Genomic DNA, 56,863 nt, shown 5'->3' with positions numbered 1-56,863 from the left:
GGCGAGGAGCGGGCCATCGTGCTCGGCTCGGTACGCGCCGGGAAGTTCCGCGGCGACGACTACGGCCGGTTCATGGAGATCCGCGCCGGACGCCTCGCCGCCCTCGACGCCTTCCCGCGGTCGGCCACCGCTGTGCAGGAACGGCGCCTGAACACCGCCCTGACCACGCCCGACGCCGAGCGCACGCTGGCGTACGAGAGCAAGGCGGTGCACGGCACCGGGAAGCTGAAGTCGAGCGTCATCCCGCCCATGGCCTGGTGGGACGCGACGACCTCCACCATCAACGGGATGCGCGGCGTGCAGATCAGCCTCGGCACCGATGTCGAGAACCGGGCCGCGCAGCTGGAGAGTTCGGCCCAGCGCGACCTGCTGCTGTTCCTGCTGCTCGCGCTCGGTACGGTCGCCGCGCTCGGCGCGCTGGCCCTCGACTGTGTGCGGTCCGTCTCCTCGCCGCTGGTCGAACTCGCCCAGCAGGCACGGGAGGTGGCCGGGACCCGGCTGCCGCAGGCCGTGGCCGCCGTACAGGACGGCTCGTCCGGGGCGGCGCCGCAGCCGCCCGCCCGGCTCGTCGTCACCGACCGGGCCGGGGCCGAAGTCCGGGAGGTGGCCGAGGCGTTCGACCGGGTGCAGCGGTCCGCGTTCGATCTCGCCACCGAGCAGGCCGTGTTGCGGCGCAACGCCACCGACTCGCTGGTGAGCCTGGGCCGTCGCAACCAGAACCTGGTGCGCCGTCAGATCAGCTTCATCAACAAGCTGGAGCACGAGGACGCCGATCCGGCGACCCTCGCCAACCTCTTCGAACTCGACCACCTGGCCACCCGTATGCGCCGCAACGCCGAGAGCCTCCTCGTGCTCGCCGGGGAGTCCAGCCCCCGCCCCTGGTCCACCCCGCTGGCCGTCAACGACGTGCTGCGCGCGGCGCTCTCGGAGGTCGAGGAGTACCGCCGGGTCACCCTGCGCCGGATCGAGCCCGCGTTCGTCACCGGCTCCGTCGTCGTCGAAATCGCCCACCTGCTGGCCGAGTTGGTGGAGAACGCGCTGAGTTTCTCGCCGCCGGACTCCGACGTGGAGATCGAGGGGCGGCGCACCAGCGCCGGTTATCTGGTCGCGATCGTCGACCATGGCTTCGGCATGGACAACCAGGCCCTCGCCGAGGCCAACGTACGGCTCTCCGGCACCGCCAGCTTCATGGCCGAACCCACCCGGTTCCTGGGCCACTTCGTGGTCGGCGCGCTGGCCCGCAAGTGCGGTATCGAGGTACGGCTCGGCGAGGCGCCGGCGGCCGGTGTGGTCGCGCGGGTGCTGATTCCCGCGGCGCTGCTGACGGAGAAGGCGGTCGAGGCGAAGCCCTCGGTCCCGGCACCGAGGAAGGCGGAGACGGACATGGAGCCCAAGCCCGAACCGGCGGTCGCCCCGATGGCCGCCAAGGGCGGTTCGTCCGCCGCGCGCACCCGCAACGGCCTGGTCAAGCGGCCCCAGCGCAGCGGTATCGCGGCAGCGGTGAGCGAGACCGACCGCACCGACCGGACCACCCCCGCAGCACCGCCCAACCCGGAGCGGACCCCCGAACAGGTCTCCGGGATGCTCTCCACCCTGCGCAGCGCCCATATGCGGGGCGGGATCAGCGTCGAGAAGGAGAAGCAGCAGAACGCCGAGACGAACGAGGGTGCCGCCAAGTGACCGCCGTCGACATCCAGCACGACTCGCAGACCTTCAACTGGCTGCTCGCCAACTTCGTCAAGAGCACCGACGGCGTACGGGACGCGGTCGCCGTCTCCTCCGACGGACTGCTGATCGCCGTGTCGGACGGGCTCGGACGGACCGAGGCCGACCATCTCGCCGCGATCGTCTCGGGGTTGAGCAGTCTGGCCCGCAGCGCGTCCAAGCGGTACAGCTTCGACGGGGTCAAGCTCATCATGATCGAGATGGGCCGGGGTTTCCTGCTCGTCTCGGCGATCCGGGACGGCAGCTGTCTCGGTGTCCTCGCCGACAGCAGCGGTGAACTGGGCCTCGTCGGCTACGAGATGGCGGTGCTCGCGGAGCGGGCGGGTGATCTGCTCACCCCGACGCTCATCGCCGATCTGCGACAGGCGTTGCCACGGTGAACGGTGAACAGTCCAGGGACGTAGAACCTGACGAGGACGCGACGTTCGTCCGGCCGTTCATCATCACCGGCGGCCGGTCCGAGCCCCTCCAGGCCGATCTGCGGCTGGAGACGCTGGTCGTCGCCGTCGGCGTGCCGGATCCGTCGCTCGCTTTCGAGCGGCGCCACATCGTCGCGGTGTGCGAGCGGCCGACGACCGTCGCCGAGGTGGCGCACCGGGTCGGGGTGCCTCTCGGAGTGGCGAAGGTGCTCATCTCCGACCTCGTCGTCGCCGGGCAACTCGCCTGCCGGCAACCCGCGGAGCTGCCGCTCCCGATGCTCGAAAGGATCAGGGACCATGTCCGGGCGCTCTGACAAGATCGTGCCGCTGGCCGTGAAGATCGTGGTCAGCGGCGGCCTCGGGGTCGGCAAGACCACCTTCATCGGGGCCATTTCGGAGATCGAACCCCTCGACACCGAGGCGGCGATGACCCAAGTCTCCGTGGGCGTCGACTCGTTGGTGGGGGTCGAGGCGAAGACCACCACGACGGTCGCCCTCGACTTCGGGCGGATCACGCTCGATCCGACGATGACGCTCTATCTGTTCGGGACGCCCGGACAGGACCGGTTCTCGTTCCTCTGGGACGACCTGGTGGAGGGCGCGCTCGGCACGGTGGTCCTCATGGACACCCGGCGGATCGAGGACTGCTTCCCGGCGGTCGACTACTTCGAGTCGCAGGGCGCGCCCTTCGTCCTCGCCGTGAACCGCTTCGACGGCGCCGACCGGTTCGACGTGGAAGAGGTCCGGGAGGCGCTCGGGCTGAGCGCGGACGTACCCGTGCTGGAGTGCGACGCGCGCAACCGGGACTCCGTACGCGATGTGCTCGGTGCGCTGATGGACCGGGTGATCGGGGTCCGGGCGACACCGCGACGGCGTACGGCCGCGCTGACCCGATAGCTGTGGTGGAGGAAGTGCGGACGAAACCCGAGGGGAGGGGTGCGTGTGAAGGCGGAACGGGTGGACCGGAAGAACACGTGAGGCGCACGGCCGGAGGGAGACTCCGGCGACCGGGACGCGCAGTGGGTCAGCTCAACAGGAAGAGGACCACACTCGACCGAGGTCGATGTGGGAGCGCTTGACCAGCCACTGCTGCCGATGCATGAACTAAGTGGAACAGGCATCCGGTGGGGCGTCAACCGAGATGAGACGTACTGCTCACAGTGTGGACTTCCTTGACAGCGAGGGGAAACGGCGCCGTACAGTCGGAGAACGGCCCTGCTGAGGGGCTCGGCCGTACGGCGCCGCGAGGCGCCCTGTGTGAAGGCATTCGCCCGTGTTGCTCACGTCACGGAGTCTTCGCATGCCTTCCGACATTCCCACCCCCATATCCGCCGCCCCGGGTACCAGGCCCTCACTCGTGATCGTCGGGGCCGGGCCGCGGGGGACCGGTCTCATCGAGCGCATCGCCGCCAACGCGCCGGAGCTGTACGCCGGTTCGGGCACAGAGGGTGCCGGGGGCTTCGACATCCACCTCGTCGACCCCCATCAGCCGGGCGCCGGACGCATCTGGCGCGCGGCCCAGTCGCCGCTGCTGTGGATGAACTCGCACGCCGAGGACGTCACCATGTTCACCGACGAGACGGTGGTCATGGAAGGGCCGGTACGCCCCGGCCCCACGCTGCACGAATGGGCGGAGATCGAGGGCTCCACCTTCGCCGACCGGCAGCTCCAGGGCGCCTATCTGCGCTGGGTGCACGAGGAGGCCGTGGCCGCACTGCCGCCGGGTGTCACCGTCCACCACCACCCGCAGCGGGCCCTGCGGGTGAGCGGCCCGCGCGAAGGACGCCAGCAGGTGTGGCTCGAAGGCCGCCCACACCCGCTCCCCGCCGACCTCGTCGTCCTCGCGATCGGCCACCTCGACGCCGAACTCGACCAGGAGCAGCACGAGTTGGCGGCCTACGCCCGCGCCCACGACCTGGTCCACCTGCCGCCCGACTTCACCGCCGACAGCGACCTCACCTCCCTCGCACCCGGTGAACCCGTCATCGTCCGCGGCTTCGGACTCGCCTTCGTCGACCTGATGGTGCTGCTCACCGAGGGACGGGGCGGACGCCACGACGGCGACACCTACGTCCCCTCGGGGCAGGAGCCGGTGCTGTACGTCGGCTCGCGGCGCGGAGTGCCGTACCACTCGAAGATCGGTTACGAGTGGACCGGTGAACGGCCGCCGCTGCCACGGTTCTTCGGGCCCTCCGAGGTCGACGCGATCCTCGCGCGGCCCGGAGGCTTCGACTTCCGGCGGGACGTATGGCCGCTGATCGAGAAGGAGTTGGGGTTCGCGCACTACCACCGGCTGTTCGGTGTGCACCCCGAGCGGACGGCGATCGCCTGGACCGACTTCGAGGAGAAGTACGCGGCCGGGGAGACGGCGGAGCGCGAGGCGCTCGTGGCGTCCGCCGTGCCCGACCCCGCCGACCGGCTCGACCTCGCGGCGCTCGACCGCCCGCTGGACGGGGTGCGGTATCCGTCGCAGGAGGCGTTCCAGGAGGGCCTGCGGGCCTATGTCGAGGCCGATCTGACACGCCGTCACGATCCCTCCCGCAGCCCGGACCTGTCCGTCTTCCTCGGACTGCTCTCCGTCTACGTGCAGTTGATCCGGCTCGGTGACATCGGACCCTGGTGGCACGGCTTCTTCAGCTATCTCGCCTCCGGGCCGCCCGGACCCCGGCTGCGCCAACTGCTCGCGCTGTCCCGGGCCGGCATCGTGCGGTTCGTCGGCGCGGACATGGCCGTGACCGCCGAGGACGGGGTGTTCCGGGCGTCCAGCCCGACCGTGCCCGGCGTCACCGTCGAGGCGCGGGCGCTCGTCGAGGCCCGGCTGCCCGAGCCCACCGTCGGACGCGCCCTCGACCCGCTGCTGCGCCAACTGCACGCCGACGGCGCCGTGGAGACCCCGGAGGGACTGCTGCGGGTGGACCGCGCCGACGGCCGCATCCTCGACGCGGCCGGACGACCGCACCCCCGGCGCTTCGCGCTCGGCCCCTACACCGACGTCCGGACCCCGGGCGCCTTCACCCGCCCGCGCACCGGCGGCCCCGCCTTCCGGCAGAACGACGCCACCGCACGGGCCGTACTCGCCTTTCTCCGGGACCTTGCGTGTCGGGCCGCCGCGTGACCCCCAGCCGGCCGGTGAAGTCCCGCACTTCACCGAGGACTTGGCCCTCTCCGAGGCGCTCCCGAACGACAGGAAGGCTTCCCTCCCATGACCTCCTCGCACGGCCGGGGCCTGCATCTGGCCGCCGCCGTCGACCAGCGGTCGGCTTATGACGCCGGCTCCTACGTCGAGTTGACGCGGCTCGCCGAGAGCGGCGGACTCGACTTCGTGACGCTCGACGACACCTTCGCGCGCCCCGGCCCCGACGCCCTCGCCGTCCTGTCCCGCGTCGCCCCCGCGACCGGCCGCATCGGCCTGGTGCCCACCGTGACCACCACCCACACCGAGCCCTTCCACGTCCAGGCGGCGGTCGCGACCCTCGACTGGGTCAGCCGGGGCCGGGCCGGCTGGCGGATCGACGTGTCGACCACCGAGGGCGAGGCCCGGCTCTTCGGCCGCCGCCACGCCGCGCCCGCCGACGCGCTGTGGCAGGAGGCCGGCGAAGTCGCCGAGGTGGCCGCCGAGTTGTGGGACAGCTGGGAGGACGACGCCGAGATCCGGGACGCCGCCACCGGCCGTTTCGTCGACCGCGACAAGCTGCACCACGTCGACTTCCAGGGCTCCGCGTTCTCCGTCAAGGGCCCCTCGATCGTGCCCAGACCCCCGCAGGGCCACCCCGTCCGCGTGGTCGACGCCACCGAGGGCCAGGCCCGGCGGACGGCCGCCCGGTACGCCGATGTGGCCCTGGTCCGCGCGGCGAGTTCCGCGCAGGCCGGCGCCGTACGGGCCGAACTGCGGGCGTCCGCCGAGAAGTTCGGCCGCGACCCCGACAGCCTGCGGGTCCTGGTGAGCCTCGTCGTCGACCTCGGCGACGGCGAGCACGCGGCCGAACCGGGCCACGGCGGGGGCGGCCCCCGCCAGACCGCGCACGGCCCGCTGTACCGGGGCGGCCCGGTCGACCTCGCCGAACTGATCGCGGCCTGGCACGGCGACCGTACCGTCGACGGCTTCCACCTCACGCCCGTCGAACCCCGCCGCGACCTGGAACGGCTGGTCAACGGCACGGTGGCGCTGCTCCAACACCGGGGCCTGTTCCGCACGTTCTACCCGGGCAGCACGCTCCGCGAGCACCTGGGCCTGGCCCGGCCCGCCAACCGGTACGCCGTGACCGGGGGAGCGTCATGACCGTACGCCCGCGCAACTCTCGTAGAGAGATCCATCTGGCGGCGCACTTCCCGGGCGTCAACAGCACCACCGTGTGGGCCGATCCGCGGTCGAGGTCGCAGATCGCCTTCTCCTCCTTCGAGCATCTCGCGCGCACCGCCGAGCGCGGACTCTTCGACTTCTTCTTCCTCGCCGAGGGGCTGCGGCTGCGCGAACACAAGGGCCGTGTCCACGACTTGGACGTGATGGGCCGGCCGGAGTCCCTCACCGTCCTGAACGCGCTCGCCGCCGTCACCGAGCGGATCGGCCTCGCCGCCACGGTCAACGCCACCTTCAACGAGCCGTACGAACTCGCCCGCAGACTCGCCACGTTGGACCATCTCAGCGGCGGCCGGGCCGCCTGGAACGTGGTGACCTCCTCGGACGCCTTCACCGGCGAGAACTTCCGGCGCGGGGGATATCTGGACCGCGCGGACCGCTATACGCGAGCGGCCGAATTCGTCGACGTGGCACGGGAGTTGTGGGACTCCTGGTCCCCGGACGGACTCTCCCGCCCCTTCGCCCACCGGGGTCAACACTTCGACATCGCGGGCGAGTTCACCGTGCCGCGCTCACCGCAGGGGCACCCGGTCGTCATCCAGGCCGGGGACTCGGGGGAGGGAAGGGAGTTCGCGGCCCGCTCGGCCGACGTCATCTTCACGCGGCACGGGACGCTGGAGGACGGCCGCGCCTTCTACGCCGACGTGAAGGGGCGCCTCGCCAAGTACGGCCGTAGCGCCGACGACCTCAAGATCATGCCCGGGGTCACCGTAGTCCTCGGCGACACGGCGGCCGAGGCGCAGGAGCGGGCCGCCGAGATCCGGCGGCAGCAGGTCTCCCCGCAGAACGCGATCCTCGCCGTGGAACAGGTCTGGGGCACGGACCTCTCCTCCTACGACCCCGACGGCCCGTTCCCCGACTTCGACCCGGTGCCGGATGCCGCGCTCACCCAGGGGCGGACCCGGCGCGGCGACAACGTCGCGACGGCCGAGAAGTGGCGGGCTCTGTCACGGCAGAAGGGGCTGTCCATCCGGCAGACCGTGATCGAGGCGAGCGGCCGGCAGTCCTTCATCGGCACCCCGGAAGCGGTCGCCGTCGAACTGGAGACCTTCGTACGGCAGGACGCCGCCGACGGTTTCATCCTGGTACCGCATCTCACGCCGGGCGGGCTCGACGAGTTCGTGGACCGGGTGGTGCCGCTGCTCCAGGAACGCGGCGCGTTCCGCACGGAATACCGGGGCGCCACCCTGCGCTCACATCTCGGGCTCGCCGAACCGGGAGACAAGGGGTGACCAGGATGCCTTCGGACGCGGTCGTGGAGTGGAAGCAGTGGCACGAGCACCGCGTCGAGTCGGTGTCCGCGCCCTACGGCCCGCTCGCCCTGACCGGCACGTACTGGCTGGAGGACCATCCGGACGGGCACCTTCCGGGGATCCCCGGGGTGTGGCTCCTCGACGGTGACGCGGTCGTCCTCAGCGCACCGGAGGACGAACGGACCGGACTGACCCTCGACGGGAAACCCTTCACCGGCGCGGTCCGCCTCGGCGCCGACACCGGCCCGGTGGGCACGGCCCGCGTCGGCCTCGACGAGCGACGGCTGGTCGTCCTGATCCGCGAGGGCGGTTGGGGAGTGCGCGACTACGACCCCGACTCGGCGGCCCGCCGCGCGTTCCGGGGCATCGAGGCCACGCCCCACGATCCGCGCTTCTCGGTGCCGGCGCGCTTCACGCCGTACGACACCCGGCGCCTCGTGCGCGTGGACGCGGCGGACGGTGTCCGGCGCGGGCTCGGGCTCTCGGGTGAACTCGCCTTCCGGCTCGACGGGTCGGAGGTGACGCTCCAGGTCGCGGTGCAGGACGACGGGGGGTTGTGGGCGGTGTTCGCCGACTCCACGAGCGGGCACGGCAGTTACCGGTTCCGGTTCCTGTATCCCGACGCGCCCGATGCGGAGGGGCGCACGACGGTCGACCTCAACCGGGCGGTGCTCCCGCCGTGCGCGTTCGCCGACCATTTCATCTGCCCTTTCCCGCCGCCGGGGAATACGCTGGGCGTCGCGATCGAGGCGGGGGAGCGCACCCTTCGGTAGACAGGGCATCGGCCCTGGTGGGCCGGGATGTGGCTGTCGGCGGCGGGGTGATCAACTCGCGTAGATCGTGGGCCAGTTGAAGGCTGTACGGCCGAAAGGCGCCCTTGCGCCCGTCGGTCACGCAGCCGAATACTCCCCCACAGCGCTTGTCAGGGACACGGCTTGTTCGAAAACCGGACGCCCGCCCCCGACTGCGCCTCACGGGCCCCGACCCCACGCGGGCCCCCGAATTCCCCTAGGAGGGAACGAAACGTGAGGATCAAGCGCACCACCCCGCGCAGCGGAATCGCGAGACGGACCGGGCTGATCGCCGTGGCCACCGGATTCGTCGCCGCTGCAGCGTTCGCCGTCCCCACCGCGAACGCGAGCGAAGCCCAGACGTTCAGCGCGACCCAGCTCTCCGCGGTCAACTCGTCCGTGCTCAAGGCCGATGTCCCGGGCACCGCCTGGGCGGTTGACGCCAAGACGAACCGCGTCGTCGTCACCGTCGACAGCACGGTCTCCCAGGCCGAGATCGCGAAGATCAAGGCGCAGGCGGGCAGCACCGCCGGCGCGCTCACCATCAAGCACACGGCCGGTCAGTTCAAGAAGCTGATCACCGGTGGTGACGCCATCTACGGCGGCGCCTACCGCTGCTCGCTCGGCTTCAACGTGCACAGCGGGAGCACGTACTACTTCCTGACCGCCGGCCACTGCGGTGAGGTCGCCTCCACCTGGTACTCCAACTCGGGGCACACCACGACGCTGGGCACGAACGTCGGCTACAGCTTCCCGACCAACGACTTCGCGCTGGTCAGGTACACCAACACCTCGATCGCCCACCCGAGCGCGGTCGGCAGCCAGACCATCTCCAGCGCGGCCACTCCGGCCGTGGGCACGACGGTCTACCGGCGCGGCTCCACCACCGGCACGCACAGCGGCCGGGTCACCGCGCTGAACGCCACCGTCAACTACGGCAGCGGCGACATCGTGTACCAGATGATCCAGACCACCGTCTGCGCCGAAGGCGGCGACAGCGGCGGTCCGCTGTACGCCGGCACCGTGGCCTACGGTCTGACCTCGGGCGGCAGCGGCGACTGCACCTCCGGCGGCACGACCTTTTTCCAGCCGGTCACCGAGGCGCTGAGCTACTACGGAGTGAGCGTCGGCTGACGTCCACCCGCAGCACCTCCGCTCCGGACTGCAGCCGGCAGCGGGTGGGCCCCCGTACGCAACTGGCGTGCGGGGGCTCGCTCTTGTGCCGAGCACGGAGTTACCGTCGTGGTATCGGAGCAGGCACCTGATGCGCCCACGTCGGACCCTGGGGGGCCGTGATGGTCGAGGAGCTGGTGACGGCGGGAGTGACACTCGCGTCCGTCGGAGTGGTGTACGCGATGGCGGCGGCGCGAGTCGTCAAACAGTACGAGCGGGGCGTGGTGTTCCGGCTCGGCAGGCTCAGGCCCGAAGTGCGCGGGGCCGGCTTCACGATGGTCGTCCCGTTCGTGGACAAGCTCCGCAAGGTCAACATGCAGATCGTGACGATGCCCGTGCCCGCCCAGGAAGGCATCACCCGGGACAACGTGACGGTCCGGGTGGACGCGGTCGTCTACTTCAAGGTCGTCGACGCGGCGGACGCGTTGGTGCAGGTCGAGGACTACCGGTTCGCCGTCTCGCAGATGGCCCAGACCTCGCTGCGCTCGATCATCGGCAAGAGCGACCTGGACGATCTGCTCTCCAACCGCGAAAAGCTCAACCAGGGACTGGAGTTGATGATCGACAGCCCCTCCATCGGCTGGGGCGTGCAGATCGACCGTGTCGAGATCAAGGACGTGTCCCTCCCGGAGACCATGAAACGCTCGATGGCCCGCCAGGCCGAGGCCGACCGCGAACGCCGGGCCCGGATCATCAACGCCGACGCCGAGTTGCAGGCCTCCAAGAAACTCGCCGAGGCCGCCGAGCAGATGTCGGAGCAGCCCGCCGCCCTCCAACTCCGGCTCCTGCAAACGGTGGTTGCGGTCGCGGCCGAGAAGAACTCGACCCTCGTCCTCCCCTTCCCGGTGGAACTGCTGCGCTTCCTGGAACGAGCCGCCCCGGCCGCACCTGCGGCGCCCGCGGCACCGGTTACCCCTGTGGCACCTGTGGCACCGCAACCGGTGCAGGAGCAACTCCCGCCCGCCGAGTCCCACTCGGATCCGGAACCCGAGGGATCGATTTCCGGACAGGACTAGTCCTCACCGGCTGATGGCCGCCGCTCGCACGCGGTGTTTGCAGTGCGAACGGCCTGGGGTGACCGTGAACAGTCAAGGCGATGAGGGCGTGCGGCCGTGCCCCGCGCGCGACCTGAAGTCGACCTTGTGCGCCCCCTGTGAGGTTGGGAAGAGTGGGTGCCCGTCAACCTACCTTTCGGTCCATCGGGCCCTCTGACCTGCCGGACCGACCCCCCACAGGAGGACACGAGTTGAAGCACCGACGCATATCCAGGCGACGGGCGGCCGTGGCGGGCGCGGGCATAGCCGCGCTGGTCGTCGCGGGAATCACCTTGCAGAGTGCGAACGCCAGCGAGGCATCGAAGCCGGCCGCACTCCGCACCCTCTCGGCCCCGGCGGCCGGAAAGCTCGCCTCGACGCTCGGCGAGAACCTCGGCACCGACGCGGCCGGCACGTTCTACGACGCGAAGACCAAGAGCCTCGTGGTCAACGTGCTCGACCGGGCCGCCGCCGACACCGTCGAAGCGGCGGGCGCCAAGGCGAGAATCGTCGAGCACTCCCTCGCCGAACTGACCGGCGCCCGTACGACCTTGAAGCAGGACGCCACCATCCCCGGCACCTCATGGGCGACCGACCCCACCACCAACAAGGTCGTCGTCACCGCGGACCGCACGGTCTCCAGCGCGGAGTGGGCCAAACTCACCAAGGTCGTCGACGGGCTCGGCAGCAAGGCCGAACTCCGGCGCACCGCAGGGGAGTTCAAGCCCTTCATCGCGGGCGGCGACGCCATCACCGGCTCGGGCGGCCGCTGTTCGCTCGGCTTCAACGTGGTCAAGGGCGGCGCGCCCTACTTCATCACCGCCGGGCACTGCACCGAGGCCATCTCCACCTGGACCGACTCCAGTGGCAACGAGATCGGCACGAACGAGCAATCCAGCTTCCCGGGCAACGACTTCGGCCTGGTCAAGTACACCTCGGACGTCGCCCACCCGAGCGCGGTCGACCTCTACAACGGCTCCTCGCAGCCCATCACCCACGCCGCCGACGCCACCGTCGGCGAGAAGGTGACCCGCAGCGGCTCGACGACCCAGGTGCACACCGGCACGGTCACCGGCCTGGACGCCACCGTGAACTACGGCAACGGCGACATCGTCAACGGCCTCATCCAGACCGACGTCTGCGCCGAGCCCGGCGACAGCGGCGGCTCGCTCTTCGACGGCGACGCGGCGATCGGCCTCACCTCGGGCGGCAGCGGCGACTGCGCCTCGGGCGGTGAGACCTTCTTCCAGCCGGTCACCGAGGCGCTGTCGACGTTCGGGGCGCAGATCGGCTGAGTTGTCGTAGGACGCTGTTCGCACGACGTCGCGAAGTCCCGCCCCGCGCGCGAGGGGACGGGACTTCACGACGTCAACAGGCTTGCGACGAAGGGTGGTTACGGGCTGACCGACCCCGGCCGGTCCAGAAGGTCTTCGTGCTTCCGCCGCAGCGTCGCCGCCAGCAGGGTGACCAGGATCCCGGCGAGCGCCCACGCCGACAGCACCAGCAGCGGCCCGGTCACGGCGTTGCCCTTGAAGTAGGCGATCGAGCGGGCCACCCAGGTACCGGCGCCCGGCGGCAGCGCGGGCCCGATCGCGTTCCAGAACGGCGGCAGCAGCGGCAGCGGAAAGGCGCCGCCCGCGCTCGGGTTGCCCGCGATCACCACCAGCAGGATCGCCAGCCCGATGCCCACGACCCCGAAGACCCCCTGCAGGGCGAGGGTCGCCGCCCCGACGGCGAAGGTGATCAGCGCGCCGAGCCCCCAGAACGCCATCACGCTCCCCGGCAGCGCGCCCAGGATCGGCCCGACGATCACCGCGCCGCCGAGCCCGCCGACGATCGCGACCAGCGCCATGGTGACCAGCCGGATCACCGCGCGGCGCGGGTTGGCGGGCCGGGCGCCGGTGCTGATCGCCAGGATCGAGGCGCACAGATAGCCGCCGACGCACCAGCCGACGACCAGATAGAAGGACGACAGCCCGTCGAAGTCCTGGGACGAGGCCGGAGCCACGTCCACCACTCTGATCGTGCGCTGCTCGGCCTTCTCCAGGGTGGCGGTGATCGTCTCCAGGGTGGTCGCGAGGACCGTGCCGCCGCCGGTCGCGACCAGGAGCGTGTCCTTGATGCCGCGTGAGTCGATGACGAGAGCGCCGTCGATGTCCCGGTCCAGGATCTGCTTCCGCGCGCTCGCCGCGTCCGGCACCGTGCGCGGATCCAGCGGCGAGCCGGGCAGCTGCTTCAGCCGGGCCACCGTCTGCTCGGCCGTGACCCCGGGCGCGACAACCCCGAAAGCCACATCCCGGGGCTTCGGGTTGTGGAGCGCGCCCACATAGGAGGCGATGAAGAGCAGCTGCAGGGCGACCACACCGATGACGAGGAGGGTGGCCCGCAGGCTGACCGCGTCCTTCACCTCACCGAGAAAGGACGTACGGGACGTACCGGCACCGGGGGTCTCTGTCATGCCCCCACGGTCTCGGCGGCAGGGTGTTCGCGCAGGCGGGAAGGGGCCGAACGGATGTCGCACTGGCATTCGAAAATGTTTTTTTCCCAACTGTCCGACCCGGGTGGGGAGCTGACGGAGTGGTGTCTGTTCCGGGCGCCGCGCATCTCCCCAAGGAATCGCTGATGTGTTCGAATGTGGGTCGCCGACCGGGATTGACGTGGGTCGCTGACCGGGGCTGATGGGGTTAGGGTAATCGAACGGACGTACGATGAACATATCGGGCGGATGGCTGAAAAGGGGTGGAGTGATGGAGGTGCGGCATGGCGGGCTTCGCCCATCTGCACGTCGCGTCCGGTTACTCCGCCCGCTACGGCGCCTCCCATCCCGAGCGGCTGGTCGGCAGGGCGGCCGAGCGCGGGATCGCGGCCCTCGCGCTCACCGACCGGGACACGGTCACCGGTGCCGTCCGCTTCGCGCAGGCGTGCACGAAGGAGGGGGTCCGGCCGATCTTCGGCATCGACCTGGCGGTGGAGGCCCTCGCACCCCCGCCGCCCGCACAACGCCCTCGCACCCCCGCACGCGGCGGCGCGCACGTGATCGAGCCGCCGCTGCGGTTCGTGCTGCTCGCGCAGAACCGGGAGGGGTGGGCGCGGCTGTGCCGCATCACCTCGGCCGCCCACGCCGGCACCGCGTCCGGCGCGGCACCGGTGGTGGTGCCGTGGGAGGCGCTGCGCGCGTACGGCGGCCCCGGCCTGACCGTGCTCCTCGGGCCGCTCTCGGAGCCGGTGCGGGCACTGTCGGTGGGTCGGGAGGACGTCGCGACGAAGCTGCTGGCGCCCTGGAAGGAGATCTTCGGGCGGGGTGTCCGGCTGGAGGCCGTAGCGCAGAAACGTTTCGGCACAGGTCCAGGCTCCCTGCGCCTGGCCGCCCGCACCCTCGCCCTGGCCGACCGCACCGGGACGACCGCCGTGCTCTCCAACGCCGTCCGCTACGCCGACCCCGGCCAGCACCGCCTCGCCGACGTCCTGGACGCGGCCCGGCTGCTGCGACCCATCGACCGGCGCCGCCTGGACAGCGGACAGCGCTGGCTCAAGGACGAGAAGGAGATGACGGTCGTGGCGCGGATGATCGCCGAGTCCGCCGGAGCGGACACGCGGCGGGCCCGTCGGCTGATGGCGGACACCGCGCACACGGCGGAGGCGTGTGCCGTGGCCCCCGTGGACCTCGGCCTCGGCAGACGGCACTTCCCGGAACCCTCGCTGTTCGGGACCGGGCAGGAGGCGAGCGCCGCGCTGGAGGCGGGCGGCGCGGCCCGGCTGCTGCGCCTGAGGTCCGAGGAGGGCCTGGCCCGACGCGGCCTCGACCGCGACCGGGCGGCACTCGACCGGCTGGAGGAGGAACTCGCCGTCATCTCCCACTGGAACTACGACGCGTACTTCCTCGCCGTCGGACAGGTCGTCGCCGACATCCGGGCCAAGGGCATCCGGGTCGCCGCCCGCGGCTCCGGCGCCGGCTCACTGGTCTGCCACGCGCTGGACATCGCCACCGCCAACCCGCTCGACCACAGCCTGCTGTTCGAACGCTTCCTGAGTAGGCGCCGCGAATCACTGCCCGACATCGACATCGACGTGGAGTCCGCCCGCCGCCTGGAGTGCTACGACACGATCTTCGAACGCTTCGGAAAGGAACGGGTGGCGGTCACCGCGATGCCCGAGACCTACCGGGCCCGCAGAGCGCTGCGCGACACCGGCCTCGCGCTGGGGATCGCCCCGGCCGACGTCGACCGGATCGCCAAGAGCTTCCCGCACCTGCGCGCCTCCGACATCACCAGCGCCCTCGCCGAACTGCCCGAACTACGCCAACTGGCAGGCGAGGCACACCGGTTCGGCCCCCTCTGGGAACTCGCCGAAGGACTCGACTCCCTGGTCCACGGCATGGCCATGCACCCCTGCGGAGTCGTCATCAGCGACGCCACACTCCTGGACCGACTGCCCGTGCAGCCCACCCCGCAGGGCGACTACCCCATGGCCATGGCCGCCAAGGAGGAGATCGAAGCACTCGGCAACATCAAACTCGACGTCCTCGGCGTCCGGATGCAGTCCGCGATGGCCCACGCCGTCACCGAGATCGAACGCACCACCGGCAACCGCATCGACCTCGACAACCCCCAACAGGTGCCGCTCGACGACGTGTTCGCGTTCAAGCTCATCCAGGAGAGCCAGACGCTGGGGCTGTTCCAACTCGAATCTCCCGGCCAGCAGGATCTGCTGTCCCGACTGCAACCCCGTGATGTGCAGGACGTCATCGCCGACATCAGCCTTTTCCGCCCGGGCCCGGTCGCCGGGGGCATGCCCGAGCGGTACATCGCCGCGCGTCACGGCGGTACGCCGGTGTATGCGCACCGGGACCTGGAGCCGGTGCTCGCCGACACCTACGGCGTGACCATCTGGCACGAGCAGATCATCGAGACGCTACGTGTGCTGACCGGCTGTGAGCGGGCCTTCGGAGAGATCACCCGGCGGGCCCTCGGTGACAAGGACCAACTGCCCCGGATCAAGGTCTGGTTCCACCAGAAGGCACGCACGCGTGGCTACAGCGCGGCCGTCCGGGACGAGGTCTGGGAGACCGTCGAGGCCTTCGGGGCCTACGGCTTCTGCCGCGCCCACGCGGTCGCGTTCGCCGTACCGGCCCTGCAGAGCGCCTGGTTGAAGGCGCACTATCCGGCGTTCCTGCTGTCCGGCCTGCTCGAACACGATCCCGGGATGTGGCCCAAGCGCGTCCTGGTCGCCGACGCCCGGCGCCGGGGCGTGCCGATCCTGCCCGTCGACATCAACCGTTCGAAGGTGAAGCACGTCGTGGAGATGACCGAGCAGGAGGAGTGGGGCGTGCGGCTCGCACTGTCCGGGGTGCGTGGCATCAGTGAGGACGAGGGTGCGCGGATCGAGGAGGGACAACCGTACGGATCGCTCTCCGACTTCTGGCAGCGGGCCCGGCCCAGCAGACCGGTCGCCGAACGGCTCGCGGAGATCGGCGCGTTGACCTCTCTGCACGACGGCCGGCTCACTCGGCGTGATCTCCTCCTCCAGATCACCGAGTTGCACCGGCAGTCCCGCAACCGGACCGCGGGAGCCGGTCAACTGCCCATGGACACAGGGGCTGTCGGGGGAGCGGAGCCGAGCGGGCTGCCGGAGCTGACCGGACGCGAGGCGCTGAGTGCCGAGTTGGAGACGCTCGGCATCGATGTCTCCAGGCACCTCATGGAGCACCACCACCGGCTGCTGCGCGAGATCGGCGCGACGGACGCGGCCCACCTGGCCGAACTGCGCGCGGGCCAGCAGGTGTTGGTCGCCGGGGTCCGCGCCTCCACGCAGACCCCGCCGATCGCGAGCGGCAAGCGGATCATCTTCGTCACCCTGGAGGACGGCTCCGGCCTGGTCGACCTCGCGTTCTTCGAGGACTCCCACCCGGCCTGCGCGTACACCGTCTTCCACAGCGGGCTGCTGCTGGTGCGCGGCACGGTCCAGGTGCGCGGCACCCGTCGTACCGTCGTCGGTTCCATGGCCTGGGACCTGGACGAGATCGCGGGCGCCCGCCGCGACAACGGCCCCGAGGCCGCCCTCGCCCTCCTCGGGGCGAGCCGTCCGCATCCGACCCCCGCCCAGCCGCAGCGCACCCTCGCCAACGGCACCACCGGTGCCCGCCTGCATCCGTACGCCGACCTCCAGCCCGCCGGCACCCGCTCCGCCGACCTGAAGAAGTTCGGCCACCGCAGCCCGGGGAGTGCGGGATGAACGGGATGAACGGGATGAGCACACGTCAGCGGTCCATCGCCCACTTCCATCTGCATACCGCGCTGAGCGAGGCTCAGTACGACGACATAATCGAACTGGTGTCCGGAATCACGCCTCACGTCCAGGCGATCCCGCCCAACGCCCTTCAGGTGGACCTGACGTCGGCGCTCCGGTACTTCGACATGTCCGCCTACGACGCGGTCCAGACGGTGAAGATGAGACTGAAGGCCTTCTACGACATCGACAGCAGCGCCGGCCTCGCGGGCAACCGCATGCTGGCAGCCATGGCGGCCGACGTGTCCGCCCCGGGGGACACCACCCTGGTGCCCACCGGTCAGGCGGCCGACTGGCTCCACCCCCGGCCGGTCACCGCACTGCCCGGGATCGGCCGCGCCACGGCGGACACGCTGCACCGGTACGGCCTGCACACCATCGGCCAGCTCACCGACCTGCCTCCGGCGACCCTGCAACGGCTCCTCGGGGCAGGCCAGGCACGGCTGTTGACCGAACGCGCCCGCGGCCACGACCCCCGCCCGATCGTCCCCGCCGAACCGGCGGCACACATGGCCGCCGACCTGGCCCTGAGCCGGGACTGTCTGGACCCGGACCGACACCACCGGGCCGTCCTGGGACTTGCCGACCGGATCGGCCAACGCCTGCGCGGGGAAAGGCAGTTCGCGAGTCGGCTCACCCTCACGGTCCGCTACGCCGACCGCACCTCCACCACCCGCACCCGCGCCCTGCCGGAACCCACCGACCACTCACCCGCCCTCGCCGTCACCGCCCTGGGCCTGTTGACCTCCCTCGGACTGCAACGCGCCCGCGTCCGCGCCTTCGTGCTCCGCGCCGACGACCTGCGGCCCGCCGGCAACGCCTACCGCCAGCTCTCCATGGATCCAGCGGACACCCGCGCCCGCGCGGTCGAAGCCGCCGCGGACCGGGCCCGCCGACGCTTCGGACCCGAGGCAGTACGCCCGGCCGCCCTGGCCGACTGAGAACCGCCCATGCGTTCAGAGGTGTTGGCGGCGGTCGTTGTTCCGTACCCGCCAGGCCCGCACCAGCAGGAAGAGCCCTATCACTGCGACCGCCACGCCCAGCACCGCGTACTGGCCGTGGCCGGACATGGCCGAGCCGTTCATCGCGCCGGTGCCCTGCGCGATCCAGACCGCGCCGAGCACGACGAGGATGATCCCGCCGATACCACGGACCAACATGGTCACTCCGTTCTCCGTACCGGTACGTCCGCGGCGGTACCCGCCCGCGCTCATCGTTCAGCTTCGTCCCGTTCGGCGTGGCCGGGGCGGTCGAAAACCTTACGGAACGGAAACGTCGTACCGACCGGGTGCTGGGGGGGCGCAGGGGGCGTCGACTCTTCGCCGCCCTCATGTTCCGCGTGGGCCGCCCCGAGAGCGGCGAACCCGGACTCCCTTTGTGCGCCGGTCAGTTGGCCCACGGCGGAACGATGTGCGTCCCGTCGGCCAGCTCCGCCTCCAGCCCGATGGACGTGGTGACCCAGGTGATCACGGCGCGGTCGGTGGGGTTCTCGGCGCCGAAGGTCGCCCCGGGGTTGATGATCAGCGTGTCGCCCGCACCGACCCGCTCGGTGCGGCCGTCGAGCGTGACGACCAGCTCGCCTTCGAGGATGTGCAGGATCTCCTCGCGGCTGACGGTGTGCAGGGGCGCCTTGGTACCGGCGGGGATCTCGCCGCGCCAGGCGCACAACTCCTTGCTGCCGGTGCGGGGATGGGCGTACGAGACGAAGCGGGCGCCGTGGATCTCGTGAGTGACGGCTTCGGCCGAGCGGACGACGGGCATGTGTGGGCCTCTCTCAAGATGGTCAAGCTGCTTGACTATATGACTCCATGGTCAAGCTGCTTGACCAGTTCGTCAAGGGTGTTTCAATGCCTCCGTGCAGAACTCCGAGGCCCTCGCCCTGTCCGCCGCCGTGCTCGCCGTCGCCGGTGGGCTCACGCAACGGATCAATGAGGGCGTCGTCGCCCGCGGCTTCGAGGGGGTGCGGCCCGCGCACGGGTTCGCCTTCGTGCGTCTCGCCCCGGACGGTGCGACGGTCACCGAACTCGCCGCCCACCTCGGGGTGACCAAGCAGGCGGCGAGCCAGCTCGTCGACGAACTCGTCCGCAAGGGCTATGTCGAGCGGCGTCCGCATCCCGTCGACGCGCGCGCCAGGCTGATCGTGCTGACCGAGCGCGGCTGGGCCTGTACGCGCGCCGCGGAGGAGGCCGCCGCCGACGCCGTGCGGCCGTGGATCGAATTGCTGGGCGAGAGTGAAGTGCGCGTGTTGTGTGACCGTTTGGTGCGTATTGCGCCCTACGGTCCCATCAGGCCGACCTGGTGACTGGTTATCACTGGAAGTTTTTACTGACGCGTAACTTCACGCTTCACCTACTCGCTCGTAACTTGATGAGAGAACAGCATTCTTGTGATCCGGATCACAGGGCGTAAGGCCGTCGCAACTCCCTTGAGCCGCAAGGAGATCACACGATGCTGCCCTGGAAACGAGTGCTCAGACCCCTGACCGCACTGCTCCTGACCGCCGCGGTCGCCGCTCTCCCCACCGCCGCCCACGCGGCGAGCGCCCCGAGCACCGGCTGGAACGATTACACGTGCAAGCCCTCCGCCGCCCACCCCGACCCGGTCGTCCTCGTACACGGAACGTTCGCCAACAGCACCGACAACTGGCTGGTTCTCGCGCCGTACCTGGAGGCCCGCGGCTACTGCGTCTTCTCCCTCGACTACGGCCAACTCCCCGGCGTCCCCCTCATCTACGGCCTCGGCCCCATCGACAAGTCGGCAGAACAACTCCAGTCCTACGTCGACACGGTGCTCGCCGCGACCGGCGCCGCCAAGGTCGACCTCGTCGGTCACTCCCAGGGCGGCATGATGCCCCGCTACTACCTCAAGTTCCTCGGCGGAGCGGCCAAGGTGGACACCTTCGTCGGCATCGCGCCCGACAACCACGGCACCACCCTCGACGGACTCACCAAGCTCCTGCCGTACTTCCCGGGTGCCGAGGACGTCATCTCGTCGGCGACTCCCGCCCTCGCCGACCAGATCGCCGGCTCGGCCTTCCTCACCAAGCTGAACGCGGGCGGCGACACCGTCCCCGGCGTCCACTACACGGTCATCGCCACCAGGTACGACGAGGTCGTCACGCCGTACAGGAGCCAGTTCCTCAGCGGATCCGACGTGCACAACGTGCTGATCCAGAACCTGTGTTCACTCGACCTCTCCGAGCACGCGCTGCTCGGGCTCTCGGACCGGATCGCCTTCCACGAGGTCGCCAACGCCCTCGATCCCGCGCACGCGACCACCACCAACTGCCTGTCGGCACTGAGCTGACAGCCGATTCGCACACCGCGGGGTCTGTCCGACCTGAGCCGCCGGACAGACCCCGCCCCCTGGACGGCCGTACTAACGGCCGTGCCGTCCACCGCCGTTGGTCGCGCGACGGCGGACCGAGGCGAACAGGGCCGCGGCGCCGAGTGCCAGGGAGGCCGCGCCGCCGATGACGAGATACGGCGAGCTGTCGTTGCTGCCGGTCGCCGCGAGATCCTGCGAACCGCCCGCGGGTTGGGGCCCGTTGACCTGTTCCGTCGCGGCGACCGGCTCCGCCGAGGTGCTCGCGTCCGCGTCCCCGTGACCGTCGTGTTCTACGGTCGACTTGTCGGCCCCGGCCGCGATCTGCTCGTCGGACGGGGCGGAGGCGGACGGCGCGGGAGTGGAATGGGCGGGAGCGGCCGACGTGGGTGTCGGTGCCGAACTGCCCGCCGCACCACTGCCGTTGGCCCCCGCACCGCTCCCGCCGAAGCTGACGTCCGAGCAGGAGTAGAACGCCTCCGGGCTGTCCGAGCGCTGCCAGATCGCGTACAGGAGCTGCTTGCCCGAGCGCTGGGGGAGGGTGCCGGAGAAGGTGTAGAAGCCGCCCGAGGCGACCGGGTCGGTGGCCGTCGCGACCGGGTGCTTCAGGTCCAGGTCGGCCCAGGCGAGCGGCTGCGAAGGGTCGTAGCCGGACTTGGTGAGGTACACCTTGAAGGTGCCCTTGTGCGGTGCGGTCACACGGTACTTGAAGGAGTACGAGCCGCTGCTGACGCTGGTCGCCGGCCAGTCCGCGCGGGCCAGGTCGAGGCCCTTGAACTCCGCGTTGTTCGCGCTGCACAGCTTGCCGTCCGGGATCAGCGTCTGGTGCTGCCCGTTCGCGTCGCCAATCCGGATGCCGTTCCAGTCGTAGAGCGCCTGTGTGCCACCGGCCGCGACCGCCGCCTTGCACGCGGCCGACTTCGGGTTCTCCGGCCCCTCCGCGTAGCACTGCGCGACCCGGCTGACCGGGTCCCCCATCGAACCGTGGGCCGCCGCGGGCGCCGCGGCGAGCGCGGTCAGTACGAGGGGAGCCATGCCGAGGACGGCGACAGCGACGGCCTTGCGGCGTGCGAGCATGGCGGAACTCCAACTCCTCGAACGGTTCGCGGCGCGGGGGACGAATCCCGTGGGGTGATCAGAAGCTAGCCCCTGGAAACCGCGAAATCGCTTGCTGGAGACGGGGGACAGAGATCCTTATGGTCGTGTTAAGGCAGGGCTAACCGAGGGCTCAGGGAGCCGGGTGTCGTGAGGGTGGAGAGGTGTCGCAGATGAGCAGACCGCAGTCCGAGTTCCATCGCCCCGAGACACCCTGGCGGCGGCCGGACGGGGCGCCCACGGGAGTGTGGGAGCAGGAATTGGCCGTGGACCCGGTCTCCGGGGACTCCACCGTGCTCCAGCACTACGAACCGGGGACGGACACCAGCGCCCAGGGCGCCGTCCGGCACGACTACTTCGAGGAGGTGTACATCCTCGAGGGCGACCTCACCGACCTGCGCCTCGGCGAGACCTTCACCGCGGGCATGTACGCCTACCGCCACCCGGACATGGAACACGGACCGTGGACGAGCACGGAGGGCGTCCGGATGCTCGTGATGAGCACGCACACCGCCGGACACCGCCCGTGACCACCGGCGTCCGCGCGGCCGTCCCCACCGACGTACCGGCCGTGAAGGCCGTGACCGACATGGCGTACGGCCACTACATCGCGCGCATCGGTGTGGTGCCGCAGCCCATGGAGGCGGACCACATGGCGAATGTGGCCGCCGGGCGCGTCTTCGTGACGGGGGACCCCGTGATCGGCCTCGTGGTGATCGAGGAGCGTGCCGACCACCTGTTCCTCGACAGCATCGCCGTCCACCCCGACGCGCACGGCACGGGGGTGGGACGGCGGCTGCTGGAATTCGTCGAGGCACGCGCGCGTGCGCTCGGCCTGCCCGAGGTCAGGCTCTACACGAACGCGCTGATGTGGGAGAACCAGCAGATCTACCCGAGGTTCGGCTACGAGGTCGTCGAGCGGCGCACGGACGGGCCGTACGACCGCATCCACTACCGCAAGCCGCTGGACTGACCGGGCTCAGCCGTCCGGCCACCACGTGCGGGCGATGTCCTTTCGGACCTCGGGGCGCTCCACAGGGCGCTCGTCGGTCTCGTCCCGTACCCGACGGGTGTCCGACTTCTTCAGGGGCTTCTGCACGGTTACGCGGCGCATGGCTGCCTCCTTGTGTCCACCCGGGTTCGTGTTCTCACGAGGTAGACCGTTCCCGGGAGGGTGACTCATCGAAGCGGGTCTGTCTGTGGTGGCTGTCACGATGGGACTGTCAGTGGCGGGTGTCACGCTGGGCGCATGAGTGAACTTGAAGCGAACGTGGACTGGGACGCGGAGGCCCCGACCTTCGACGAAATGCCTGATCACGGCCTGCGCGACCCGGAGGTCCGGCGGGCCTGGGCGGACCGGCTGCGCGGCTGGCTGCCCGCCGCCGCGGCCGATGTCCTCGACCTCGGCTGCGGCACCGGCAGCCTGTCGCTGCTCGCGGCCGAGCAGGGACACCGTGTCACCGGCGTAGACCTCTCCCCGGCGATGGTGGACCTCGCCCGCGCGAAGCTGGCCGGCCGAGACGCGGCGTTCCTGCTCGGTGACGCGGCGGCCCCTCCGGTGGGCGAGCAGCGCTACGACGTCGTCCTGGCACGGCATGTGCTGTGGGCGCTGCCCGACACCGCCCGGGTGCTGCGGCACTGGCGCGGCCTGCTGCGGCCCGGCGGGCGGCTGGTGCTGATCGAGGGCCGTTGGGGGACGGTGAGCCCGGTCGGCATATCCGCCGACCGGCTCACCGAGCTCCTGGCACGCGTCGCCGGGCATGTGCGCGTGGAGCGGTTGTCGGACGACCCGCTGCTGTGGGGGAAGACCGTGGCCGACGAGCGGTACGCGGTGGTCGCCATGGAGTGAGCGGACCTCACCGCAGCAGCGCGCCGAACCCGCCCGCACGGGCCAGCCCCTCCAACTCCTCGAGCGCCGCCACGGCCGCCGCCGCGGCCACGGGGTCCGAGACGGCCAGCCCGCTCGCCTCGAACTCGTCCTCGTCCAGCCGCCGCACGTCCCTGCCGTCGGCGGACAGCCACAGGTCCAGGTCGAGGTCCTCTACGACGAGTTCGGCGCCGGAGCGGGTCGCGGGGCGGGTGATGTCGCAGTACCAGCCCTTCAACCTCCCGCCGCCGTCCCGGACTTCCTTCACCGCGTACCAGCGGTCCCGCCAGTAGTACTCGGTGAACACGTCACCGCCCTCGAAGCGCACGAAGCCGAAGTCGCGGACGCCGTCACCCGCCCACGGGGCCCGGACGGCGAGGCGGATGCCGTCGTCGAAGAGCAGCTCCGCCGCGTAACGGATCTTCGTACGGCCCGCCTTGACCAGGACGACGTCCAACTGGCGAGCGGAATCAGGCGAGTTCACGGACATACCGCACCTCCGTAGCGCAGGTCTCATAGCCGAACCACTTGTTGATCGCGAGCATCGGCCCGTTCCCGGCGTCGTTGCCGGTGAACGCCTCCGTGAATCCGGCGGCGCGGGCGCGGTGCAGGGAGTCGTTCTTGGCGAGCTTGGCCAGACCCCGGCCGCGATGGGCGCGGGCGGTGCCGGTCATGACCGTGCCGTAGCGGAGGCCGCCGTCCGTGCGGGCCGCGCTGAAGGCCGCCGGGCGTCCGTCGACGAGGGCGACGGACGTCAACTCCGGGCTGAAGAGGGGGTTTCGCCAGTTCTCGTCCAGCCAGGCCTCGTAGTCGGTGAACTCGGTGTCGATGTCGCTGGGTTCGTCCAGCATCGCCTCCGCGTCCAGCTCGAACAGCGGGCGCGGGTCGTCGGCGAAGTCCGAGCCCGGGCGGATCTCGACGCCTGTTGGGAGGTCTTGGAGCGGGGGCAGGGTGCCGTGCGCCAGGTCCAGCCGCAGGAAGTGCGCGGAGCGGCTCGCCGTGTAGCCGAACCGTTCGGCGAAGGCGCGGTTGTCCGGTGCGTCCAGGACCCAGGCGTAGAGCCTGACCGCGCCCTCGGCGGCCAGGTGCTCCTCGGCGGCGCGGACCAGGAGCGCGCCCGCGCCCCGGCGCGTCCGCCCGGGGTGCACATACACGTTGACGAAGCCCTGGCCCGGCTCCGGACTGTCGTAGGCGATGCCCACCTGTGCCGTGCCGATGATCTCGCCGTCCTCCTCCGCGACCAGCCTGCGCAGCCGGGCCTCCGGGTGCGCGTGGACGATGTCGAAGGCGACGGACTCCGGGGTGAACAGCAGGCAGGGCAGCGCGAGGCGGCGGACCTCGACGAAGCCGTCCAGGTCGGCCCGGACGCCGGGGTTCAGGTCGCGCGCGATCACGGTCATGGACTCGCACGCTACGGCGGAGCCGCGCCGTAGTGCCTCTCATTTTCCGGTGGGTGCGGGACAATCGGGCCGTGACCTTGAAGATCCACATCGATGACAGTGCCGCGCCCTACGAGCAGATCCGCGCCCAGATCTCGGAGCAGGCCCGCTCCGGAGCGCTGCCGGTCGGCCACCGGCTGCCCACGGTACGGGGACTGGCCGAGTCGCTCGGCCTCGCCGCGAACACCGTCGCCAAGGCGTACCGGGCCCTGGAGACGGACGGCGTGATCGAGACACGGGGCCGCAACGGAACGCTGATCGCTGCCGCGGGCTCGGCGGCGGAGCGGGAGGCGGCGTCGGCCGCGCAGGCTTATGCGGAGAAGGTCCGGCGACTCGGGCTCACGCGGGAGGATGCGGCGGCGGCTGTACGGGATGCCCTGCGGGCGGCTTACGGGGCGGGCTGAGGGGAGTTCGGCACCGCCGGGATCCCGCTGCTGTGGCCGAGCGCCGTTGCGGCGGACATGAGAGACCGGCCGGGAAAAGGCCGACGGATATGTGCCTACAGGTACAACCCCGCGTCCGCACCCTCCCTCTGGTCCGGTACCGAGGTCGGCTGCGTGCCCCGGCGCAGGGCGTACAGCTCCGCCAGGGTCGCGCCCTCGCGGCCGATGCCCTCCTCCGTGCCGAGCCAGTCGATCGCCTCGCGGCGGGTGAGCGCGCCGACCTCGATGCGGGCGAGGCAGCGGCCGGGGCGGACGACGGCGGGGTGCAGACGCTCCAGATCCTCGTTGGTGGTGACGCCCACCAGGACGTTGCGGCCCTGGCCGAGCAGGCCGTCCGTGAGGTTCAGGAGGCGGGAGAGGGCCTGGCCCGCCGTGTGCTTGGCCTCGCCGCGGATCAACTCGTCGCAGTCCTCCAGGAGGAGGAGTCGCCAACGGCCCTTGCCCGTCGTGTCGTCCTCGCCGATCGCGATGTCCATCAGATAGCCGACGTCGCTGAACAGCCGCTCCGGGTCCAGGACGCAGTCCACCTGGCACCAGTCCCGCCAGGAGCGGGCGAGAGTGCGCAGCGCCGAGGTCTTGCCGGTGCCCGGCGGGCCGTGCAGCAACAGCAGCCGACCCGCGATGTCCTCCGGGGTCGTCTTCATCAGGGTGTCCATCGCATTGGCCACGGGACCCGTGTAGTTGGCGCGCACCTCGTCCCACGTACCCGCCGAGATCTGCCGGGTCGTGCGGTGCGGGCCGCGCCTGGGGGAGACGTACCAGAACCCCATCGTCACGTTCTCCGGCTGCGGTTCGGGCTCGTCCGCCGCGCCGTCGGTCGCCTGGCCGAGGACCTTCTCGGCGAGCTCCTCGCTGGTCGCCGTGACCGTGACGTCGGCGCCCCGGTTCCAGCGGGAGATCAGCAGCGTCCAGCCGTCGCCCTCCGCGAGCGTCGCGCTGCGGTCGTCGTCGCGCGCGGCGCGCAGCACACGGGCGCCCGGCGGCAGCAGGGTCGCCCCGGACCGTACGCGGTCGATGTTCGCCGCGTGCGAGTACGGCTGCTCGCCCGTCGCGAAGCGGCCGAGGAACAGCGCGTCGACGACATCGGACGGGGAGTCGGAGTCGTCGACGTTGAGCCGGATCGGCAGCGCGTCGTGCGGGTTGGTGGACATGGGGCCATGATCCGGCACACGGACGCCGTGCGCACCCGCTTTCCGGAGTGCGCCCCCGAGTGTCGCCTGCGCCCGGTCCATCCGATGTGTCCGCTCCGTGTCCGCCGTGTATCACCCTCTCCCTGTTACAAGCCTGTGTATGTGGAGGCCTGCCCCACCACCGGGCACCGACGTTACTGTTGCCCTTGATGGGACGTCATGGGTGGAATTCGGGGGCACGACGGTGGCGCCTCACCGCGCTGCTCGGCGTGGGTGTGGCCGCACTTGCTCTGATCGTGACCCTGATCAACACGCTTCCCGGCGGCGGAAGCACCGCGGGCACCTCGCGCGACGGCGACAAGGTGCACGGCACCCCGGCGAGCCCGCCCGACGAGGACCGGCCCGAGGTCGGCTGGGGCTTCACCCACACCCAGTACAGCGCCGACGAGGGCAGCGACACCGCGACCGAACGCGTCGAGGGACTGCTCGCGAAGTCCCAACTCCCGCAGGACCAGGCCATCATGGGCTGGGGCGCCGACAACCCCGAGCCGGTGAAGGGGCGTTACGACTTCGGGGCCCTCGACCGCCGGATCGACTTCGTCCGCAAGTCGGGCGGCACCCCGGTGATCACGCTGTGCTGCTCGCCGGACTGGATGAAGGGCGGCAAGTCGGGCGTCGACAACACCGACTGGAGCCAGGCCTCGCTGGAGACGGCTCCGCAGCCGGACCACTACGCGGACTTCGCCGCGCTCGCCGCGACCGTCGCCAAGCGGTACCCGGACGTCACCCACTTCATCGTGTGGAACGAGTTCAAGGGCTTCTGGAACAACGCCAAACAGCGCTGGGACTACGAGGGCTACACCCAGCTCTACAACCTGGTCTACAAGGCGCTGAAGAAGGTCAACCCGAAGATCATGGTCGGCGGTCCCTATCTGGTGATGGACAGCGTCGACCCGCGCGACCCGAACGCCTCCAGTACCTTCAAGGGCAGTTGGGGCGCGATGGACCAGCGGATCATCGACGCCTTCGACTACTGGAACAAGAACAAGGCCGGCGCCGACTTCGTGGTCGTCGACGGCTCCAGCTACACCAACGACGACGAGCTGCTGCCCAACGAGTTCGGGGCCACCGACAAGCTCACCGCGGTGAGCGAGTGGGTACGGCAGCAGACGCACGACCTGCCGCTGTGGTGGGCCGAGTACTACGTCGAGCCCGCCGACGGCAACGACGACCGCAAGGGCTGGTCCGAGACCCACCGCGTCGCCGTCCAGGCCGCCGGCATGATCGCCATGGCCAAGGGCGGCGCCACCTCCGGCTTCTACTGGAACCCGGAGACCGAGAAGGGCGCGAACTGCGCGGGCTGTCTGTGGACGCCGACCGACAGCTCCGACGGCGGGAAGCAACTGCCCATGTACGACCTGGTCTCCCGCTTCGACGCGGCCTTCGGGCCCGGTACGAAGTTCGAGACCGTGTCGATCGCGGCGGACGACGTGCCGAACGTGAAGGTGCTCGCCACCGACAAGGCGGTCCTGGTCGTGAACACCCTGGACCGGCAGATCAGCGCGAAGGTCGATGGTCAGGACTTCGACCTGGCGGCCTACGGGGTCAAGTGGCTGACGCGATAAGCCACTTGACCTCGTGAGACCCGGCTACTTCATCGTCAGGAACCGCTGCACCAGCGAGGCCAGCAGCACCGCCAGCAGAGGCAGCGAGAACCAGAAACTGCTCTGCAGCCACCGCAGTTGACGCACACTCGGCCGCACCGCGACCCGGACGATCTCGCGGGCCGTCAGCATCAGGATCAGCGCGAGGGCGGCGAGCGCGCCCACCACCGACCACGGCGTCCAGGTGATCTGCGGTCCGATCGGCCCGGGATCGGGCTTCGGGACCGCACCGGCCGGCTGCTTGCGCAGCGCGTACATGGTCACGTCCTCGTTGACGAGGACCTTCTTCAACTCCTGCCGGTTGTCCAGGTTCTGGATGAGCCGGGACTCCCAGGTCGCCGAGTAGCCCGCGTCCAGCTGGAGCGAGACGACCTGGCTCTTGTTGAGCATCAGATACGAGTTCGGGCCCGCGTCCTTGAGCGCCTTGACCAGACCGGACACCAGCACCGGGTCCGAAGGGGCCAGCGTGGGCACGTAGTTGACCCGCTCCATGTCCTTCGCGCCCCACGGCATCGCCGGTGTCACGTCGTTGACCGTGTCGTTGGTCAGCCACAGCAGCCGTACGGTCGGTTTGTCGTGGGCGTACACGTAGTTCATGGCGGCGACCTCGCCGGGCCGCACCCGCTCGAAGCCCTCGTTGCCCCAACGGGCCACCAGGAAGCCGCCCATGAGCACCAGACCCGCGACCAGCGCGGCCAGCGGGGCGAGGCTCATGCGGTCCTTCTCGCGCTCCTTGGCGGTGACGCCGGTGCGCGGGAAGAGGGCGAGGCCCGCGAGCAGGGCCGCGCCCGGCACCGCGAACATGAAGACCCGCAGCGCCATCTCGCCGCCGTAGGACTGCATGCCGAAGCCCAGGAACGGGACGAAGGTGAGGACGAGGAGGGAGCGTTCGCGGTACTTGTGGTCGCGGCGGCGCCACCAGCCCCAGCAGGCGAAGGCCATGACGCCGCCGGCCAGCAGGACGCGGGTGTAGAGGACCAGCTTGTGGGTCGAACTGCCGCCCTGGATACGGCCGGAGACGGACGTCGAGACATTGCTGCCGACGCCGCCGACCCCGCCGAAGAGGTCGTTGAAGTGCCCGGACCAGTACGGCTCGGCCATGAAGCCGATCCACACCGCGACCAGCACCGCGAACAGGATGGGCAGACCGCGCAGTTCGGAGCGGCCGATGAGGACGAGGACCGTGAGGACGCCCAGCATCACGAACGGCGTGAGCTGGTGGGCCGGGACGCTCGCCGCGAACAGACCGATCAACACCAGGAGCAGGACGGCCTGTTGGCGCCGGTCGGTCGGTTCGACCTCCGCCTCGCCGGGCCGCATCTTCGTCCACAGCACTCCCGGCGCCCGGAACCACACCAGGAGGATCGCCACGAAGGCCAGATAGAGCAGGAAGGTGAAGCCCTGCGGGGAGAAGTAGTCCTGACCGACCCAGCCGCTGAGCACGAAGATCCAGACGCCGGTCCACTTCGCCCGCCAGCTCGCCCGCAGCGAGCGGACCAGGAGGAACAGCGGTGCCAGATAAGCGAGTTGGATGGCCGTGGGCCACCAGCGGATGACCTCGGTCCAGTCGGTGATCCCGCACGCCTTGCCGATGAACGCCGCCGCGGCGAAGAAGCCCGGCCAGCTCCAGCGGGCGTCCAGGTCGGGTACGGCGGAACCGGTGCGGTCGATGTAGTCGATGAACCCGAGGTGCTGCCAGGCCGTCGGGAAGCGCGGTTCGGGCTCGATCACCGCGGGCAGCGCGTGCAGTGAGACCACGGTCGCGAGCAGGGTGATCAGCAGCAGCGCCTTGTGCTCGCGGCCCAGCCACAGCAGCGCGGCGAACACCGTGACCAGCAGCGCGGCGCCGACCAGGGTGGGCAGCGGCAGCACCGAGATCAGGCCGAGCCCGCCCATGCGGTCGAGGTCGGACTCGCCGAGCCGCAGCGCGGGCACCCAGTACAGGAGCAGCGCGGCGACCAGCAGACAGCCGAGGACGACACCGGGACGGGTGGGCACCAGACGCTCGCGCAGCGACAACGGCCGTGCGGGCGGCGGCACTTCGGCTTCCAGGGACTCCGCTCCCCGGGACTCCGCCTCCCGGGCCTCCGCCGCCACGAGCGCAGCCTCCGGTACGACCATCCGGTCCGAGCCGTTGGCGGGTTCGAACGGCGCGTCCACCTCGGGCTCCGCGATGGGACTCACCGAGGACTCGGAGCCGGGTTCGCGCTCCTCCACCGGCAGTCCCACGACCTCGGAGCGCTTGATGCCGAGCGCCCAGGTGGGCCGCTGCTCGCCGGACACGATGGGCGTGCCGGCGGGCGGGGTGCCGGGACCAGGGCGTACGTCGGGCCGCCGTTCCAGGTGGTCGAAGTCCACGTGGATGCCGAGCGCGAGGGTGTCGGAGTCGAGCGCCCAGGCCGGGCCGCGACGGCGGGTGGCGGCCGGGACCTCGCGGGCCCCCAGGTCGGCGAGGTCGCCGTCCGGTGCCGCGTCCGCGGGCAGTTCCACGGGTGCGGCCCTGAGCGTCCTGAAGAGTTTGGGCGCGGCGATCGTCACGATCACCGCGAGGCTGGAGATCTCGGCGACGCCCGCGCCGGTCAGGCCCATGCGGGGGAGCAGCAGCAGCGTCAGACCGAGCACCAGGACGCACAACAGGCCCTGCAGCCAGGCCAGTCCACCGGTCCGGCTCTGGGCGCGCAGCACCGCGAAGTACGTCTCCATGACGACCCGCAGCAGCGCGCCCACCGCGAACCAGCGCAGCAGCGGGGTCGCCGCGTCCGCGTAGCCCGCGCCGAACACGCCCAGGATGTACGGCGCCCCGATGAACAGGAGTCCGCAGATCGGCAGCATGATGCGGGCCATGCGCTTGAGCGCGGCCCGGGTGTTGGCGGCGATGCGCGCCGGGTCGTGGGAGCCCTCGACGGTCAGCGAGGCGCCCATGTTGATGGCGAGCAGGTTGACCGTGCCGCCTATCGTCGTGGTGATGTAGAAGTACGCGTTGTCCTCGGAGCTGACCTGCGAGGCGATGATCACCGGCACGAGATAGACGACGGCGAGCGAGAACAGCGAGCCCGTGTAGTCCCCGGCGAGGAACCGCCCGATCTCCCGTAGCGTCGGCGGCTTCGCGTGGTCCTCGGTCGCCTTGATGTGCCGGGGCACCAGCCGCCGGAACACCAGCCAGCCGAGCGGCACCACGGAGAACGCGATCGCGGCGACCCACGACACGAAGACACCACTCATCGTGAAGACCGACGCGAGCCCGACCAGCAGCCCCAGCTTCACCGCCGAGAACACGGTGTTGCCCACCGGCACCCAGGGCGCGCTGCGCAGTCCGGTCAGCACCCCGTCCTGGAGCGTGAGCAGGTTCCAGGCGATGACGGCGACGACGAAGCCGAGCGCGGGGATCGGCCCGTGCAGGAAGCGGTACGAGGGTCCCCAGTCGCTCAGGGTCAGCAGGAAGACCCCGGCGCCGAGCGCGACGACGAGCGAACTGCCCGCGTACGTACGGAAGATGAGGCGCCCGGTGGCGCGGCCCGCGACCGGGATGAACCGGGCGAGGGCGCCCGTCAGGGTCACCGCGGTGAGCCCGGCGAGCAGCTTCATCGCGGCGATCGCCGCCGAACCCTGTCCGACGGCGGAGGCCGAGTAGTAGTGGGCCGCGATCAGCCAGTAGCCGAGGCCGAGCACCGCGGAGATCCCGGTGTTGAGCATCAGGGCGTAGGCGTTGCGGAACAGCGGGCTGCCGCCGGGGGACTTGCGCCTCCCCGGCAGGCGCAGACGGCGCCCCGACTGCTGGGGCGCCTCGGTCTCGGGCACGGTGTCCTGGGTGGTGGTCGTCGTGTCAGACACGGGAACGGCTGGCCTTCCGGCGGACCTGTCGAGCTCTGCGGACCATGGCGTACCCCTGGGTGAGGACCCGGTCCCTGGCGAAGTTGCGGGCGATCGCACGGCCCTCGACGAGCCGCTCGAACTCCTCGACACCCGTACTGCGGCGCACAGTCACCCGTCGCAGGGCGTACGGCCCCTGGCGGCGGCGGGCGAGGTCGTTGCCGACGGCGAGCGCCTGCGTGAACCCGGTCTCCCGCACCGCGACGCGCACCCGGCGGCTGGAGTAGCCGTAGGGATACGCGAACGAGACGGGTACCGCGCCGAGTTCGTCGGCGACGATCTCCATGCAGCGGACCAGCTCCGCGCGCAGGGAGTCGTCGTCGAGCTGGTCGAGCTGCGGGTGGGTGTGGCTGTGGCCGCCGATCTCGACGTCGGCGTCCGCTAGTCGGCGGATCTGGTCCCAGTCGAGCATGGTGTCGAGGCCGCCCCCGGTGTCGTACGCGCCCCGGATCCAGCCGGTGGAGACGAACAGGGTGGACGCGAAGCAGTGTTGCGCGAGTACGGGCAGTGCGTGCCGGTGCACGCCCTCGTAGCCGTCGTCGAAGGTGATCAGGACCGGGCGCTCGGGCAGCGGTTTGCCCGAGCGCCAACTGGCCGCCAGCTCGGCGGTGTTGATCGGCGTGAAGTGCAGATCGCCGAGCAGGGCCATCTGTTCGGCGAACGCCTCCGGCGCGACGGACAGGGCGCGGGTGGCGTCGTTCGGGGCGGCGGCGACGGAGTGGTACATGAGAATCGGCACCGGTGTGTCACTCATGTGTGTCCCCCCGCTCGATCCCGGCCACCTCGAAACTCGCCCCGCCCCGCCGTGCCCTGAAGCTCCCGACGACATACCCGCCCGCCGCCGTGAACACCCCGGCGACGATCGCGCCCGCCCGGCCCGCGCCGCCCGGCCGCGCGAACACGAAGTCCCGCAGCCCGCGCACCATCCCGGCCGGCAGGACCCGGGTGGTGTAGCGGCGCTCCGACTCAAGTCCCTTGCCCGCGCCGACACTTCGGGCCACCAGCGCCTTGGACAGACCCTCGGCGTAGGTGCGCGTACGGAAGTACCCGAAGTGCTCGCGCGCCTCGGGCACCCGGTGGTGGATCACCGCCCGGTCGTCGATCAGCAGCACCGCGTCCGGTCTGGCCCGCGTGAGCCGGATGCACAACTCCGTCTCCTCGCAGCCCAGCGGACGCTTGTCGCCGTCCCGCCCGATACCGGTCGCGAAACCCCCGGCCGCGTCGAACGCCGTACGCCGGAACGAGGCGTTGCCACCGAGGACGTTGCGCACTCGCACCCGGCCCGGCGGCAGGCCCTTGTAGGTGCAGCCCACCACCCAGTCGAACTCCTCGGGGAACCAGGCCGGTCGGCGGCCCGACGCCCAGATCGGCATCGTGCGGCCGCCCACGGCCATGACCTTGGGGTCGGCGTACGCCTCGGCGAAGTGCCGCAGCCACTCGCGCTCGGCCACGGCGTCGTCGTCGAGGAAGGCGATGACCTCGCCGAAGGACACGGAGATGCCGGTGTTGCGGCCGGCGGACAGGCCGCGCGGGCCCGCGTTCGCCAGCACACGGACCTCGCCCGTCTCCCTCAAGTCCTTGTACTCCCTGGTGAGTCGGTCCAGGAGAGCCGGGTTGTGGTCGACGACCAGCAACGTCTCCAGCGCGGGCCGCGACTGCGCCCGCACCGAGGAGACCGCCGCGAGGATGTCCTCCCAGCGGTCCTCGGTGTAGACGCAGATCACGACAGAGATGTCGGGACTGCTCAAGACACCTCTCCCCGGACCGAGGTGGGCTGCGGGTCGAGACCGTCGATCATCGTGGAGTGCGAACGGCTGCGCAGCGCACGCCTGTTGGAGCGCTCCTTGAGGATCACCTTGAGCACCCGGATCCCGTCCCGCACGGCGCGCAGATTGCTCGTGCCGTGGATACGGAGGTACTCGTGGCTGGGGATCTCCTGCACCTTGAGGCCGGCCTTGACCACCCGGATGTTGATCAGGGTCTCGATCTCGAAGCCGGTGCAGTCGAGGTCGATCTTGTCGAGGCAGTGCCGCCAGAACGCGTTGTATCCGTAGCAGAGATCGGTGTAGCGGGCGCCGAACTTGCGGTTGACGATCGTGCACAGCGCCCAGTTGCCGAGCTTGCGGATGAACGTCATGTCGTCCGTGCCGCCGCCGTTGGCGAAGCGGGAACCCTTGGCGAAGTCCGCACCCGAGACAAGGGCGGAGACATAGCTGACGATCTCGTGTCCGTCGGCCGAGCCGTCCGCGTCGACCATCACGATGATGTCGCCGCTGCAGGCCTCGAACCCGGTGATCAGGGCATCCCCCTTGCCCTTTCCCTGCTGTTCGACGACCTTCACCCCGGGCCACAGTTCGCGGGCCACTTCCACGGTGTTGTCGGTGGAATTGCCGTCCACAAGAACCACTTCGTGTATCCACGCGGGCAGTGTCTTGAAGACGTAAGGGAGATTCTCCGCCTCATTCATGGCGGGAATCACCACGCTCACCGGCGGTGCGATGGCCAGGTGAGAGGAGATCGGCCGGTATTTGGCCGACATTAATGGATCTTGGCCCGATGTCGCTGGGCGCAGAACGGAACTCATGAGTCTGGTCCCTCTCGTCCGGCGGACCGCCCGCCCCTGGGCGGCCCGGCTCTGTGCTCCGGTTCGAAAGGGGGGTTCTCACAGGCGACACGGATCAATGGATCTCCGTGCACGCGTGGTGAGCTGGCAAAGCTGGTCGACCCCCGAAAAACAACATGAAAGCCGGCCGCGCGGACGACTCGGTCACAAGTGCGGTCACCGAGCACGGCACCCCCCTACCGCGCCCCGCGCCGGTTCATCGCGGTCCTTGAGCCCTCCCCTAGAGCCGCTCGATGATGGACCAGTGCGGGTGAGATTACGACGGTATTGATGATTGAACCCGTATGGCAAGGCCTGAAACGGGGCCTCACGTTTTTGTTGGTTTGACCGTTACACTCCTTTGTCAGCCGTTGTACGACGGCGCATATGCCGCACGAATACCGACAGTGCTGTCAGGCCACTGATCACCGCCACCGCGACGATTCCCCCGTCGATCGACCACCGGTGCACGGCCAGCATTCCCTGGGCGACCAGCATGTCGACGACCACCGCGCCCGCGACCGACGCGAGAAGGCGGCCGTAGGGATCAAGTCCGCGCAGCGCCGCCGCGATTGCCGAGGCCGGCGCGGAGAAAAGGAAGAACAGCGCGAACGGTCCGCGCAACGGTGATCCGGAACCGGTGAGCGCGAGCACCGCGCCGACCGTCCCGATGGTCACGGCCGCACCGGCGAAAAGCGCCGACAGGTCCCTCCCCGGTCCTGGTCGCGCCCGCTCGGTGTCGGCGGTGGATGTTCTCTTGATACCTAAGGTCTGCATTGGCGACTTTGCCCCCCAGCGCGCCGGATGCCGGGTTTCAATGTGGCGCAGCCCGACCGGGCACGTCAAGGTGCGGAAGGCGCTTGCACCGGTTCTCGTGGTTCCCCGAATGAATGTTCCCCGGAGGTGGCTGTTGCCTCCGGGGAACAATTACTCGGGTGGGGCCGGACGAGCGCTACGGGACGATTTTCAGCAGCTTGTTCGGCGAGCCGGTGCCCGCGCCGGTCACGACGTTCGACGTGGCGCCGTTCACCAGTGCGGTGGCGACCTGGGCCGGAGTGGACGAGGTGTGGCCCGCGAGATAGACGGCCGCGGCGCCCGCCACGTGCGGGGTCGCCATCGAGGTGCCCGAGAGGGTGGCGGTGGCGGTGTCGCTGGTGTTGTAGCCCGCCAGGATCGAGGAGCCGGGCGCGAAGATGTCCAGCACCGAACCGTAGTTGGAGTAACTGGCCTTGGCGTCCGTGCTGGTGGTGGCGCCGACCGTGATCGCGGTGGCGACCCGGGCGGGGGAGTACGAGGAGGCGTTGGCCGCGCTGTTGCCCGCCGCGACGGCGTAAGTCACCCCGCTGGAGATGGAGTTGGCGACCGCCGTGTCGAGCGAGGTGGAGGCGGAGCCGCCGAGCGACATGTTGGCGACCGCGGGCGTGGTGTGGTTCGAGGTCACCCAGTCGATGCCCGCGATGACCCCGGCCGTCGTACCCGAGCCGCTGTTGTCGAGCACCCGGACCGCCACGATGTTCGCCTTCTTGGCGACGCCGTAGGTCGAACCCGCGATGGTCGTGGCCACATGGGTGCCGTGGCCGTTGCCGTCGGAGGCGGTGGTGTCGCCGTCGACCGCGTCGTAGCCGTAGGAGGCGCGGCCGCTGATCTGGGTGTGGGTGATCCGGACGCCGGTGTCGATGACGTACACGGTCACCCCGCTGCCCGCGGTGTCCGGGTAGGTGTACGTCCCCGAGAGCGGCAGCGCGGCCTGGTCGACGCGGTCCAGGCCCCAGGGCGCGCTGGACTGGGTGGTGTCGGTCAGGTGGACGCGCTGGTTCTGCTCCACCGCGGCGACGGCCGGGTCGGCGGCGAGTCTCGCGGCCTCGGTCGCGGAGAGGCTCGCCGTGTAGCCGTTCAGCACGGTGCCGAACGTCTTCGTGACCGTGCCGCCGTACTCCTTGACCAGGCCCTTGCCCGCGGCCGAGGAGGCCTTGAGGCCGGCGCTCTTCTTGAGGGTGACGATGTAGCTGCCGTCGACGGCTGTGGGGGAGCCGGCGGCCAGGACCGTGCCCGTGGCCGGGGCGGCCTGGGCGGGGAGTGCGGTGAGCCCGCCGACGAGGGCGGCGGTGGCCGCGCCGGTTATCGCGGCGAGCCGGAGCTTGTTGCTACGCAGGAGTGCCATTGCGAGGGAGTCCTCCTCCAGGCGGCGCGCCCGGGTCGGCGCGCGAATGTGGGGGTGCGCGCGTCGTCGTGCGCACAGCCGCGGAGCGTTGCGTTCCGCACCAAGGCTGGGTAAAGCGTGGGTCATGTACCGGTGTGGTTCAAGGGAGTTGACGGTCTGTCACAGAGCTGTCATGCCCACGCAATCGATAGCTCCGGTGGCCTCTCTTTTGGCATGCACACTTCCCGTCGATACGCGTAGTTGGTACGACGGTTGTGGCAGAGATCCTGCTAAGGGAGGTTCCATGAGACGTTCCCGATTTACGGCATACGTGACCTCGCTCCTCCTCGCCGCCGGACTCGCCCTCACCGGGGCGATGACGGCGCAGGCGTCCCAACTCGCCGTAACCGGCGGCTATGTGGCCCTCGGCGACTCCTACTCCTCGGGCGTCGGCGCGGGCAGCTACATCGGTTCCAGCGGCTCCTGCGACCGCAGCACCAAGGCCTACCCCTACCTCTGGGCAGCCGCCCACTCACCCTCGACGTTCGACTTCACCGCTTGCTCCGGCGCCCGAACGGGTGATGTTCTGGCGAGTCAACTCGGCCCGCTCACCTCGGCCACGTCCCTCGTCTCGATCTCCATCGGGGGCAACGACGCCGGCTTCGCCGACGTCATGACGACCTGCGTCCTGCAGTCCGACAGCTCCTGCCTGACCCGGATCGCCACCGCGAAGGCGTACGTCGACTCGACGCTCCCCGCCCAACTCGACAAGGTCTACTCGGCGATCAGCGCCAAAGCCCCCGCCGCGCACGTGGTCGTGCTCGGCTACCCGCGCTTCTACAAGCTCGGCACCACCTGCCTCGGCCTCTCCGCGACCAAGCGCACCGCCATCAACGGCGCGGCCGACTACCTCGACGCGGCCCTCGCCAAGCGCGCCGCCGACCACGGCTTCACCTTCGGCGACGTCCGCACCACGTTCACCGGCCACGAGATCTGCTCCGGCAGCTCCTGGCTGCACAGCCTCAACCTGCTGAGCATCACCGAGTCGTACCACCCGACCGCGGCCGGCCAGTCCGGCGGCTACCTCCCGGTGTTCGCCGGCGTCGCCTGACGGCTCACCCGTCAGAAGGTGACGCCGAGTCCGACGCGGAGGCCCCGTCCGACGGGGTCTCCGTCAGGCAAGTCACCGAGAACGGCACCGAGTTGGACGTCTTCTCCACCGGGCTGCGGACCTCGACACTGATCTCGTTGCTGAACGTCCCGCTGTTCGAGTACGTCGTCAGGAACACCCGGTCCTGCTTGGTCTTCCCGCCGCCCGACGGGAACGACAGCGTCTTCCAACTGGGGTCCGAGACCTTGCCGTTCTTCAGCACCCACCGGTAGGACACCTCCGCGGGCAGCTTCCCCACCGTGAAACTCGCCGTGAAGGTCGGCGCCTTCGTGTTCGACGGCGGACAGCTCCCGGAGTAGTCGGTGTTGGCGCCCGCCACGGACACCTGCACCGACTGCGGCGCCGACGAGGACTTGCTCGCGCTCGGGCTCGGCGTCTCACTGGCGGCCGTGGTCTCGCTGCTCGCGCTGGGCGAAGTCCCGTCCGAGGGCTGGCTCTTGGGGGTGCTGGTGCCCTTGCCCGCGTCGGTGTTGTCCCCGTTGCCCTGGTTCAGCAGCGCGTACGTCAGTCCACCGATCGCCAGGGCCAGCGCGATCACACCCGCGATGATCACGGCGGCCGCCCGGCGATTGCGGTGCGGTTCGTCCGCGGCCGTCGGCGTCGAGTAGGAGGTGGGCGGCGGCCCGAAGCCCTGCACGGGCGTCCGCGAGTTCTGCTGCCCGTAGGCGTCCTGCGGGGCACCCGCCATCGTCGGTGTGTACGGCGTCGTCGGCGCCGTGACCGCGCGCGGCGCACCGCCCGCCGCGACCAGCCGCAGATCCCGCTCCGCCTGCTCGGCCGAGATGCGCTCGGCCGGGTCCTTGCGCAGCAGCCCCTCGATCACCGGGGTGAGCGGACCCGCCAGACGGGGCGGCGGCAACTCCTCGTCCACGATGGCCCGCAGAGTGCTCAGCGGTGTGTTCTGCCGGAACGGTGAGTGGCCCTCGACCGCCGCGTACAACAGCACACCCAGCGCCCACAGATCGGACTCGGGCCCGGGCGTACGGCCCAACGCCCGCTCCGGGGCGAGGAATTCGGGCGAACCGATGACCTCGCCGGTCATGGTGAGCGCCGAACTGCCCTCGACCATCGCGATACCGAAGTCGGTCAGCACGACCCGACCGTCGTTCGACATCAGCACGTTGGCCGGTTTCACATCGCGGTGCAGCACCCCGGCGTCGTGCGCGGCCCGCAGCGCGGCGAGCACCTCGGCACCGATGTGCGCGGCCCGCTGTGGCGTCAACGGGCCCTCGGCGTCCAGGAGATCGGCCAGGGACACGCCCCGCACCAGCTCCATGACGATCCAGGGACGGCCCTCCTCCATCGCCACGTCGTACACCGTCACCACATTGCGGTTGGCGACCCGCGCCGCCGCCCACGCCTCGCGCTCCAGCCGGGCGTACATCCGCTCCACGTCACCGGAGGCCAGTCCGGCCGGCGCGCGGACCTCCTTGACGGCGACCTCGCGTTGCAGCACCTCGTCGCGGGCCCGCCAGACCGTTCCCATACCGCCCTCGCCGAGGGGGGACAGGAGTCGGTAGCGGTCCGCGATCACACGTTCAGTGCCCGGTTCTTCGGGCATGGTCGCTCCCCATTCGCATCCGGGCCAATTCTCCACAAACGTAACTCAGCCGAGTGCGGATGCCGCCCCCTTGAGCACCAAACCGATACCGAGGGCGACGACGACGAACGCCGACGCCAACGGCAGTGTCCTGCGGACCAGGACCGCCATGGGGCTGGTGGTCCAGCGGGGGCGCCGGTCCAGCACTCGGTTCATCCCTGTACCCAGCTTGACGACGGCGAATCCGGCGGCGGTGAGGGTGAGGGCGAGTCCGACGCCGTAGGCGACGACCAGCAGCAGCCCGAACCAGGCCTGGCCGAGCGCGGCGGCCCCCACGAGGACGACCACCGCGGACGGGCTCGGCACGAGCCCGCCGGCGAAGCCGAGCAGGAGCGTGCCGCGCAGGGTGGGGGCGGTGGAGTGGGTGTGCGTGAAGCCGCCGTGCGTGTGTTCTACGGCGTGGTCGTGGTCGTGCGAGTGGCCGTGCTCGTGATCGTGGTCGTGGTCGTGCTCATGGGGGTGGGGGTGGGCATGGCCGTGATCGTGACTGTGGTCATGGTCGTCGTCGTGGCTGTGGGGGTGCGGGTGGGCCTCGGTGAGCGCCTGCGTGGACCCGGCCTGGGCGTGCGCGGACGCGAGGACCAGTGAGCGCTGGGGGGACTTGGCGCTCTCGTGGCTGTGATCGCCACCGTGGGGGTGCGGGTGGGGATGGGGGTGCGAAGTGGCTTGCGGGCGTGGGCGGTTGCGCCAGGCGCGGCGTACGAGGTTGCCGCCCGCGAAGAGGACCAGGACGCCGCTCGCGATGCCCAGCCAGGCGATCACCGAGGGCGTCGCGGCGGAACCGGCCGTGACCAGGAGGCCCAGGGCGATCACGCCGAGGGTGTGGGTGACCGTGACCGAGGCGGCGAGGGGGAGCACGTCCTTGAGGCGCGCGCGACCGCCCCGGGCCGCCGCCGTGGCCGCCATCAGCGTCTTGCCGTGACCGGGGGCGAGCGCGTGCATCGCGCCCAGGGCGATCGCGATGAGCAGGGACAGGGCCGCGAAGCCGACACTGAGGTGGTGGCGGGCGACCATGTTGGTCAAGGCCTCCGTCCAACGGTCCACGCCGCGCGGGAGGATGTTGGACGCGGTCGAGTCCGCCTGCGACTGGTCGTCGTCGGTGAGGGCCGGGCCGCCGGGACGCGCGCGCAGCGACGCCTTCGTGATGTCGGCGGGCGAGGAGAGCAAGTCCTTGGGATAGCTGGTCAGTTCGTGCGACACCGACTTCTTCGGTACGTCCGTCCCGGTCAGCGTCATCCGGTCGGCGCGCGCGGTGATCTCCCGCCAGCCGGGCCCGGTGGTCAGGCCCGCGCTGTGGAAGCCCAGGGCGACCGTGCTGCCCTTGGGGAGTGCTGCCGTCGAACTGCACTCCAGCCGCAGGGTGTTGAGCCCGGCCTGTCCGGGCCGCAGCCGTGCGGTACTGGTGCCGGGCGTGAGCGCGACCGTACGTCCGTCGACGGTGACCTTGCTGCCCTCGGCGGCCTTGTCGCACCGCTGCCGGGCCCACTCGGTCATGCCCAACCGCTTGATGTCCGGCTTGGCCTGGGTCGCCGGGATCTCCGCGAGGTCCTCGATGTGCGTGACGCGCAGGATGCCGGGGGCGACGACGAGACCGTCGTAGCGGTTGACCGTGAAGTTGCCCAGCGGGTGCGCGCTCGCTGCCGCCGTGGGGACGAGCAGGAGCGCGCCGGTGGCCGTGAGGACGGCCGCGGCGGACGCGAACAGACGGCGGACGGGCCTCACTTGGTCGCCTCCAGCGCCTTACGGGCCTTGGCCGCACCCAGTGGCGAGAAGCCCGGGTTCAGCTTCAGGGCCTTGGTCAGGTGGGCGCGGCCGTCGGCCGTGTGGCCGGTGGCGAGCTCGATCATGCCGAGGTGGTAGATGAACGAGGCGTTGTGGTAGTCGGTGGCCGTGGCCTGACGCGCGTACGAAAGGGCTTCCGCGTCGCGGCCGTTGACGTGCAGGGCCCAGGCCAGGGCGTCCGCCGTGTGCACGGTGTGCCGGCGGGCCCACTCGGCGCGGGCGGCCTTCAGGGCCGACTTGATGTCGCCGTGGTCGGCCGCGGCGAGCGCGGTGTCGAGGTCGGCGTTGACGCCGTTGGCACGGGCGAGCGCGATCCAGGCGTCGACGAGGGCGTACTGGTCGTCGGCCTTCGCCTTGTCGCCGGCGGCGCCCCGGCTCTCGTACAACTCACCCAGCTCCACGAGGGGTTGGGGCAGCGGATAGCGGGAGACGACCAGCTCCAGGCCCTTGATGGCGTCGGCGCGGTCGCCCAGGGCGGCCTGGGCGCGGGCGCGGCCCTCCAGAGCGGGGAGGTAGTTCTCGTCGGCGGCGAGCGCGCGGCCGTAGTAGTCCAGGGCCGTCTTGTAGTCGCCCTGGTTCCAGGCGAGTTGACCGAGCGTGCCGGCCACGTACGAGATGTCGCCGGGGGAGGTGGCGGCGGCCAGCGCCTGCTCCAGCACCGTGCGGGCCGTCTTGACGTCGCCGCGCAGCTCGTGGACGTAGGCGTAGCGCGTGAACACCGGGACGCCGGGCTTGCGGGCGTCGGCCAGGTCGGCGGCCTTCGACGCCTCGTCGTAGCGGCCGAGTTCGACGAGCGCGTCGATACGGGAACACAGGGCGCGCTCGCTGTACGGGTTCTCCTTGAGGACCTTGTCCGCGTAGCTCAGGGCCTCCGCGAACTCGTGCCGGGCGGCGGCGAGCGCGGCCCGGCCCTCCAGGGCGTTCTCGTTGTTCGGCGAGATCTTCAGAGACCGCGTGAAGGCGGCCTGCGCCTGCGGGTACCGGGAGGGGTCGCCCTTGGTCCTGGCCTGCTCGACATAGGCGAGACCGAGCGTCGCCCACCCGTCGAAGTCCTTGGGCTGGCCCCGGAGATGGGCCTGCAGCGCGGCGATGCTCGCGTCCAGGCTCCCGCTGGCCAGCAGGTCGGGCGACACGGCGCTGGAGACGTTCGTGACGCCGGTGGCACCGCTGTCCTTCGCCGCGCCGATCGCGATCGCCCCGGCGGTCATCGCCACGGCCAACAGGGCGGCGCAACCGGCGAGTTGGACGACCCGCCAGCGACGGCCGGCTGCGCCCAACCGGCGTACGGCGGCGACGCGTTCATCGGCTACCGCGTCTTCCGGGGTGCCGGGGTGCGGGGCGTGATCACCGTGGTCATGGTCGTGCGCGTGGGGGTGGTCGTGATCGTGGGAGTGAGGGTGGGGATGGGGGTGAGGGTGGTCGTGCCCAGGCGATGGGGCTGCGGCTTCGGTCGGTCCTGCTTCGGGCGCGATCTCCGGCTCGATCTCGGCCTCGGGCTCGATCTCGGGGTCGGCCTCGGCGTCGGAGTCGGTCGTGGCCTCGGAGTCGGCCTCGACCTTGGAGTCGGCCCCGGCTTCGGAAATGGCCTCGTCGCCTTCGGAGTTGGCCTCGGCTTCGGAACTGGCCTTGGTTTCCGCGGAGTTGACCCCGGCCTCGGAACCGACCTCGGCTTCGCCGGAGTCGGCCACGGCTTCGGAACTGACCTCGGCTGCCTGGGAGTCGGCCTCGCGCTCAGGGCCGGTCCCGGCCTCGGCGTCGGTCTCGCCCTCCGCCCACACGCGGTCCCACTCGCGTTCCCGCTCCGCCGCCACCGGCGTCTCGCCGGGCTCGCCCTCCGTCGGCTTGTTGTCGTGCTCGCGCGGGGCCATGCCGTTCCTCCATCGCCTGGGGTGGTTCAAGTGCCGTACTGCTGAGAGGTGTTGTCACGCAGGGGTGGCGCGGCCCGCACCGTGGGGGAAGAAGCTGTGCGGGCCGCGCCAGTCGGTGGGGGTTTAGTACGGGCGGTGGGTCATCCGGCGGCGCCACCACGCGACGCCCGCGCCGATCAGCAGGACGCCGGCCACACCGGAGGCCGCCGAGGCGGTGATCAGCATCATGTTGTTGCTGGAGGACGTGCCCGCCGGCTGCAGCGCGTCGCCCAGCTGGTTCTTGACGTCACTGCCGCCGCTGGTGCCCTTGGCGAGCGGACCGCGCGAACCCGAGGTCGGCTCGGCGACGTAGGGGAAGTACTTCTCGAAGCCCTTGTCGTTCTTGTCGACCGCGTCGCCCAAGTCGTTCTTGGAACCGACGAGTTCACCCTCCATGACCTGGAGCGCCTCGTCGATCACGTCGTCGGTGAGCCGACGCCCGTTCGGGAAGCCCGCGTTGTCGCCGTCCAGCACACCGAGCCGCTTGGGGTGCGCGGTCGGCGGGATCGACGTGTTGAGGCGCAGCATCTCCGACGGCTTCGCGTACGGCTGCTCGGTGTTGAGGTTCTTGACGCCCGTGAGGAACACGCTGACGAGGTCGCTGCGCGGCTCCTTCGGCGCCTTGATCTTGTAGATCGACTCGATCAGCTTCGGCAGTTCCGGCTCGGTCACGTTCTTCAGGAACTGCGCGTCGTCCTTGGGCTCGGACGCGTTGAACTTGTCCTTGTCCTTCTGCGGGTTGACGACCTCGTTGACCAGCGGGTTGCCCAGGCGCGAGACCTGCGTGTAGTAGCCCTTGGCGTTCTTGCGCTGGGTCGTGGAGTAAATACCCACGGTCGGACGGGACTTGGACTGCCGGATCAGGTCGTTCGGCACCTGGAGGGCGATCGTGTTGACGTTGTAGCCCTTGAGCGTGTCGTTGCCGACCTCGCTGAGGTTGCCGCCGTACAGCAGGTCGAAGACGCGCAGGTCGGCGAAGAACGGGTCGTCGGCCTGACCGGCGAAGGTCGCGCCGCCGTTCGCCGTCTTGTAGATCGCCTGCGAACGCAGCTTGGCGTAGTCGGGCATCGACGCGTCGCCGACGTCGGAGGGCGCCGCCGGGATGTCGTCGGCGACCTTCGTCTCGGAGACCTTCTTGCCCTTCTTGAGCTTGATGAGCTCGATGTCGTACGACTGCGTGACGTTCAGGTCCGGGTCGGTGAGGCTGGTGACCGGGCCCGTGTTGTACAGGAACGTCTTCTTGTTCTTGATCTGGGTGCTGAAGGTGTAGCGGAAGATGAAGTCGTCCAGCGCGTCACCGTTGTTGTCGACGTGGATGTCGTACTGGGCGTCGTCGGCGAACTGGTAGAAGTTCGGGCCGCCGGCGGGCTCCTCGAACGGGATCCAGTTCGCCACGATGGTGGTGGTGTCCGGCTTGTCCGGGCTCACGAACGCGTAGAGGTCCGTGTTGTCGTACTGCGGAGTCCCCGAGATGAGAGGGGCCTCCCGGTGGGAGGAGGCCGAGGCCACTCCCGGTGCCAGCGCGGCCGTGCCGGCGGCTGCGAGCCCCCCGGCGGCCAGCGCCCCACATATGAGGGCCGCAAGCTTCTTGCGTCCCGCACCGCTCCTGGAGATAGGTGTCATGCCGTCCGTCCTCAGTGCCAACTTGCCTGACGCTCGGGGATTCGGAGCTGCTGCCGGGCCGGATTGGTCGAATCCGAAAAGTTTTTTTGGTGGACTCCAATCCGGCTCGTGACCCGCGTTTCAAGTCCGCTGATCCGTAACCCATCCTTAGAGGCATCCGCTGCGAATGCCTCGTGTGACGGGATGCGAAGTGACAGACCGCGTGCGGTCGAAGAGGAGGGGCCGCGTGCGGTCGACGAGAGGGGGACGGGTGGGGGCGGACGAACTCCTGGTGCAGGTCGCCGGAGGGGACCAGCGAGCCTTCGAGGAGCTCTACGGCCTGGTGTCCGGGCCCGTGTTCGGACTGGTGCGCCGGGTGGTGCGCGACCCCGCGCAGTCCGAGGAGGTGTCCCAGGAGGTGCTGCTCGAACTGTGGCGGTCCGCCGCCCGCTTCGATCCCGGCCGCGGCAGCGCGCTGTCCTGGGTCCTCACCCTCGCCCACCGCCGGGCCGTCGACCGGGTGCGCAGCGCCCGCGCGGCCGTCGACCGCGAGCAGCGCGAGGCCCGCCGCTCCCACAACCCGGCCTTCGACCAGGTGACCGAGGAGGTCGAGGCAGGCCTGGAGCGCCAGTTGGTGCGCCGCTGCCTGGACCGGCTCACCGCCCTGCAGCGGCAGTCCGTGACTCTCGCCTATTACGACGGCTATACGTACCGTGAAGTGGCCGAGCGGCTCTCGCTGCCGCTGGGCACCGTCAAGACCCGTATGCGTGACGGACTCACCCGGCTGCGCGACTGCCTGGGAGGTGCCGCATGAGTGTCCTCGCCCGACTGTTCGGCCGGGGCGATCTCCATTCGCTCGCCGCCCCCTACGCCCTCGACGCCCTCGAACCCGGTGAGCGCGCCCAGTTCGAGAAGCACCTCAAGAAGTGCGAGCGCTGCGCCTTCGAGGTCCGTGCCCTGACCGAGGGCGCGGCCCGCCTGGCCAGGTCCATGGCCGCCCAGCCGCCGCCCGCGATGCGTGACCGGGTGCTGTCCGCGATACGCAACACCCCGCAGGAGCCCGGGCCGTTGCGGGAGCGCGGGCGGGAGACGCGGGAGTACACGCCGCGGCTGCCGGCCCATGTGTGGGGCGCGGAGCCGCAGGCGGCACGCGCCCGTGTGCCCCAACGGCGGCCGTTCTTCGTGCCGTTCGCCACCGCGACGGCCGCCGCGGCCCTCGTCGTGGCCTCGCTGTTCGCGGTGCAGGCGAACCGGACACAGGACAAGCTGGACGCGGCGCAGGCGCAGTCGCGTGAGATCGCACACGTTCTCGCGGCTCCCGACGCCCGTGCGACCACCGGCGCGGACACCGCGGGCCGGAGCATCGGCGTGATCGCCTCCGCGTCGGAGGGGCGCGCGGTCGTCACCCTGAGCGGATACGGCGCACTGCCCAGCGGGCGCGTGCGTCAACTGTGGCTGATGCGCCCCAATGTGCAACCGCGCTCCCTCGGGCTCTTCAAGGACGACACGCCCTTGGTCACCACCGGACTCGACAAATCAGCAACATCACTCGCAGTGACCGTCGAGCCCGACGGGGGCTCACCACAGCCCACAACGCAGCCAGTTGTCCAACTCGCCCTGAAATCGGTTGGATTCGGAGAGTAATCACGGAGGGGTCGTCAACGCCCTTACGGGGAAGGTGAATCCTGAGACCTCGATACACGAGTGCCCGGTTGGGGCGATAGGGTTACCCTGCCCGGGCCGGGTGGACTCGTACGGGTGGGGAGTGACATGGAACAGATAGTGCGCAGTAGGGCAAGGGTCCCTGCGATCACGTGCGGGAGCAGCGCGACGAGTTCGCGCCTCGACCGCCATCTCTCGGTGCTGGGCGGCCCCGTCGTCCCGCAGCGCGAGACGGCAGAGGCGACCTCGCTGATGCGCGAGCTCACCTCGCGCGACACCACGCAGGAACGCAGCGCCAGGGGCGCGCGAGTGAGCAGGGTCTCGCTCTTCGCACCGCTGCGCAGGCTGCGCCGTTCGCTGTTCGGCGGGCGCTGAGCAAGTCCTCGGCGTCCCCGGGGAGTTCCCGGGGGCCCGCGCTCAGGACGCCACACCGTCCCGGCGCAGTGCTGCGATCTCCACGTCCGCCATCCCCACGGCACGCAGCAGCGCCACGGTGTGCTCCCCGAGCGCGGGCACGTCACCCATCCGCGCCTCGCCTCCGCCCGGCAAGGTGATGGGCGGCAGCAGCGCCCGCAACGGCCCGACCGGCGAACCCACTTCCCGCCACCGCTCCCGGGCCGCCAACTGCGGGTGCTCCGCCACCTCTTGTACGTTCCTGAGGTGCGCGCAGGCCACGCCCGCGCGCTCCAGCCGCGACACGGCCTCGTCGGTGGCCAGCCCACCCAGCACCGCACCGACGAGACCGTCCGTGCGCTGCCGGTTCACCACCCGCTCCGCGTTGGTCGCGAAGTCGGGGTCGGTCCCCAACTCGGGCCTTTGGAGGACCTGTTCGGCCAGCCGCCGCCACTCCCGGTCGTTCTGCACCGCGAGCAGCACCTGCCCGCCGTCCGCCGTGGGATAGACGTCGTACGGCGCGATGACGGCGTGCGCAAGACCCGTACGCGCCGGGGGAGTTCCGCCGTGCATCGTGTGATGCAGCGGATGCCCCATCCACTCCACGACCGCGTCCAGCATCGAGACCTCGACGGGCCCGCCCCGCCCGGTGGTTCCGCGCCGCACCAGCGCCGCCAGCACACCGGAGAACGCGTACATCCCCGCCGCGATGTCGGCCACCGGGATCCCCGCCTTCACCGACCGCTCAGGCGTCCCCGTCACCGACACCAGCCCCGCCTCGCACTGCACGAGCATGTCGTAGGCCCGCTTGTCCGCGTACGGCCCGGAAGCCCCGTACCCCGAGATGTCCACGGAGACCAGCCGGGGATGCGCCGCACACAGGGTCGCCGCGTCCAGCCCGAGCCGGGCCGCCGCACCGTGCGCGAGGTTCTGCACGAACACGTCCGCGTCCGCGACCAGCCGCCGTACGACGTCCAGTCCACGCGGGTCCTTCAGGTTCAGCGCGATCGACTCCTTGCCCCGGTTGCACCATACGAAGTGCGAGGCCAGACCGCCGGCCGCGATGTCGTAGCCGCGCGCGAAGTCACCGCCGTCGACCCGCTCGACCTTGATCACCCGGGCGCCCAGATCGGCGAGTTGACGGGTGGCGAAGGGGGCGGCGACGGCCTGTTCGACGGCGACGACGGTGACGCCCTCAAGGGGCAGCGGCAGAGGCTCCATGCGAGGGATCATGTCCCGCGCCCGGCGCCTTTGTCATGCGGGGACTTCAGCGCTCGCCGTGTGCGTACCGGCGTACGGCGAGCGGCGCGAACACGGCGATCAGCGCCGCGCACCACGCCAGCGACCCGGCGATCGGATGGGCCACCGGCCAGGCGGCGCCCTCGGGCACGGGCGAGTTGCCGAACAGATGTCGCAGGGCCGTGGTCACCGCGCTGATCGGGTTCCACTCGGCCAGCGCGCGCAGCCAGTCGGGCAGCCGGTCGGTCGGGATGTACGCGTTGGACAGCAGCGGCAGCATGAAGGTCGCGCTGCCGAGCTGACCGGCCGCCTCCTCGCTGCGCGAGGCGAGCCCGAGCACGATGCCAACCCAGGCGCAGGCGAACCGGAACAGCAGCAACAGGCCCACAGCGGCGGCGGCTTGGGCCGCCGACCCCTCGACCCGCCACCCCACCGCGAGACCGACCAGCAGGAACGGCACGGTGCCGGCCGCCGTGACGACCAGATCGGCACTCGCCTGCCCGAGCGGTACGGCGGCCCTGCTCATCGGCAGGGTGCGGAAGCGGTCCGTCACACCCCGGTGCGAGTCCTGGGCGGCCTGGAACATGCCGGTCATGATGCCGTTGGCGGCGGTCGCGACCAGCAACCCCGGTACCAGGTAGGAGCGGTAGGCGTCGCCGGGCATCGCCAGCGCGCTGCCGAAGACGTACCCGAAGAACAGCAGCATCGTGATCGGCATGGTCTGGGTGAGGATCGCCAGCGCCGGGTTGTTCCGCACGCGCCGCAGCTGCCGGCCGAGCATCGCGCCGCCGTCGTACGCCAACGCGCTCACGTCACAGCCTCCTTACGGTCCGTCAGCCGGAGGAACACGTCGTCGAGGGTCGGTGGCCGCAGGCTCGCGTCGAGCAACGGCACGCCCGCCGCGTCGAGTTCGCGGACGAGTCGGGGCAGGGTGAGGGTCGGATCGCCGGTGACCGCGCCGACGGTGTTCCGCTCGTGGTCGAACGACGGCTCGGCGCCCGTGAGTTGGTCGAGGACACCGGCCGCCTTCGCCAGCGCGTCCGCATGCGCGACGACGACCTCGGCGTACGTGCCGATGAGCGCCTTGAGTTGGGACGGCGACCCGCTGTGCGCGACCCGCCCCCGGTCCACCAGGGCGATGTCGTCGGCCAGTTGGTCGGCCTCCTTCAGGTACTGCGTGGTCAGCAGCACGGTCGTACCCTCCCTCTTCAAGTCCCGTACGGCGTCCCAGACCTGATTCCGGCTGGCCGGGTCGAGGCCGGTCGTCGGTTCGTCCAGGAACAGCACGTCGGGGCGTCGTACGAGACTCGCCGCCAGGTCGAGACGGCGGCGCATCCCGCCGGAGTAGGTGGACGCGGGCCGGTCGGCGGCCTCGGTCAGGCCGAAGCGGTCCAGCAGTTCACCGGCCCGCTCGGCCGGACCCCGCACCCGGTGCAGCCGCGCGAACAGGCGCAGGTTCTGCCGGCCGGTGAGGTCGCCGTCGACCGACGCGTACTGCCCGGTGACGCCGATCCGGCGCCGTACGGCCGGAGCCTCCCGGACCAGATCGTGGCCGGCGATCCGCGCGGAGCCCGCGTCGGGGCGCAGCAGGGTGGTGAGCAGCCGGACGGCCGTGGTCTTGCCCGCGCCGTTGGGCCCGAGGATCCCGCAGATCGTGCCCCGCGCCACCGCCAGGTCCAGCCCGCGCAGCGCGTGCACGGCGCTGAAGCGCTTCTCCAGACCTTCACTAAGTACATCGTACGTAGTAGTCATGGGTCGACCATAGCGCACTACGTACGGTGTACGTAACTAGGATGGTGGTCGAGGTGATGATCAATGGCGGACCGAGCGGCCGTACCCGAAGTGATCTGGGCGCGTCCGGAGCGGGCGGGGCGCGGGCCCAGGCCCGCGTACAGCCGCGCGGACATCGCGGCGGCGGCGGTGCGGATCGCCGACGGCGGGGGGCTGGACGCGGTGTCCATGCGGCATGTCGCGGCCGAGTTGGGGTGCGGCACGATGTCGCTCTACAACTACGTCCCCCGCAAGGAGGACCTGTACGAGCTGATGGTTGACGCGGTCAGCGGCGAGCACGAGGAGTGGGGGCCGTCGGGGGACTGGCGGGCGGACATGGTCCGGGTCGCCCATCAGACCCGGACGCTGATGCACCGGCATCCGTGGCTGCCGCGGTTGATGTCACCGGTGTACGGCTTCAGCCCGAACGCGCTGCGGTATCTGGAGCACTGCCTTGCCTGTCTCGATCCGGTCGAGGCGACGTACGGCACGAAGATGCAGCTTGTGGGGATGCTCAACGGGGTTGTGACCATGTATGTGAGCAATGAGCTGGCCACCGCCGAGCGGTCGCGGTCGTTGCCGTGGTCCGAGGAACAGGAACACGCGGTGCGGATCGCGTACTTGGGGAGTCAGATCGTGGGTGGGGCTTATCCGCGGATGGCTGCGGCGTTCTTGGAGGATCCGGGGCCCATTGATCTGGACGCCATTTTTGACGTGGCGGTGGGGAAGGTTTTGGATGCGTTTGCGCCGTAGGTGCGTGCGGGCCGGTGGGGGCTGGGCGCGCCCACGCGGCGGAGCCGCATATCAAATACAGCCCCGCGCCCCCAAGCGACTCAGATGAGCGTGAATTGACCCTCTGGGCCCTCTTCGTGGTGGTCCAAGACCGATGCGGGGTGGTGTGCTGACTCCGGCGCCGGGAGGATGCCCGCCTTGCGCAGCTCCGCTGCCGTGATCGGGTCCGTCATCGTCAACTCCTCCTGCTGCGGGCGCAGTTCCGCCAGCAGGGCCAACACCGTGATCAGTTCCAGCAGTTCTGACGTCCATGTCTGCTGCCAGGTCGTCGGGCGGATCGCCGCCAGCGTGCCCGGCTCGGCGGACTCTGACGTCCGGGACGTGAACCACTCCTCCAGGACGCGTACTCCGCTCACCTCGAAGTCCCAGGACTCGGGCGGGACCGGGGAGATGCGGCCCTCGTCCAGGTGGAGGGTCTCCTCGTCGCGGTCGTAGTGGAGGGTCAGGGGGAGGGGCGGCAACGGGGCGCGGACGTAGGGGCGTCGGCCGCCGGGGAGTTTGGGGCGGTCGCCGTCGCGGCGCGTCAGCCAGAGGATGCGGTGGCCCAACTCGACCCCGTGGTACCAGAGTTCGGCATCCGCAGTCAGGGGGACGGTTGGCCCGGGGCGTACCGTCGCCACCGTCCAGGCGAGGACGTCCACCGGGGCGGGGGAGTGGCCGAGACGGTCGGCGAGGTGTTCCAGCAGGCCCGGTGCCAGGTTCGGTTCCGCGCCGCCGGGGCGGCGGTACAGGGGGCGGACGCGGCCGGGACGGAGGACCGGCAGGCGTGACGACGTGAGAACGGGTGGGCCGGCGGTGTTCGGGGACGTCTCCACCACGAAGACCTGGTGTTCGTCCGCCACCCGCCACAACTCCGGCCGGGCCACGTCGATCAGGCGGTGGTCCGGGATCAGCCACTGCTCGTCGAAGGGGGCGTGCAGGACGCGGACCGGTTCCGGGCAGGGGCCGGTGGCGCGGACCAGTTTCTCCGTGCCGCTGGACTGGCCCGGGAGTTGGGTCACCGCCGAGTGGAGGGTGCGGGAGCGCGTCGGCTCGAACAGGGCTTCCCGGTCCGGGACTTCGGCCTTCAGCAGGGCGTCCCAGCGGGCTTTCAGGGTTGCCGCGTCGGGAGCCGTCGGCCACCCCCGGCCGAGCCGGATCGGTGCGACGGACCACGGCATGAGGTCCGCGAGCAACGGAGCGTCGTCGTGCGTCACGCTCGGCATCGTACGACGACCTCAGTTCGCGACGTCGAGCGTCACCGAGAAGGAGAAACGGTCCCCCCGGTAGTGGATGACGGCCACGTCCAGCACCCTGCCCCGGGTGTCGTAGGTGATCCCCGTGTAGTGCAGGATCGGGCTGAGGAGCGGGACTTGGAGGAGGCGGGCGGTCTCCGGGTCGGCGAGGCGGGCCTCCACCGTGTCCGTGATGCGGCTGATGTCCGCGCCCACGACGTCCCGCAGCACCTTCGTCATCGGCCAGCGGATCAGGCCGTCCGGGTCGAGTCGGGCGGCCAGTTCGGGGCGGATGTGGTTGCGGGCGTGGTTCGTGGGTTCGCCGGTCTTCTCGTCGCAGCGGAGGCGGTGATACGCCGCCACCTCGGTCAAGTCCGGGAAGTGCTCGGCCAGTTCGGGCGGTACGGGCACCTTGCCGTGGTCCAGGAGCTCGGTCGTCATGCCGGACTGCTGGGCCACGATCGCGTCCACCGAGCCCAACAGCCGTACCGGCGTGGCCCGTCGGACGCCGGGTTCGATGAACGTGCCCCGGCGGCGGTGCCGGGTGATCAGGCCCTCGTCCTCCAGCTCCTTCAACGCCTGGCGCATCGTGAGCACGCTGACGCCGTAGTGCCCCGCGAGCTGCTCCTCCGTGGGCAGCCGCAGCGGGTCCTGGGGCGAGCGGCCGAGTATCGAGGCGCGCAGGGACTGCGACACCTGGTACCAGAGCGGCAGCTTGCGGTTCAGGACGATCGAATCCGGGGCGAAGGAGGTCACGGGGCCATCCGTACCGGTAGGGAGGGATCGGTGCAAGGGCCGTGGGCCGGTGGGGAGTTGTCAGTCCGTGGGGCGGAAGTGGCGCTGGAGGCCCCGCCAGACGTCGTCGTAGCCCTGCTGGAGGTGGTCGGCGTGCGCTGCCTGGGCCGTCGCCGTCACCGGCCAGCGGGTCTCGAACATGAACGCCAGGCCGTCGTCGATCTTCTGCGGGCGCAGCTCGGCGGCGCTCGCGCGGTCGAAGGTCTCCCGGTCCGGGCCGTGCGCCGACATCATGTTGTGCAGCGAGCCGCCCCCGGGCACGAAGCCCTCCGCCTTCGCGTCGTAGGCGCCCTCGATGAGGCCCATGTACTCGCTCATCACGTTCCGGTGGAAGTACGGCGGCCGGAACGTGTCCTCGCCCACCAGCCAGCGCGGGGCGAAGACCACGAAGTCCACGCCGGCCAGTCCCGGGGTGTCCGACGGCGACGTCAGCACCGTGAAGATCGACGGGTCGGGGTGGTCGTAGGAGATGGAGCCGAGCACATTGAAACGGCGCAGGTCGTAGGCGTACGGCACATGGTTGCCGTGCCAGGCGACCACGTCGAGGGGCGAGTGGTCGTAGGTCGCGGTCCAGAGGTTGCCGCAGAACTTGTTGACCACCTCGACCGGGCCCTCGACGTCCTCGTACGCGGCGACGGGCGCCCTGAAGTCCCGGGCGTTGGCGAGTCCGTTGGCGCCGATCGGGCCGAGGTCGGGGAGCTGGAAGGGCGCCCCATAGTTCTCGCACACATATCCGCGGGCTGAAGCATCCAGCAGCTCCACACGGAAGCGCACCCCACGGGGGATCAACGCCACATGTCCCGGCTCCACATGGAGGAGCCCGAACTCCGTGCGCAGCAGCAGCCCCCCGCGCTCCGGGACGATCAGCAGCTCGCCGTCCGCGTCGCTGAAGACCCGGTCCATGGAGGAGTCGGCGTGGTACAGGTGCACGGCCATGCCGGTGCGCTGGGTCGCGTCGCCGTTGCCGCCCAGGGTCCACAGGCCGGCCAGGAAGTCGGTGCCGGGCGCGGGCGCGGGGAGCGGGTTCCAGCGCAGCCGGTTCGGATCGGGCACCGACTCCGTGAAGGGTGCCGTACGGATCGCGCCGTTGTCGGCGCGGGTGAAGGGCGGGTGCGCGGCCGAGGGGCGGACGCGGTACAGCCACGAGCGGCGGTTGTGCGCCCTCGGCTCGGTGAACGCCGAACCGCTGAGCTGCTCCGCGTAGAGACCGAGCGGTGCGCGCTGCGGGGCGTTGCGGCCCTCGGGCAGGGCGCCCGGCACCGCCTCCGAGCTGTGTTGATTCCCGAAACCGACGAGGTGGGCCAGCCCCTCGGCGGTCTTGCGGACGTCCCCACGCTCGAACCCGCTCGCGCGGGAGGTACCCCCATCGCTCATCTCTGCTCCTCGCCGTCTGAGCCATCTGATTCCTATGTATCACCGTAGGATTGCGGTTTCGCGGGCGCAAGGGGACGACGAAAGTCCGGGGAAAATCCGACTTCCGGAGGCGAAGAACCAGCCTCAAGGGGGATCCGGCTGTCAGACCGGTGTTCTAGTCTCCCCGGCATGTCGTGGTCGCGCGCACTTCTCACCGCGCTCGCGGTCTGTGCCCTGCTGCTGGCCGGATCGGCGGGCTGTGATTCCGGCGATGCCCAGGGGCGGAAGGGCGAGGGGGTGTCGCCGTCCCCCGTGGGCAAGGTGCTCGACAACACGGACGAGCAGGGCCGGCACTACCGCGAGGTCGGCAAGAAGGGCGCGCCGGAGATCGGTATCGAGGTGGAGCCCGACGCCTCCGACGACAGCTGGGACGTCCGGCTGACCGTCCACGACTTCCGCTTCTCGCCCGCCGGTGTGAAGCCCGTCGCGGTCGCGGGCCGCGGCACCGTCCGCCTCCTCGTGGACGGCCGCACCGTCGCGCGGCTCCGCGTCCCCGAGTACCGGCTCGCGTCCGACCTCGTCCCGCACGGCACCCACCACGTCACCGCGCGCCTCTACGCCGACGACGGCACCGTGTGGGCCGTGCACGGCAAGCCGGTGGAGAGTACGGCGGACATCACGGAGTCGGCGGTGCAGGCCACGCCCGACGGCAGCAAGACGCCCGGTTCCGCATCGACGCGGGGGCCGGAATGAGTGTTATGGGCACCCAGTTCCGTACTGAGGTGCGAGCTTCTCCTGACCGCTGCCCAAAGGCATCATGAAGCCCGTGCCCCATACGACATCGCTCCGCCGCGCGCCCGTGCAGCGGCGCAGCGCCGAACGGCTGACCAGGATCCTCGACGCCTGCGCCGACCTCCTCGACGAGGTCGGCTACGACGCGCTGAGCACCCGGGCCGTGGCCGTGCGCGCCGGTGTCCCCATCGGCTCGGTCTACCGCTTCTTCGGGAACAAGCGCGCGATGGCCGACGCCCTCGCCCAGCGGAACCTGGAGCGCTACACGGAGCGTGTCACCGAGCGCCTCAAGGAGACCGGCGGCGAGGGAGGCTGGCGGGCGGCGGTGGACGCCGTCCTGGACGAGTACATCGCCATGAAGCGCACCGCGCCCGGCTTCTCCCTCGTCGACTTCGGCAACCAGATCCCGGTCGGCTCGGGCCACGCGGAACCCAACCACCGCGTCGCCGACCGCCTCACCGACCTGCTCTCCGGCTATCTCTCGCGCGAACCCGACGAAGACCTCCGCCGCACCTTCCTGATCGCGGTGGAGACCGCCGACTCCCTCGTCCATCTCGCCTTCCGGGTCGCTCCGGAGGGCGACGAGAAGGTCATCGAGGAGACCCGGGCGCTGCTGCGGGCTTATCTGGCGCGGGTACTGGACTGACCCCGGCGGCCGAACGTCCGCCCTTCCACGGGCGCGGGACCGGTGTCCGGCGGGACGCCCGCCCGTCCGCGGGTTTCCGACCTCACCCCTGCACCCCCTCGCCACCATCCATACCGGTCGGTATGCTCACCGCCAAGAGGCAACGTCGCCCATGGGAGGCCCCGTGTCCCGCACCGCCCTGCGTATCTGCCCCCTGTGCGAAGCCACCTGCGGGCTGACCCTCACCATCGAGGACACCCGGGTGACCGGCGCCCGAGGCGACCGCGACGACGTGTTCAGCAAGGGGTTCATCTGCCCCAAGGGCGCCTCCTTCGGTGCCGTCGACGGTGACCCCGACCGGCTGCGCACCCCCCTCGTCCGCCGGGACGGCGAGCTGCGCGAGGCCACCTGGGAGGAGGCCTTCGACGCGGTCGCGGCAGGACTGCGCCCGGTCGTCGAGCGCCACGGCCCGCACGCCGTCGGTGTCGTCCTCGGCAACCCCAACGTGCACACCATGGCCGGCGCCCTCTACCCGCAGGTCCTGCTCGGCGCCCTCGGCACCCGCAGCGTCTTCACCGCCTCCACGGTCGACCAGATGCCCAAGCACGTCTCCTGCGGCCTGCTCTACGGCGACGCCAACGCGATCCCCGTACCCGACCTCGACCACACCGACCATCTGCTCCTCATTGGCGCCAACCCCCTTGAGTCCAACGGGAGTCTGTGCACCGCCCCCGACTTCCCCGGCAAGCTCAAGGCGCTCAAGGCCCGCGGCGGCACCCTCACCGTCATCGACCCGCGCCGCACCCGCACCGCCAAGCTCGCCGACCGGCACATCGCGGTCCGCCCCGGCACCGACGCCCTGCTGCTCGCCGCGATGACCCATGTCCTCTTCGATGAACACCTCGTGAACCTGGGGGAGTTGGCCCCGCACGTCCAGGGTGTCGACGAAGTCCGCGCGCAGGTACGGGACTTCACCCCGGAGGCAGTGGCCGAGGCGTGCGACGTGACCGCCGCCGAGATCCGCGCCCTCGCCCGCGAACTGGCGGCCGCCCCAACTGCCGCCGTCTACGGCCGCATTGGCAGCTGCACGGTCCCGCACGGCACCCTCGCCAGCTGGCTCGTCGACGTCCTCAACATCCTCACCGGCAACCTCGACCGGCCCGGAGGCGCCCTCTTCCCGCAGGCCGCCACCGACCGGACACCCTGGCCCGCCGGACCGGGACACGGCTTCGCGCTCGGCCGCTGGCACTCACGGGTGAGCCAATACCCGGAAGCGAAGGGCGAGTTGCCGCTCTCCGCGCTCGCCGAGGAGATCGACACCGCGACCGCCGAGGGCGAACCGATCCGCGCGCTGATCGCCGTAGCCTCCAATCCGGTGCTCTCCGCACCGGACGGCACCCGCCTCGACAAGGCCCTCGACTCGCTCGACTTCATGGTCAGCGTCGACCCCTACCTCAACGAGACCGCACGCCACGCCGACGTCGTCCTTCCGCCGCCCCCGCCCTCCCAGAGCCCGCACCACGACTTCGCGTTCAACACCCTCGCCGTCCGCAAC

At 70.6% G+C, this 56,863-nt stretch carries 52 protein-coding genes (1 of these 52 cut by a window edge); 28 read left to right on the top strand and 24 right to left on the bottom strand.

The window, feature by feature from the left end; genetic code table 11:
• The 11 genes from JHN45_RS08080 to JHN45_RS08030 all read left to right on the top strand — a co-directional run.
• Nucleotides 1–1,680, top strand: partial view of a nitrate- and nitrite sensing domain-containing protein gene (locus tag JHN45_RS08080; protein WP_201048549.1) — the 3' portion only. 552 nt of this gene lie to the left of the window's left edge; only the last 1,680 of its 2,232 coding nucleotides appear in the window; its start codon lies beyond the left edge, outside the window; it ends in the stop codon at nt 1,678–1,680.
• Nucleotides 1,677–2,105 (top strand): roadblock/LC7 domain-containing protein, encoded by a 429-nt coding sequence (locus JHN45_RS08075; protein WP_200715773.1) that lies wholly within the window; start codon nt 1,677–1,679, stop codon nt 2,103–2,105. The genes JHN45_RS08080 and JHN45_RS08075 overlap by 4 nt, the downstream gene beginning before the upstream one ends.
• A complete protein-coding gene (locus JHN45_RS08070) occupies nt 2,102–2,458 on the top strand; it encodes a DUF742 domain-containing protein (protein WP_019074894.1) in 357 nt (118 codons plus the stop codon). The genes JHN45_RS08075 and JHN45_RS08070 overlap by 4 nt, the downstream gene beginning before the upstream one ends.
• Nucleotides 2,442–3,041, top strand: coding sequence for an ATP/GTP-binding protein (locus JHN45_RS08065; RefSeq protein ID WP_200715774.1), 600 nt, complete (start codon nt 2,442–2,444; stop codon nt 3,039–3,041). Before JHN45_RS08070 ends, JHN45_RS08065 begins: the two co-directional genes overlap by 17 nt.
• Nucleotides 3,042–3,444: 403 nt before the next feature.
• The gene (locus tag JHN45_RS08060) at nt 3,445–5,259 is read left to right on the top strand and encodes an FAD/NAD(P)-binding domain-containing protein (protein ID WP_201048548.1); all 1,815 of its coding nucleotides are present in this window, start codon (nt 3,445–3,447) and stop codon (nt 5,257–5,259) included.
• Nucleotides 5,260–5,346: 87 nt separating this feature from the next.
• Complete coding sequence (locus JHN45_RS08055; protein ID WP_201048547.1) at nt 5,347–6,423, top strand: LLM class flavin-dependent oxidoreductase; 1,077 nt, start codon at nt 5,347–5,349, stop codon at nt 6,421–6,423.
• Nucleotides 6,420–7,733, top strand: a complete 1,314-nt coding sequence (locus JHN45_RS08050; protein WP_201048546.1) for an NtaA/DmoA family FMN-dependent monooxygenase — start codon at nt 6,420–6,422, stop codon at nt 7,731–7,733. Before JHN45_RS08055 ends, JHN45_RS08050 begins: the two co-directional genes overlap by 4 nt.
• 5 nt (nt 7,734–7,738) lie before the next feature.
• A complete protein-coding gene (locus JHN45_RS08045) occupies nt 7,739–8,527 on the top strand; it encodes a DUF1684 domain-containing protein (protein ID WP_201048545.1) in 789 nt (262 codons plus the stop codon).
• Between the two features lie 252 nt (nt 8,528–8,779).
• A complete protein-coding gene (locus tag JHN45_RS08040) occupies nt 8,780–9,679 on the top strand; it encodes a S1 family peptidase (RefSeq protein WP_200713399.1) in 900 nt (299 codons plus the stop codon).
• A 161-nt stretch (nt 9,680–9,840) separates the two neighbouring features.
• Nucleotides 9,841–10,734 carry a slipin family protein gene (locus tag JHN45_RS08035; RefSeq protein WP_201048586.1) on the top strand — a complete coding sequence of 298 codons (894 nt, stop codon included), beginning with the start codon at nt 9,841–9,843 and terminating at the stop codon, nt 10,732–10,734.
• A 230-nt stretch (nt 10,735–10,964) separates the two neighbouring features.
• The gene (locus JHN45_RS08030) at nt 10,965–12,047 is read left to right on the top strand and encodes a S1 family peptidase (RefSeq protein ID WP_201048544.1); all 1,083 of its coding nucleotides are present in this window, start codon (nt 10,965–10,967) and stop codon (nt 12,045–12,047) included.
• A gap of 98 nt (nt 12,048–12,145) precedes the next feature.
• Here the strand turns inward: JHN45_RS08030 and JHN45_RS08025 are convergent, their stop codons facing one another.
• The gene (locus tag JHN45_RS08025; protein WP_201048543.1) at nt 12,146–13,210 is read right to left on the bottom strand and encodes a DUF3533 domain-containing protein; all 1,065 of its coding nucleotides are present in this window, start codon (nt 13,208–13,210) and stop codon (nt 12,146–12,148) included.
• A gap of 302 nt (nt 13,211–13,512) precedes the next feature.
• Between JHN45_RS08025 and JHN45_RS08020 the strand changes: the two genes are divergently transcribed.
• Nucleotides 13,513–16,983 carry a DNA polymerase III subunit alpha gene (locus JHN45_RS08020; RefSeq protein WP_201048542.1) on the top strand — a complete coding sequence of 1,157 codons (3,471 nt, stop codon included), beginning with the start codon at nt 13,513–13,515 and terminating at the stop codon, nt 16,981–16,983.
• 14 nt (nt 16,984–16,997) lie between these two features.
• Nucleotides 16,998–17,978 carry an ImpB/MucB/SamB family protein gene (locus tag JHN45_RS08015; protein ID WP_201048541.1) on the top strand — a complete coding sequence of 327 codons (981 nt, stop codon included), beginning with the start codon at nt 16,998–17,000 and terminating at the stop codon, nt 17,976–17,978.
• 15 nt (nt 17,979–17,993) lie between these two features.
• On the opposite strand, the gene JHN45_RS08010 is transcribed toward JHN45_RS08015, so the two are convergent.
• Together JHN45_RS08010 and JHN45_RS08005 are read right to left on the bottom strand one after the other, a co-directional pair.
• Nucleotides 17,994–18,197, bottom strand: coding sequence for a hypothetical protein (locus tag JHN45_RS08010; protein ID WP_200713394.1), 204 nt, complete (start codon nt 18,195–18,197; stop codon nt 17,994–17,996).
• Nucleotides 18,198–18,423: 226 nt separating this feature from the next.
• Nucleotides 18,424–18,798 carry a cupin domain-containing protein gene (locus JHN45_RS08005; RefSeq protein WP_200713403.1) on the bottom strand — a complete coding sequence of 125 codons (375 nt, stop codon included), beginning with the start codon at nt 18,796–18,798 and terminating at the stop codon, nt 18,424–18,426.
• A 94-nt stretch (nt 18,799–18,892) separates the two neighbouring features.
• Between JHN45_RS08005 and JHN45_RS08000 the strand changes: the two genes are divergently transcribed.
• Both JHN45_RS08000 and JHN45_RS07995 read left to right on the top strand, forming a co-directional pair.
• Nucleotides 18,893–19,339 (top strand): MarR family winged helix-turn-helix transcriptional regulator, encoded by a 447-nt coding sequence (locus JHN45_RS08000; RefSeq protein WP_201048540.1) that lies wholly within the window; start codon nt 18,893–18,895, stop codon nt 19,337–19,339.
• Between the two features lie 146 nt (nt 19,340–19,485).
• Entirely contained in the window at nt 19,486–20,343 is an 858-nt protein-coding gene (locus JHN45_RS07995) for a triacylglycerol lipase (RefSeq protein ID WP_201048539.1), read from the top strand.
• A 72-nt stretch (nt 20,344–20,415) separates the two neighbouring features.
• On the opposite strand, the gene JHN45_RS07990 is transcribed toward JHN45_RS07995, so the two are convergent.
• Nucleotides 20,416–21,438 (bottom strand): lytic polysaccharide monooxygenase, encoded by a 1,023-nt coding sequence (locus JHN45_RS07990; protein WP_201048538.1) that lies wholly within the window; start codon nt 21,436–21,438, stop codon nt 20,416–20,418.
• Nucleotides 21,439–21,629: 191 nt separating this feature from the next.
• Between JHN45_RS07990 and JHN45_RS07985 the strand changes: the two genes are divergently transcribed.
• Nucleotides 21,630–21,986 (top strand): cupin domain-containing protein, encoded by a 357-nt coding sequence (locus tag JHN45_RS07985; protein WP_200713390.1) that lies wholly within the window; start codon nt 21,630–21,632, stop codon nt 21,984–21,986.
• Complete coding sequence (locus JHN45_RS07980) at nt 21,983–22,429, top strand: GNAT family N-acetyltransferase (protein ID WP_201048537.1); 447 nt, start codon at nt 21,983–21,985, stop codon at nt 22,427–22,429. Before JHN45_RS07985 ends, JHN45_RS07980 begins: the two co-directional genes overlap by 4 nt.
• A gap of 6 nt (nt 22,430–22,435) precedes the next feature.
• Here JHN45_RS07980 and JHN45_RS53945 read toward each other — a convergent pair whose 3' ends face one another.
• The gene (locus JHN45_RS53945; RefSeq protein ID WP_267930306.1) at nt 22,436–22,570 is read right to left on the bottom strand and encodes a hypothetical protein; all 135 of its coding nucleotides are present in this window, start codon (nt 22,568–22,570) and stop codon (nt 22,436–22,438) included.
• Between the two features lie 135 nt (nt 22,571–22,705).
• Between JHN45_RS53945 and JHN45_RS07975 the strand changes: the two genes are divergently transcribed.
• Nucleotides 22,706–23,305 carry a bifunctional 2-polyprenyl-6-hydroxyphenol methylase/3-demethylubiquinol 3-O-methyltransferase UbiG gene (locus tag JHN45_RS07975; RefSeq protein WP_201048536.1) on the top strand — a complete coding sequence of 200 codons (600 nt, stop codon included), beginning with the start codon at nt 22,706–22,708 and terminating at the stop codon, nt 23,303–23,305.
• A gap of 7 nt (nt 23,306–23,312) precedes the next feature.
• Here JHN45_RS07975 and JHN45_RS07970 read toward each other — a convergent pair whose 3' ends face one another.
• Entirely contained in the window at nt 23,313–23,813 is a 501-nt protein-coding gene (locus JHN45_RS07970; protein WP_201048535.1) for a DUF402 domain-containing protein, read from the bottom strand.
• Nucleotides 23,794–24,723: a GNAT family N-acetyltransferase gene (locus JHN45_RS07965; protein WP_201048534.1), complete on the bottom strand. Its 930-nt coding sequence runs from the start codon at nt 24,721–24,723 to the stop codon at nt 23,794–23,796. The genes JHN45_RS07970 and JHN45_RS07965 overlap by 20 nt, the downstream gene beginning before the upstream one ends.
• A 71-nt stretch (nt 24,724–24,794) precedes the next feature.
• On the opposite strand from JHN45_RS07965, the gene JHN45_RS07960 reads away from it, so the two are divergent.
• Nucleotides 24,795–25,166: a GntR family transcriptional regulator gene (locus JHN45_RS07960; RefSeq protein WP_200713385.1), complete on the top strand. Its 372-nt coding sequence runs from the start codon at nt 24,795–24,797 to the stop codon at nt 25,164–25,166.
• A gap of 95 nt (nt 25,167–25,261) precedes the next feature.
• Here JHN45_RS07960 and JHN45_RS07955 read toward each other — a convergent pair whose 3' ends face one another.
• Entirely contained in the window at nt 25,262–26,356 is a 1,095-nt protein-coding gene (locus JHN45_RS07955) for a DUF5925 domain-containing protein (RefSeq protein WP_200713384.1), read from the bottom strand.
• Between the two features lie 188 nt (nt 26,357–26,544).
• Between JHN45_RS07955 and JHN45_RS07950 the strand changes: the two genes are divergently transcribed.
• The gene (locus JHN45_RS07950) at nt 26,545–27,960 is read left to right on the top strand and encodes a xylan 1,4-beta-xylosidase (RefSeq protein ID WP_201048533.1); all 1,416 of its coding nucleotides are present in this window, start codon (nt 26,545–26,547) and stop codon (nt 27,958–27,960) included.
• 24 nt (nt 27,961–27,984) lie between these two features.
• Here the strand turns inward: JHN45_RS07950 and JHN45_RS07945 are convergent, their stop codons facing one another.
• From JHN45_RS07945 to JHN45_RS07920, 6 genes are all read right to left on the bottom strand, one after another.
• A complete protein-coding gene (locus JHN45_RS07945; RefSeq protein WP_201048532.1) occupies nt 27,985–31,830 on the bottom strand; it encodes a lipopolysaccharide biosynthesis protein in 3,846 nt (1,281 codons plus the stop codon).
• Entirely contained in the window at nt 31,823–32,623 is an 801-nt protein-coding gene (locus JHN45_RS07940) for a polysaccharide deacetylase family protein (protein WP_201048531.1), read from the bottom strand. The genes JHN45_RS07945 and JHN45_RS07940 overlap by 8 nt, the downstream gene beginning before the upstream one ends.
• Nucleotides 32,616–33,617 (bottom strand): glycosyltransferase family 2 protein, encoded by a 1,002-nt coding sequence (locus tag JHN45_RS07935; protein ID WP_201048530.1) that lies wholly within the window; start codon nt 33,615–33,617, stop codon nt 32,616–32,618. The genes JHN45_RS07940 and JHN45_RS07935 overlap by 8 nt, the downstream gene beginning before the upstream one ends.
• Nucleotides 33,614–34,453 (bottom strand): glycosyltransferase family 2 protein, encoded by an 840-nt coding sequence (locus JHN45_RS07930; RefSeq protein WP_200713379.1) that lies wholly within the window; start codon nt 34,451–34,453, stop codon nt 33,614–33,616. The genes JHN45_RS07935 and JHN45_RS07930 overlap by 4 nt, the downstream gene beginning before the upstream one ends.
• A gap of 369 nt (nt 34,454–34,822) precedes the next feature.
• Nucleotides 34,823–35,149 (bottom strand): hypothetical protein, encoded by a 327-nt coding sequence (locus tag JHN45_RS07925; protein WP_307783059.1) that lies wholly within the window; start codon nt 35,147–35,149, stop codon nt 34,823–34,825.
• A gap of 274 nt (nt 35,150–35,423) precedes the next feature.
• Nucleotides 35,424–36,632, bottom strand: coding sequence for a S8 family peptidase (locus tag JHN45_RS07920; protein WP_201048529.1), 1,209 nt, complete (start codon nt 36,630–36,632; stop codon nt 35,424–35,426).
• Nucleotides 36,633–36,915: 283 nt separating this feature from the next.
• On the opposite strand from JHN45_RS07920, the gene JHN45_RS07915 reads away from it, so the two are divergent.
• Nucleotides 36,916–37,722 (top strand): SGNH/GDSL hydrolase family protein, encoded by an 807-nt coding sequence (locus tag JHN45_RS07915; protein WP_201048528.1) that lies wholly within the window; start codon nt 36,916–36,918, stop codon nt 37,720–37,722.
• Nucleotides 37,723–37,726: 4 nt separating this feature from the next.
• On the opposite strand, the gene JHN45_RS07910 is transcribed toward JHN45_RS07915, so the two are convergent.
• The 4 genes from JHN45_RS07910 to JHN45_RS07895 form a co-directional block, all read right to left on the bottom strand.
• On the bottom strand, nt 37,727–39,343 hold the full coding sequence (locus JHN45_RS07910; protein WP_200713376.1) for a serine/threonine-protein kinase: 1,617 nt from the start codon (nt 39,341–39,343) through the stop codon (nt 37,727–37,729).
• Between the two features lie 45 nt (nt 39,344–39,388).
• Nucleotides 39,389–41,104 (bottom strand): sulfite exporter TauE/SafE family protein, encoded by a 1,716-nt coding sequence (locus JHN45_RS07905; protein WP_201048527.1) that lies wholly within the window; start codon nt 41,102–41,104, stop codon nt 39,389–39,391.
• The gene (locus JHN45_RS07900; protein ID WP_201048526.1) at nt 41,101–43,032 is read right to left on the bottom strand and encodes a lipopolysaccharide assembly protein LapB; all 1,932 of its coding nucleotides are present in this window, start codon (nt 43,030–43,032) and stop codon (nt 41,101–41,103) included. Before JHN45_RS07900 ends, JHN45_RS07905 begins: the two co-directional genes overlap by 4 nt.
• Before the next feature lie 123 nt (nt 43,033–43,155).
• On the bottom strand, nt 43,156–44,694 hold the full coding sequence (locus JHN45_RS07895; protein WP_201048525.1) for a DUF4331 domain-containing protein: 1,539 nt from the start codon (nt 44,692–44,694) through the stop codon (nt 43,156–43,158).
• A gap of 250 nt (nt 44,695–44,944) precedes the next feature.
• Between JHN45_RS07895 and JHN45_RS07890 the strand changes: the two genes are divergently transcribed.
• From JHN45_RS07890 to JHN45_RS07880, 3 genes are all read left to right on the top strand, one after another.
• Nucleotides 44,945–45,487, top strand: a complete 543-nt coding sequence (locus tag JHN45_RS07890; RefSeq protein ID WP_019066225.1) for a sigma-70 family RNA polymerase sigma factor — start codon at nt 44,945–44,947, stop codon at nt 45,485–45,487.
• Nucleotides 45,484–46,317: an anti-sigma factor domain-containing protein gene (locus JHN45_RS07885; protein ID WP_200716555.1), complete on the top strand. Its 834-nt coding sequence runs from the start codon at nt 45,484–45,486 to the stop codon at nt 46,315–46,317. The genes JHN45_RS07890 and JHN45_RS07885 overlap by 4 nt, the downstream gene beginning before the upstream one ends.
• Before the next feature lie 126 nt (nt 46,318–46,443).
• Nucleotides 46,444–46,710, top strand: coding sequence for a hypothetical protein (locus JHN45_RS07880; protein ID WP_019066227.1), 267 nt, complete (start codon nt 46,444–46,446; stop codon nt 46,708–46,710).
• Between the two features lie 42 nt (nt 46,711–46,752).
• On the opposite strand, the gene JHN45_RS07875 is transcribed toward JHN45_RS07880, so the two are convergent.
• The 3 genes from JHN45_RS07875 to JHN45_RS07865 are packed head-to-tail and all read right to left on the bottom strand — an operon-like array spanning nt 46,753 to nt 49,719.
• A complete protein-coding gene (locus tag JHN45_RS07875; RefSeq protein ID WP_201048524.1) occupies nt 46,753–47,961 on the bottom strand; it encodes a CaiB/BaiF CoA-transferase family protein in 1,209 nt (402 codons plus the stop codon).
• A gap of 34 nt (nt 47,962–47,995) precedes the next feature.
• Nucleotides 47,996–48,778: an ABC transporter permease gene (locus JHN45_RS07870; protein WP_201048523.1), complete on the bottom strand. Its 783-nt coding sequence runs from the start codon at nt 48,776–48,778 to the stop codon at nt 47,996–47,998.
• Nucleotides 48,775–49,719 (bottom strand): ATP-binding cassette domain-containing protein, encoded by a 945-nt coding sequence (locus JHN45_RS07865; protein ID WP_201048522.1) that lies wholly within the window; start codon nt 49,717–49,719, stop codon nt 48,775–48,777. The genes JHN45_RS07870 and JHN45_RS07865 overlap by 4 nt, the downstream gene beginning before the upstream one ends.
• Nucleotides 49,720–49,782: 63 nt before the next feature.
• Here JHN45_RS07865 and JHN45_RS07860 point away from each other — a divergent pair, with 63 nt between their 5' ends.
• Nucleotides 49,783–50,490 (top strand): TetR/AcrR family transcriptional regulator, encoded by a 708-nt coding sequence (locus JHN45_RS07860; RefSeq protein WP_201048521.1) that lies wholly within the window; start codon nt 49,783–49,785, stop codon nt 50,488–50,490.
• An 80-nt stretch (nt 50,491–50,570) separates the two neighbouring features.
• Here the strand turns inward: JHN45_RS07860 and JHN45_RS07855 are convergent, their stop codons facing one another.
• From JHN45_RS07855 to hmgA, 3 genes are read right to left on the bottom strand one after another with little or no spacing between them, the layout of a single operon-like run.
• A complete protein-coding gene (locus JHN45_RS07855; protein WP_201048520.1) occupies nt 50,571–51,734 on the bottom strand; it encodes a type ISP restriction/modification enzyme in 1,164 nt (387 codons plus the stop codon).
• A 12-nt stretch (nt 51,735–51,746) separates the two neighbouring features.
• Complete coding sequence (locus JHN45_RS07850; protein WP_200717057.1) at nt 51,747–52,499, bottom strand: GntR family transcriptional regulator; 753 nt, start codon at nt 52,497–52,499, stop codon at nt 51,747–51,749.
• A 60-nt stretch (nt 52,500–52,559) separates the two neighbouring features.
• Nucleotides 52,560–53,912: a homogentisate 1,2-dioxygenase gene (gene hmgA / locus JHN45_RS07845; RefSeq protein ID WP_200717056.1), complete on the bottom strand. Its 1,353-nt coding sequence runs from the start codon at nt 53,910–53,912 to the stop codon at nt 52,560–52,562.
• A 168-nt stretch (nt 53,913–54,080) separates the two neighbouring features.
• Between hmgA and JHN45_RS07840 the strand changes: the two genes are divergently transcribed.
• The 3 genes from JHN45_RS07840 to JHN45_RS07830 all read left to right on the top strand — a co-directional run.
• Complete coding sequence (locus JHN45_RS07840; RefSeq protein WP_200717055.1) at nt 54,081–54,644, top strand: hypothetical protein; 564 nt, start codon at nt 54,081–54,083, stop codon at nt 54,642–54,644.
• Between the two features lie 64 nt (nt 54,645–54,708).
• Entirely contained in the window at nt 54,709–55,329 is a 621-nt protein-coding gene (locus tag JHN45_RS07835; RefSeq protein WP_200717054.1) for a TetR/AcrR family transcriptional regulator, read from the top strand.
• Nucleotides 55,330–55,492: 163 nt separating this feature from the next.
• Nucleotides 55,493–56,863: molybdopterin-dependent oxidoreductase (locus JHN45_RS07830; RefSeq protein ID WP_201048519.1), on the top strand; the 1,371-nt coding region annotated here is incomplete at its 3' end.

Origin of the sequence: Streptomyces sp. MBT53 (assembly GCF_016654115.1) — a bacterium.
In the GTDB taxonomy this organism is placed as follows: domain Bacteria; phylum Actinomycetota; class Actinomycetes; order Streptomycetales; family Streptomycetaceae; genus Streptomyces.
This window is presented reverse-complemented; position numbering and strand designations above follow the sequence as displayed.

Coding starts and splice junctions, on each gene's coding strand:
- JHN45_RS08065 (WP_200715774.1), top strand. CDS start 2,442: ATGTCCGGGCGCTCTGACAAGATCGTGCCGCTGGCCGTGAAGATCGTG.
- JHN45_RS08060 (WP_201048548.1), top strand. CDS start 3,445: ATGCCTTCCGACATTCCCACCCCCATATCCGCCGCCCCGGGTACCAGG.
- JHN45_RS08055 (WP_201048547.1), top strand. CDS start 5,347: ATGACCTCCTCGCACGGCCGGGGCCTGCATCTGGCCGCCGCCGTCGAC.
- JHN45_RS08050 (WP_201048546.1), top strand. CDS start 6,420: ATGACCGTACGCCCGCGCAACTCTCGTAGAGAGATCCATCTGGCGGCG.
- JHN45_RS08045 (WP_201048545.1), top strand. CDS start 7,739: ATGCCTTCGGACGCGGTCGTGGAGTGGAAGCAGTGGCACGAGCACCGC.
- JHN45_RS08035 (WP_201048586.1), top strand. CDS start 9,841: ATGGTCGAGGAGCTGGTGACGGCGGGAGTGACACTCGCGTCCGTCGGA.
- JHN45_RS08025 (WP_201048543.1), bottom strand. CDS start 13,210: ATGACAGAGACCCCCGGTGCCGGTACGTCCCGTACGTCCTTTCTCGGT.
- JHN45_RS08020 (WP_201048542.1), top strand. CDS start 13,513: ATGGCGGGCTTCGCCCATCTGCACGTCGCGTCCGGTTACTCCGCCCGC.
- JHN45_RS08015 (WP_201048541.1), top strand. CDS start 16,998: ATGAGCACACGTCAGCGGTCCATCGCCCACTTCCATCTGCATACCGCG.
- JHN45_RS08010 (WP_200713394.1), bottom strand. CDS start 18,197: ATGTTGGTCCGTGGTATCGGCGGGATCATCCTCGTCGTGCTCGGCGCG.
- JHN45_RS08005 (WP_200713403.1), bottom strand. CDS start 18,798: ATGCCCGTCGTCCGCTCGGCCGAAGCCGTCACTCACGAGATCCACGGC.
- JHN45_RS07995 (WP_201048539.1), top strand. CDS start 19,486: ATGCTGCCCTGGAAACGAGTGCTCAGACCCCTGACCGCACTGCTCCTG.
- JHN45_RS07990 (WP_201048538.1), bottom strand. CDS start 21,438: ATGCTCGCACGCCGCAAGGCCGTCGCTGTCGCCGTCCTCGGCATGGCT.
- JHN45_RS07985 (WP_200713390.1), top strand. CDS start 21,630: ATGAGCAGACCGCAGTCCGAGTTCCATCGCCCCGAGACACCCTGGCGG.
- JHN45_RS53945 (WP_267930306.1), bottom strand. CDS start 22,570: ATGCGCCGCGTAACCGTGCAGAAGCCCCTGAAGAAGTCGGACACCCGT.
- JHN45_RS07975 (WP_201048536.1), top strand. CDS start 22,706: ATGAGTGAACTTGAAGCGAACGTGGACTGGGACGCGGAGGCCCCGACC.
- JHN45_RS07970 (WP_201048535.1), bottom strand. CDS start 23,813: ATGTCCGTGAACTCGCCTGATTCCGCTCGCCAGTTGGACGTCGTCCTG.
- JHN45_RS07965 (WP_201048534.1), bottom strand. CDS start 24,723: ATGACCGTGATCGCGCGCGACCTGAACCCCGGCGTCCGGGCCGACCTG.
- JHN45_RS07955 (WP_200713384.1), bottom strand. CDS start 26,356: ATGTCCACCAACCCGCACGACGCGCTGCCGATCCGGCTCAACGTCGAC.
- JHN45_RS07950 (WP_201048533.1), top strand. CDS start 26,545: ATGGGACGTCATGGGTGGAATTCGGGGGCACGACGGTGGCGCCTCACC.
- JHN45_RS07940 (WP_201048531.1), bottom strand. CDS start 32,623: ATGAGTGACACACCGGTGCCGATTCTCATGTACCACTCCGTCGCCGCC.
- JHN45_RS07930 (WP_200713379.1), bottom strand. CDS start 34,453: ATGAGTTCCGTTCTGCGCCCAGCGACATCGGGCCAAGATCCATTAATG.
- JHN45_RS07920 (WP_201048529.1), bottom strand. CDS start 36,632: ATGGCACTCCTGCGTAGCAACAAGCTCCGGCTCGCCGCGATAACCGGC.
- JHN45_RS07915 (WP_201048528.1), top strand. CDS start 36,916: ATGAGACGTTCCCGATTTACGGCATACGTGACCTCGCTCCTCCTCGCC.
- JHN45_RS07910 (WP_200713376.1), bottom strand. CDS start 39,343: ATGCCCGAAGAACCGGGCACTGAACGTGTGATCGCGGACCGCTACCGA.
- JHN45_RS07900 (WP_201048526.1), bottom strand. CDS start 43,032: ATGGCCCCGCGCGAGCACGACAACAAGCCGACGGAGGGCGAGCCCGGC.
- JHN45_RS07895 (WP_201048525.1), bottom strand. CDS start 44,694: ATGACACCTATCTCCAGGAGCGGTGCGGGACGCAAGAAGCTTGCGGCC.
- JHN45_RS07885 (WP_200716555.1), top strand. CDS start 45,484: ATGAGTGTCCTCGCCCGACTGTTCGGCCGGGGCGATCTCCATTCGCTC.
- JHN45_RS07880 (WP_019066227.1), top strand. CDS start 46,444: ATGGAACAGATAGTGCGCAGTAGGGCAAGGGTCCCTGCGATCACGTGC.
- JHN45_RS07875 (WP_201048524.1), bottom strand. CDS start 47,961: ATGATCCCTCGCATGGAGCCTCTGCCGCTGCCCCTTGAGGGCGTCACC.
- JHN45_RS07865 (WP_201048522.1), bottom strand. CDS start 49,719: ATGACTACTACGTACGATGTACTTAGTGAAGGTCTGGAGAAGCGCTTC.
- JHN45_RS07860 (WP_201048521.1), top strand. CDS start 49,783: ATGGCGGACCGAGCGGCCGTACCCGAAGTGATCTGGGCGCGTCCGGAG.
- JHN45_RS07855 (WP_201048520.1), bottom strand. CDS start 51,734: ATGCCGAGCGTGACGCACGACGACGCTCCGTTGCTCGCGGACCTCATG.
- hmgA (WP_200717056.1), bottom strand. CDS start 53,912: ATGAGCGATGGGGGTACCTCCCGCGCGAGCGGGTTCGAGCGTGGGGAC.
- JHN45_RS07840 (WP_200717055.1), top strand. CDS start 54,081: ATGTCGTGGTCGCGCGCACTTCTCACCGCGCTCGCGGTCTGTGCCCTG.
- JHN45_RS07835 (WP_200717054.1), top strand. CDS start 54,709: ATGAAGCCCGTGCCCCATACGACATCGCTCCGCCGCGCGCCCGTGCAG.